Source organism: uncultured Stenotrophomonas sp., from assembly GCF_913778665.1.
Lineage (GTDB): Bacteria > Pseudomonadota > Gammaproteobacteria > Xanthomonadales > Xanthomonadaceae > Stenotrophomonas.
The window spans coordinates 110,182-162,282 of the sequence record NZ_CAJYVQ010000009.1; the positions used below are offsets into that span (position 1 = coordinate 110,182).

The following is a 52,101-nucleotide window of genomic DNA, read 5'->3' on the forward strand; positions in this document are numbered from 1 at the left end:
CCGTTCAACTTCATCCCGCGCAGCCAGTCGCACCAGATCTTGTTCGATCTGAAGGAATCGCGCGAGGTCATCGACTGGCTGATCGGCCTGAGCGACGGCGTAGCTGCGCCCACCCTGGGCACTGGCGATGCCTTGGTGCCCCCCGCATCACCCCTGCGCACCTCGATCGGCTTCCGTGGCTACGTCGCGGACCTGAACATCGACATCGCCACCAACGAGATCGTGCGCGGCACGCTGACGATCCAGCGCAGTGGCAGCGTCGTTCCCCACTGGAACGGGCCGTATTCGGCCTGACGGCTCACGCGTAGACCTTCGGGGTGTCCGGCTCTGCGCGCCCAGCCGTCGCGTATCCGGCCCCCACTTACTGAGAACGGCTGATGGACAAGAGCAAGATCCTGACGAGCAATGCGCCGGTCGCGCGCGAGGTGAAGTTCAGCGACGGCACGACCGAGACCGTGCACTTCCGCCAGGTCAGCGCCGGCCAGATGCGCCGCTGGCGCGCGGCGGAAGCCTCCGGCAACGAAGACGAGACCTGCTTTGCAATGCAGCGCCTGGTGGCGGCCAGCCTGTGTGACGCCGACGGGACGCTGGTGCTGAGCGAAGCTGAGTCGCAGAACCTGACGGCGAACGGCCTCACCGACCTGTTCCCCCACGTCATGGCTGTTGCCGGTATCGGTGAAGACGCAAAAAAGTCATCGCCGAGCGTGGACGCGAGTACTTCAGCTGCATCCTAGGCCTCGCGCTCGGCAAGACGCTCGGGGAGATCGACGATCTGCCCGAGCCCGAATTCCAGCGATGGCTGGCGTTCTATCAGCTGTACCCATTCGACGACCTGCATCGCTACCACCGACCAGCAGCGCTTATCGGCGCCAGCTTCGGCGGGTCGATCCAGAAGAACCTCGACTTCCTGCAGCCGACTCCGGTTGCCCATGAGTTCCCCGACGCCGACCTGCGAACCCTTGCAGCGTTCGGCCTGAGACCCCCGAGAGGCTGATCGCATGGCAACTGCCGGCTCCATCGTCATCGACCTGCTGATGAAAACTGGGTCGTTCGTGACGGACACCCAGCGGGCTGAGAAGTCCATGAAGTCGATGGAGCGGACCGCGGCCGGCGTAAGCAAGGGCATCGTGGCCGGATTCACTGCCATCGGCAGCGTGATCGGCGGAGCCATTGCTGCATTCGCGAGCGTGGACGCAGCGATCACCGGCCTGAGCAATGCGATCAATGCTGCCGATCGCATCGACGAACTGTCGGCCAGGTTCAGCATCTCGACGGAAACACTGTCGGGGTGGGGCTACGCCGCCAAGATGACTGGCTCGGACCTGGAAGGTTTGGTCGGCATCATTCCCAAGTTCAGCAAGAACATCGCCGATGCGTCGAAGGCCGGCAGCGACGCGGACAAGACGTTCAAGGCACTGGGGATCTCGGTCAAGGACCAGGCAGGGAACCTTCGGAGCTTCGAGGACCTGCTGCCCGAGGTGCAGAATCGGTTCGCTGGCATCAGCAACGAGACAACGAAGACCGCGCTGGCGATGCAGCTGTTCGGCAAGTCGGGCTCGGAGTTCCTGGAGTTCCTCAGTCTCGGCGCCGACGGCATGCGGACCATGGAGGAACGTGCGCGCTCGCTTGGCATCGTCATCGACTCGGACACTGCAGGGGCTGCGGCCGCGTTCAACGATCGCCTCGACGACCTGCGCGCCGCAACGCAGGGCTGGTTCACCCAGCTGGCCAGCGAGCTGTTGCCCACGCTGACTGACTTGACCACAAAGCTGGTGGATGTCGCGAAGGAGGGCGGCGGCGTCCGCGATGTCGCTCACGGGATCGCCACGGCGTTCCGTGAAATCGGCAAGGCGGCTGAGATCTTCGGGGCGGTCGAGGACTGGCTCGATCGGCTGCGAGGCGGCTTGGTGGCGGTGGAGAAGCAAGGGAACGCTGTAGTCAAGCTGGTGACCGGTCAGTACAGCGGCGTGTTCGGCTCGCAGGGCGGGGGTATTGACGCCTTTCTGAGCGACTACATGAAGGGGACCGCCTATGCCGATAAGGGCTGGGCCGCGATGCAGGGCGGGGGATCTGGAATTCCCGATGGTGCAAGGAGTGGTCCGCGCGGCCGGCGAACCCGGGCAACCGCCGATGAGATCCAAGCTACCAAGGATCAGACCGAGCAGCGTAAGCGTGCGGCCGAGTGGGAAGCCAAGCTGAAAGAGTTGCGAGAAAACTCCGACAAGAAGGCAAAATCCGCAGCTTCGGAACAGGAAAAGGCGTCCAAGAAGCTACAGGACTCCTATCGGTCCGCAAATGACCAGCTGGAGCGGCAGATCGCCCTGTTCGGCGACAGTTCGGAGCTGAGCCGGGTCAATTACGAGATCCAGTCCGGCGGCCTGAAGGGCATTGACGCGGCAGCGCAGTCCGCGCTCCGTTCCAGCGCCTCGCTGCTGGACATGCTCGGCAACATCGACGAGGCCGAGTCGATCATGGGCGAGAGTGCCCAGAAGTTCGCTGACGCCTTCGATGGCATGTTCGGTATCGACGACGACACTAGCTCGTCGGTGGAGCAGACCTTCGGGCAGTGGAGCACCTACGCCGACCAGGCCGCCCGAAACATGCAAGATGCCTTCGCAGATTTCCTGTTCGATCCGTTCTCGGAGGGCTTGGGCGGGATGGTCCAGAGCTTTGTCAAGACGCTGCAGAAGATGGCTGCGCAGGCCGCCGCTTCGCAGATCTTCAAGATGATTGGGAACTGGGCCAGCAGTTACAGCGGCGCGGGTGCCGGCTGGATCAATGCCATTGGCGGCGCGATCAGCGGCTCGTCTGGAGGCCGCGCCGGCGGCGGCCCGGTGGCCGGCGGCAGCATGTACCGGGTGGGCGAGGGCGGTCGGCCCGAACTGTTCGACCAGGGCGGGAAGACCTACCTGATCCCCGGCGACGCCGGTTCGGTTCGTCCGATCACCGCAGGTATGCCCGCATCAGCCATTGGAGGCGGTGGCGGGATCACCAACAACTTCAATACCACGATGAACATCTCGTCCGATGGCACCAGCACTGCCCAGCAGGGCGATGGCAGCGAGGACGCTCGCCGGCTCAATCAGTTCTTCGCTTCCAAGATGAACGAGTGGGCCACCCAACAGTCCCGGCCCGGTGGCCTGTTCCATCAGATGAGGGTGAGCAATGGCTGAGGTCTTCACCTGGTGCGTGCGCACCGAAATCACCGGCACCGGCGACTTCCTTACCCGCGGGGCGAGGTTCGGCGATGGCTACCGACAGACCGCTGCCGATGGCCTGAACAACGAGACCCAGCAGTGGCCGATCTCCATCGTGGGTAAGGAATCGAAGGTTGGTCCTGCGCTGGCCTTCCTGCGTGCGCGCAAGGGGGCAGTGTCGTTCCTGTGGACCCCGCCCCTTGGCGTGCAGGGCCTGTACCTGTGCAAGACCTACACCCTCATTCCCCATGGCAATGACGTGTTCACGCTCAATGCCACGTTCGAACAAACGTTCCAGCCGTAAGGAATAGCCATGGCACAGCAAGTAATCGACACCACCACCGACCATGGAACCTACAAAGGTGACCCGGCAAAGGTCGCCTTTGAGAAGGTGAACGCCAACGACGCAGAACTGTATGGCCTTGTAACTGGGCTGGCTGCAGTAGGCGGAGAAAACATGCTCATCAACTGCGGCGTCCCAATCAATCAGCGCGGATTCGCAGGTGGAGCGCTTGCAGCCGGAGCTTACGGGTACGACCGCTGGAAAGCTGGGAGCGGCGGTTGCAATGTCAGCATTAACGCTACCACTGGTGTTTTCACTCATACCAGCGGCCCACTGCAGCAGATCATTGAAGCACCTGTGGTCGCCTGGGGGCTCCCACTTACTATTAGCGTGGAGAACCCCAGCGGCAACATCGCGGTGAATGTGGGTGGCGCAACTGGCACGATCACTGCGGGAACGGGCAGGCGCGGCGTGACGCTGACGCCAACTGGCAGCGGCAACATGACTGTCCAACTGACTGCGGCTGGGGTGACATACAGCAGGCCGAAGCTCGAAATGGGAAGTTCTTCCACGCCTTTCCAAGTTCGATCGCGCCCACTCGAAATGATGCTGTGTCGTCGCTACTACGAGACCAGCTTCAACGATGGATTGGCCCCCGGGACAGGACGAACTGGCCACGCCTATCAAGGATCCGGCTATTCGTCTTCGTCAGTTCGAATCACTGAGATTCCATTCAAGGTTCGAAAGAGGTCCGCTCCATCAGTAACCCCCTACACCGACAACCTCGCTGGATCTCAGCAAACCGGGATGATGTCTGTTTTCATTTCAGGGTCCTATGCGTCCTTCGCCGTCGTAGGAGACGCTAATCAGATCAATGTCGACGGCTGGTCTGGCGACATGAACCTGGGATCGGGGATCACGGCAGGCTCCTCCTATCTGGTGCGTGGGAACTGGGCTGCAGACGCGGAGCTTTGACATGTATCGCCAGACGAATGACCCTTCCGTCCTGATCTGCCTGGAGACAGGAGCAATGATCCCGCGAGGCCACCGTGAGTGGCCGGAGGAGTGGCTGAGATCACACTCACCACTTCCGCCAGCCACACCGTACGAACTGCACTCACCACAGCACTATCAGGCTATTCGTTCCGCCGCCTGGGATTGGATGACCGCATGGATAAGGGATAGGCGCTACGACAGCATTGAGACTTGCGTCGGGTACTTCAACAGTGGCGTGCCTCGCTATCGTGACGAGGCAAGGGCGATGGTCGCCTGGCGTGATGCAGTGAATCAGGAGCTGGAGGCTCTGGTGCTGGCCGCACCTGCTGGCATCGAAACCTGGGATCAGGTCCGGGCCTTGCTGCCCCAGCCGGAGGCATTTAACTGGCCCGGGGAGGTCTCCCTGCCATTGGGCACCGGTGAATCGGCGGTTCTGGCATGATCACAGCCGATGCCCAGCAGCTGGAGCCCGGCGGCCGCATCACCCTGTTCGAGCTGGACGCCAGCAGCTTCGGCGCCGACCAGCTGTTCTTCCACGCGCACCTGCAGTCTGGCGTGATCTGGTGGCAGGGCCAGGAGTACGGGCCCTGGCCGATCGATGCGACCGGCTTTTCCCGGACCAGCGATCAGCCGCCGAATCCCCGACTGAAGGTCAGCAACATCGATGGCCGGATCGCTGCTCTGTGCCTGCTGTTCGACGACCTGGTCGGCGCGCGCGTCATCCGACGGCAGACGCTGGCCAAATACCTCGACGCGGCGAACTTCCCCGAAGGCAACCCCACGGCCGACCCAGGCGAGCACTTTCAGGATGAGATCTGGTTCATCGAGCGCAAGGTTTCCGAGACGAAGGAAACGGTCGAGTTCGAGCTGACCACGGCGATCGACCTCAACGGCGAGCAGCTGCCCGGCCGGCAGGTCATCGCCGGAGTCTGCGGCTGGCTGATCCGGGGTGGCTACCGCGGCCCCTACTGCGGCTACAACGGGCCGGCCGTGGCCGACGCCAACGACGTTCCCACCACCGACCCCGCGCGTGACCAGTGCGGCGGCCGGGTGGGGAGCTGCAAGCTACGCTTCGGCGCCGACAAGCCGCTGCCCTACGGTGGCTTCCCGGCCGCAGGCCTGCTTCGGACCTGATTCGCGCCACCATCTAGCAACCATCCAGCCCGCCACGTGCGGGCTTTTTCATGGGCGAGACCATGCAACAGACGACTCTGCAGGCCATCCAGGCGCACGCCGTGGCCGCGTACCCACGCGAGTGCTGCGGCCTGATCGTGGCCGGCGGCGATGGCGAGGCCTACATCCCCTGTCGGAACGTGGCCACCACGCCCAGCGAGCACTTCCGGCTGCCGGCTGAGGACTTCGCCGACGCCGAGGACGTGGGTGAGGTGCTGGCCGTCGTTCACAGCCACCCGAACGCCCCAGCCGTAGCTTCGGATGCTGACCGCGTCATGTGTGAGGCCAGCGGCCTGCCGTGGCACATCGTCAGCGTGGGGCAGGTCACCGGTGCCGATCCCGAATGTGGCGACCTGCAGACCATCCAGCCCACCGGCTACGTCGCGCCACTGGTTGGCCGGCAGTTCGCCCACGGCATCCTCGACTGCTACACGCTGGTGCGGGACTTCTACGACCGCGAGCTGGGCATCACGCTCAGCCAGTACGAGCGGGAGGACGACTGGTGGGAGAAGGGGCAGGACCTCTACAGCTTGGAACGGCTGCGCGCCGAGGGCTTCGACCTGATCGAAGGCGCCCCGCAGCGCGGCGACATGGTGCTGATGCAGATCCGTTCGCCTGTCCCGAACCACGCCGGCATCTACCTCGGTGATGGCCAGATGCTCCATCACATGTGCGGCCGCCTGTCGGAGGTCATCACCTACGGCGGCATGTGGGCCGAGCGTACCCGGTACATCGTCCGTCATAAGGAGGCAGCCCGTGTCTGAGCGCCTGCGCACTATCCGCCTGTACGGCCAGCTGGGCAGCCGCTTCGGGCGCTCCTTCCAGCTGGCCGTAAACAGCCCAGCCGAGGCCGTGCGCGCGCTGTGTGCGATTCTGCCGGGCTTCCAGCAGTACCTGACCCGTGCGAAGGAGAACGGCATTGCGTTCGCCGTCTTCGTGGGTAAGCAGAACCTGACGAAAGAGCAGCTGCAAGACCCGCCTGGCAAGGAAGACATCCGGATCGCACCGGTGCTGCTCGGCAGCAAACGGGGGGGCATTCTCAACATCATCATGGGGGTGGTGCTGATCGTTGTGGGCGTTTACACGCAGAACTACAACCTCGTGATCCAGGGCGGGGTGATGGTTGTGGGCGGCGTAGTGCAGATGCTCGGGCCTCAACCGAAAGGGCTCGGGTCACAGGACAGCGTCGAGAACCGGCCGAACTACAGCATGAACGGCACCGTCAACACCCAAGCGCAGGGCAACCCCGTTCCTGTGGCGTACGGCGGCCACGACTCTAAGGGCATGCTGGTCGGCTCTGCAGTGATCAGCGGCGGCATCATGGCGGAGGACCAGCTTTGAACCTGCCCGTCGCAACTCCAATCGCACGCGGTCTGCAGCTGGCCGGCGCCGGCGGCAAGAGCGGCAGCAACGGCCGCACACCGGTGGAGACTCCGGACAGTCTGCACTCGATGGCCGTGGCCAGGATCATCGACCTTGTCAGCGAGGGCGAGATTCGTGGCTTGGTAGCCGGCAACCAGTCGATCTACCTGAACCAGGTCCCCATCCAGAACCCAGACGGCGGGCTGAACTTCGCTGGTGTGGCGGTGGATACCCGGTCCGGAACGCAGGACCAGGAGTACATCCCCGGCTTCCCTTCCGTGGAAAACGAGATCGGGGTAAATGTCGAGCTGCGCAGCGATCAGCCGGTCGTGCGCACGGTCAGCGGCGCCGACCTTTCGGCAGTTCGTATCCGGTTGGCCGTGCCTGCGCTGCAGAAGGTGGACGAGTCGAACGGCGACCGCAACGGCTACTCCATCAGCTACGCGGTGGATGTTTCGGTCAACGGCGGCGCCTACACGACGGTGCTCAACGACGCGATCACTGGCAAGACGACCACGCAGTACGAGCGCAGCCGTCGCATCGACCTGCCGGCCGGCTCGCAGTGGCAGATCCGCATTCGCAGGCTGACCCCGAACCAGAACAACTCGCTGATCTCGGACACGGTGAACGTGCTTTCGATGACCGAGATCATCGATGTGAAGCTGCGCTACCCGAACAGTGCGCTGTGCGCGGTCCAGGTCGACGCGAGTCAGTTCCAGAACATCCCGTCGCGGTCCTACCGGGTGTGGGGGCGGATCATCCGCGTGCCCAGCAACTACGACCCCATCGGCCGCACCTACAGTGGCGTGTGGGATGGCACCTTCAACTCGGCTTGGACGAACAACCCGGCCTGGGTGTTCTTCGACATCGTCACCAATGATCGATTCGGCCTGGGCAACCGCATCCCGCTGGACTGGGTGGACAAGTGGCGGCTGTACCAGATCGCCCAGTACTGCGATCAGCTGGTGAGCGACGGCATGGGCGGCCAGGAGCCGCGGTTCACCTGCAGCCTGTACCTGCAGAGCAGGGCGGACGCCTATAAGGTGCTGCAGGACATGGCCGGCATGTTCCGCGGCATCAGCTTCTACGCCGCTGGTCAAGTCATGGCCTCGGCCGACATGCCGAAGGACCCGGGCCCGACCTACAGCCAGGCCAACGTCATCGAAGGCCGGTTCCACTATGAAGGAAGCGGCCGGAAAACGCGGCACACCGTCGCGCTGGTGTCGTGGACCGATCCGGACGACTTCGGCCGACAGAAGGTGGAGGTCGTTCAGCACCTCGACGCCATAGCGCGCTACGGCGTGAACCAGGCGGAGGTCACGGCCATCGGCTGCCATTCGCGTGCGCAGGCGCAACGGGTGGGCAACCATATCCTCTACACGGAAAGCCTGGAAACCGAGACCGTCAGCTTCGCGGTGGGCTTGGATGCCCTCAACTGCATGCCGGGCGACGTGATCCAAGTGGCCGACCCGAACCGGGCAGGGCGCCGCAACGCCGGCCGTATACGTGCTGCAGGCGCCAGCAGTCTCACCCTGGACCTGGTGCCAGAGACGATGGCCGTGGGCGACACCTTGCGCGCCACGCTGCCCAGTGGGCGCACGGAAGGTCGGACCATCAACGGGATCGACGCCGCCAGTGGAGTGGTCACAGTCTCGGCGCCGTGGTCGGCCGTCCCGGTGCCGCAGTCTGTGTGGGCCACTGAATCCAGCGACCTGGTGCTGCAGCTGTTCCGGGTGATCGCCGTCACTGAAGGCGAGGAACTGACCTACAACATCACCGCGCTGAAGCACGTCCCGGGCAAGTATGCGGCAATCGACGATGGCACCCGCCTCGAACCGCCGCCGATCAGCATCATTCCGCCCAGCGTCCAGCCGCCGCCGACCAACGTGGCCCTGTCCTCGCACGTGGTGATCGAGCAGGGCATCGCCACCCCGACGCTGACCATCCAGTGGGACCCAGCCGACAAGGCCATCGCGTACGACGTGGAGTGGCGTCGCGACGACCTGAACTGGGTGCGCGCTGGGCGGGTGGCCACCAGCAGCATCGAGGTGCCCGGGATCTACGCCGGGCAGTATCTTGCGCGCGTGAGGGCGGTGAACGCGCTCAATGCCGTTTCGCTCCCGGCGATGAGCCCGCTCACGACGATTGCCGGCAAGACCGAGCCGCCGCCGGCGGTGACCTCGCTGACTGCCACCTCCATCGTCTTCGGCATCCGACTGGCCTGGGCTTTCCCGCCAGGCGCCACGGACACTCAGCGCACCGAGATCTGGCGCAGCCCCAGCCCGAACCGAGAGACGGCCACGAAGCTCGGAGACTACGCCTACCCGCAGAACCGTCTGGAGCTGGACGGCCTGGCCGCAGGTGCCCGCTTCTTCTTCTGGGCGCGGCTGGTCGACCGGAGCGGCAACATCGGCCCTTGGTATCCGGAAGGTGTCGGTGTGATGGGCGAAGCCAGCACCAACCAGTCCGACTACGACGCGTACTTCGCTGGGAAGATCAGTGAGAGCGCGCTGGGCCAGGCACTGCGCAGCAAGATCGACAGCATCGACCAGATCGTGCCATTGATCTGGGACGCAGCCGACACCTATGAGCCGGGTCAGACGGTCGTGCACAACGGGAAGATCTGGAGCTGGCAGGGCACCGATCCGGGCAACGAAGAGCCGCCGGGCACGAACTGGCAGGACGTAGGCGACGCCATTGCGGAAGCAGGTGCGGTCGCTGGCCGGGTGAACACGCTGGAGTTGCAGGTCAACGATCCGGAGACCGGCCTTCAGGCCATCGGCCAGAAAACCGACGGGCTGTTCGTGCAGCTGAACGTGCAGGCTGCGGGTGACGAGGACTGGGGCGCCGGCGACGAGACGGTTTTCGCCGGGACGCTGACCATTCAGACGGTCATCGCAGAGGGCGATTACGCCCAGGCGAAACGAACCGATACCGTGCAGGCTCAGGTCGGGCAGACGCAGGCAGCGGTCGAGCAGACCTCGCTGGCCGTGGTTGACCTCAATGGGAAGATCAGCGCCACATACACACTTCGAGCGCAGGTTACGTCCGACGGCCGGATCTACGGCGCCGGCTTCGGCTTGGGTGTCGAGCAGCAGCCCGATGGAAGCTTCCAGAGCCAGGCGCTGTTCCAGGTTGATCGCTTCGCGCTGATCAACATCGCCAACAACGTGACGACAGCGCCGTTCGTGGTTCAGAACGGCCAGACGTTTATCAGCCAGGCCCTGATCGGAACCGGCTGGATCCAGAACGCGATGATCGGCGATGTGATTCAGTCCACTGCCACGGGCGCTGGAGGCCTGCCGCGGTGGAAACTGGACAAGAACGCTTCGCTGACCATGCGCGGTGCAAACACCGGAGATGGCTACATGGAGATGACCGACAGTGCGCTGCGCGCGTGGAACAGCGACGGAAGTGTGGCGCTGTGTGAATTCGGGAGGCTGCTACCGTGACCTACGGACTGCGTCAGCGTGACCCGCAAGGGAATCTTCTGATCGACATCACGACGCGCCTCCCGCGCATCATGGGCCGTGTAGAGATTTCTGCCGGCGTTAACGGGTCGGTAGTAGTGCCGGCCAGCGGCACCAACCCAATCTTCTATTACTTCTGCGCCACCAGCTCGTCGGACACTGGCTCGGCCACCCCTAACTTCAGTGACGACGGATCCGTTCTGACTTGGACCTACGGAAACTACATGCGGGTGGGTGGGACGCTGGTCTACGGGAGATACTGAAATGGCCTACGGCGCACGGATTCGCAATGAGGGCGGCAGCCTGGTCCAGATCGATCCTCTCTACGAGAACCTGGCGCTGCGCGACAAAGGAAGCGTCGTGACTGTGCAGTTGGGGGCGTCTGGTCGCGAGTCCTTCTGTGGGATCGCCACGATTCAGATGGCCGGCTGCAATGAGCCACTAATAGCGGTGAAGTGCGATGGGGTGTTCGTGGCACTGAGGAAGCGCACCAAGTCGGGGACCACTTACACCTGGGAGCTGATCACCAGCACGCCAGTGACGACTGTTCAGTACTGGGTGTTTGACACCACGGACGTAGCCCAGATGGCATTCGCGATCCCTCACGGCATGAGGGTGCGGAATCCCAACAACGGGCGCGTCGTGTTCGATTCGCGTTACAAGTACATGCGCATCTTGAGCATGATAAGCGGCACCGTCGCGAGCATCGCCAACGACTACGCGGTTCCGATCTCATCCGGGTTCGCAGTGGCTTTCTCGAATCCAAGCCTGTCCACGTTGGTGGCTGGTGGTCCGGTCTCGGACCCCAATCGATTCTTCTACCAGGTGCAGACACAGCTTGCCGGTTTCAGGACCGGCAGTGGTGTTGTTTCCACTATGGCCATCGTGACGCGGAGCTTCACACTGGAGGGCGCAAATCCCCCGCCATATCCGACGGGAGTATATGGATCACTACAGGCAAGAGGTCTTTGCCTGGACGTCAGAAACTACTGACTGTGCGCCGACCTGACGCGTCTTGATACTTCACTGCCCAAGGGGTGATCAGGTAGCCAGGTCGATTGCGGTTTACCAGCGAGAAATGGTTCTCGCTGGCACTCGTCGCGGTGCCGTTGATGAGTACATACGGTTGTCCAGATCGCGGTAGGCCGCAGTCACTCACGTAGCCATCGGTCTTTAGCTGCACACTGAAGATGTCTGCATCCTGTTCGATCTGGCCGCAAGCAGTTGCCCGGGCAGTCTTGGACGATTCCAAGGCGTGTGGGGCAATGCGCACCACGAAGTCGTCGAGGCTCTCGCCGGCGACGGACGACTCCCGATGTAGTTCGACCGTGCGCCCGTGAATGACGCCCGGTGCGGTGCTGCAGCCGGTGATCAGTGCTGCGGCGATTGTGGTGGTGAGTAGTACGCGCATGACGCTCTCCCTGTGTTGTGCTGCGAACAGGGTCGAGATTACGCCGAAAGCGGGGGCATGCGCCTTACAGAAAACCGTTCGCGTTTGGCCGTCGCGAACGTGATCTCACGCGACCGGCTGCAGCAGATCCTCGCGGTTGTTGCGAGGCGTGTTCACCGCGCGGCTGACTCGGTACGCCTCCATTGCCGGCGTCTCGCTGGCCAGCAGCATCGTCATGGCGTCGTCCGGGCTGGCGGCCATCCACTCATCGATCTGGCTGGCCTGAAGCCACACCGGCATGCGATCGTGGATGTCGGCCGACACGCCGCTGCTGTCGCCGGTGATGATGGTGAAGGTGCCCAGGTTGCCCTCGGGTAGCAGCGGGCTGGTGTCCTCCCACAGGCCAGCGGCCAGCAGTGGCCCGGTGGCGTGGATGAACCAGGGGTCTTTCTTTCCGTCCTCGGGACTGACCGACCACTCGTAGTAGCCGGCCATCGGGATGACGCAGCGGCGCTTCTTGAACGCCGACCGGAACGCCGGCTTGGTGGCCACCGTCTCGATCCGGGCGTTGATGGTCGATCCCTGCAGACCCTTGGCCTTGGCCCAGAACGGTAGCAGGCCCCACGCCAGGCGGGTGACCTGCCGGCCTTCGCCGCGGTCGAGGATGATCGAGGCCCGCTGGGTCGGGGCCAGGTTGTAGCTGGCCTGGATCTCGGCCAGGCCGGGAGCAAGGTCAGCCAGCCCCGGCTGGCCGAAGTCGATCACGGGGAGCTGGACGAATCGGCCGCACATTGCAGCAGCCTACCTCTGGCAGGAGTGGGTGCCGCGTATACGGCTACACTTACGACAGTTCTCAGGGGGCGACGCCATGGCCAGAGTCGACAAGGGCACTACCAAGATCGGCTTCATCAACCCGAATGGTCAGAAGAACGTCCGGGCCACAGGTCTACCCGGAACGGATCATGGCCAGGGCATCTATGTGCTGCACTGCCAGTTCTGCGGGGAGAGCTACGGGGCCAACGGTAGCGACATCCACCTGCGCAAGTGCCCAGCCTGCCAAGGTGGTCGGCCGGGCTTGCCCTTTGGCCACGCGTAGGCCATTGCCGAACCGTGATCGAGCCGTTGCCCGATGGTGTCAGCCAGCCAAGGCGGGCATCCTGACCTTGCCGGATCCGGGGCCGCAGGCAGCTCAACCCGGAGGCGCGTGAGCAGCGCCGCGCCGGCACCCTCCTCGAACGATTCAGGCAGGTCGCTGCCGCGTTCGCAGCATCTGCGACGGCCGGTCGTATCCTTCCGGCCATGCATTCCTCCCACGGCTTCCGCACCGCTCCGATTCCCTCTGGCTGGGTCCAGACGGGTGAGCGCTGGGCGCTCTGGTACAACGGGCGCGAGACGGCCAGCGTCACGCCCGACGGCGGTCCAGGGGTCCGGCTATGGATGGAAGGCCAGAAGATGTGGCAGGTGAAGGAAGTTCGCGCGGGCAGCGTGCGGCAGGCGAAGCGCTTCGCCGAGCGCTGGTGCGCAGCCCGGCTTTATCCCGAGCTGCCTCTGCGTGAGGCCGTTGCCCGGCTGACCGACAGCACGCCGATCCAGTTGCCCCCGCCGCTGCCCGGCCTGCCGCCAACCCGCGAGCAGCAGCAACAGGCCCGGCGCCTGGCCGAGGCCGGGGCGAAGGAAGTCGAGCGGATCAAGGCGGCGCTGGAACCGCGCCGACCGCCGAAGGAGACCAAGCCAAGGGCGAGGGATCCCATGAAGACCTGGGTCAGAGCAGGGCAGGCGCAACTCCCCCGCAGCTACTGACCAGTGGCCAGCTTTCTGCTGCTAAGCAGTAGGCCGACGCCGCCAATGAGACACACGGCACGGGCTTTGTCGGGCTGTGCAGCACACGTCTGAATGATGCCGAAAAAACGTGTCACCAACAGTTGACGCATTTGTCCGTACTTGTATAATCTTGCGTCTATGCACATGGTCAAGCCATTCCTCCCTTTTTTGGGAGTGCCTTAAATGAACAGTCAGAACATCTTTCAGATGTTGAGCAACGATCCTGTTGAATTCAACATCGATTCCCTCAAGGCTAAGCTTGCCGTAGCCCTGGTGTCGCTTTGCCGTGAGCAGAACCTCACACAAGCGGCCATTGCCGAAAAGTTGCAGGTCAGCCAGCCGCGCGTTAGCAATCTTTTCCGCGGACGGCTGGATAAGTTCTCCATCGATGCACTGCTGAGCATGCTCATTCGGAGCGGTTACAGGATTGATTCCAGCTTCGACCCCTCCAACACTGTTGTGCCGATCTCGATGGAAGTAAAAAAAGCGGTGCTCTAAGAGCACCGCTTTTTTTACAACGCTTTCAGCCTCGCCTCGACCGTCCGGATCATCTCCTGATCCGTGCCCTGAGCGGTCTTCTTGCCGGCGTAGAGAATGATCAGCTTCCCCGCCAACTTGCTGGTGAACACCACCCTGAGCCCCGGGCTTCCATTCAGCTTGATTTCCCACGCCTTCAGCCCTTTGGAAAGTGCCAGTTGGCGAATTTCCAAGTTTGGCTCCACGCCATCCGCCAGGTAAGCAATGCAGGTGGCAACCTGCTTCGCCCGCCACTTCGGAACTGAGCCGAACATCTGCTTGAGTTCCTTTTCCGCCTGCTTCACGTATACAACTTCACGCTTTACGCCGCCCGCTGCGGCAGCGCTGTCACCATCGCTCGTCGTAACCATTTGGGGTCTTTGCCTCGCAGTTCACTAATAGTCCTAGGTCCATATGCGCCTCTCTTGGTTGGTCTGAGCCACCGGTTTGGTGGCGGCCACAGTTTATGCTCGTTCGGATATATATGGCAAGTCGTTTTTGTGACTTTCTGACATGACGAGGGTTGACAGGCTGTTCGGCAGGGCTCGAGGGGAGATTGCAGGGCACCGCTCATGCCTGGTGCCACCTGGGGAACCCCGCACGCTGGGCGTGACGGCGATCTGGAGGAGGGTGCTAGACCGAGGAGGGCGCTAGACCCTGGCATTCGGGCGGCAGAGAGTCGGCAATCCGTTGTCGTGGGGGTGTCTTCTCGGTCGGCGCTTGGCCATACGGGCCGGTATGCAGCAGCGCGAAGGGCACAAACGCCGCACCGCATGCGGCTTGGGCCACTGGTGACGGCTAGTCGCAAGCCGCAGAGCTGACTTGCTTAGGCTGGAACCGGTGTGAAATTGGCTAAAATTGGCAAAGCCATGTAGATTCACACCGGTTCAACCAAGTGACAGGTGTGGCTGTGGACTACGTGTATGCCAGCGAACTCAGTGGTGCAGAGCGTGACCGCTTATTGACTCTCGAAGAGGACACCTTCACTGATTTAAAGGGGATCGAGGTTTCATCGAAGAAGCTATCCATAGCGATTTCGGCATTTGCTAACACCGCCGGAGGCGATCTATACATCGGCATTTCCGAGACTGAAATCATGGGGATGAAGTCTCGGTACTGGAGGGGCTTCGCTGACCAAGAGGCCGCAAACGGTCATATTCAATCGCTTGTAGCTCTATTCCCGCTGGGAGGCGAGTTCTCCTACGGCTTTTTGCGCGCCCCGGGGTCTACGGGCCTAGTTCTTCACATCCAGGTGGCCCGCACGGCCACAATTGCGAAGGCGCACGGAAATAAAGTCTATCGTCGCTTTGGTGCCCAGAATTTGGAGGTGAAGGGCGCGGCGCTTGAGGCTTTGCGGCTCGCCAAAGGAGTAGAGAGTTACGAGAAGCAAACGGTCGATGTGAGCCTTTCTTCGGTCACAAATTCGTCGGTCCTCAAAGAGTTCGTCAAGAACGTAGTGCCCCATCAGACTCCTAAGGCATTCCTTCAGAAGCAGAACCTCATCAGAGGAGGCAAGCCGACGGTTGCTGCCTTGCTGTTGTTCGCGGAAGAGCCACAAGCCGCGCTTCCGAAGCGCTCGGGTATCAAGCTCTATCGCTACGCTACTAGCGGTGTTCCGACGCGGGAGACGCTAGCCGGGGTGCCAAAATCTATCGAGGGGCCAATCATCACGATGATTAGATCGGCCGTCGCTGAGACGACGTCGATGATCGAATGCATACAGAAACTTGGTCCAAAGGGTTTCGAGCCAGTGGTCTACCCCGTTGAGACCCTGCATGAAATCCTAACCAATGCGTTGCTGCACCGAGACTACAGCATAGCTTCGGACGTGCATGTGCGAATATTCGACAATCGTGTCGAAGTTGAGAGTCCTGGAATTCTTCCTGGCCAGGTCACGGTCAAGAACATTCTTCACGAACAATTTGCAAGAAATGGGATGCTTGTTCGTTTGATCAATAAGTTCCCCGACCCTCCTAACAAGGATATCGGCGAAGGACTCAATACGGCATTCAGAGCAATGCAAAAGTTGAGGCTAAAAGCACCGGTAATCAAGGAGTCGGAAAATTCAGTGCTCGTGGATATACGCCACGAACCGATGGCCTCGCCGGCAGAGTCGGTGATGGACTACTTGGAGAACCATCCCGAAATCAAGAATGGGGTCGCACGTGAGCTCACTGGCATCACTTCCGAGAATACGATGAAGGAAGTGTTCCTCAAGCTAGCAAAGAGTGGCCTCATCGAACGGGTTCCAGGGAAGCAGGGAGCGTCAGCAGCTTGGCGCAAGACGACCGCGTCGCCGCACTCCCATGATTGATTACTTAGTGATGGCAGTAGCGCTTTTCTTGTCAAGGTGAGCATCGCGTCTCGCTCAGAGGTTCATTGATGACGTGATTGGGGAACAGCAGAATCCTGTGTCATCCTGATCAAAATTGCTTCAGGCTGACACTCAAGCCGCTGGCGCAGGACGAGTTGGACCGACCCATGCTGATCATCGTGAGGTCGGATCAGCGTTAATCGAGGGACGCCCGCAGGCCTCGGTCGGGGGCGGGGCTGCAGCAGCTGTGGGGGGTGTTTGAGCGAAAATGGCCCCACACCGGACCCGTCCGCTTCGTAAGTCGTTGATTGATCGGGCGACGAAATCCCCCTCCTAAGGGGAAGGTCGCCCGTTCGAATCGGGCCGGGGTCACCAAAATCAACGACTTAGATCGTCGTAAAGGGTGCGAGGTGCCACAAGAGGCCGTCTTTCGGACCAGTTTTGGCACAGTTGGCACAGTCGAGTAAAGCCGACAAGGAGGTTTCGTAGTGATCAGGGAATTGAACTACCAGCCTGAGCCAGGCGATCTTCTATATCACTACTGTTCGCCAGCGACCTTCCTAGCCATCCTTCAAGGAAAGAAGCTTCGCTTCAGTGACGTTCTCTGTATGAACGATTCAAGTGAGTATGCTTGGGGAACTCAAGCACTCATTGAAGGGCTCAAGCGTAATGGGTCACCTTTGGCCGCAGAGATTGCCTTGGGCCTCCAGGGGAGCTACGACCTGGCCCACCGCATCTCCATCACTACCGCGTGCTGCCTTTCCACTGATGGAGATGTGCTGAGTCAGTGGAGAGCTTATGCAGAGAATGGCTCAGGGTTCTCTATCGGATTTGATCCCCACCAACTCGACTCGATGCCGGTTCGTTCTACTCGGGTGCTGTATAAGGATCTTGAGCAGCAGTCTCTAATTGATAAGCTGCTAAAGGAAGTGCCGGAATTTTGTGAGGGAGCCGTTGCCAATCCGGCTGATTGCCCTGAGCGAGTCGTTGAGCTACTCCTCGAAATGATCGGTTTCAAGAACCCGGCTTTCGAAGAAGAAAAGGAGGTGAGGCTGGTGCATCGCATTGCTGTTGATAGCGATCCATTCCGAACGTTCTATGCTTCTGAAACGGGCAGCAGCGACGTTTCCGTCGGGTTCCAGATGCGCGGATCAAATCCTAGCGCCTACCTCGATTTGCCGCTGCCTGAACAGGACCCCGGTATTCGTAGAATAGTCGTTGGACCTCGCGCGCAAGTAGAGTTGCGATCGCTGCGCATCCTCTTGGGCGCTACGGGGTTTGGTGACGTATCGGTAGATCGGTCTCAGGCAACCTACCGGTGATCAGTATCGAAGGCGCGCTACAGCTTGCTCGTCACCGTCGGGAGTAAGGTGGGCGTAGTACTTTTCCGTGGTCGCGTAATCGGCGTGACCTGCTAAGACTTGCACCCGGCGCAATGGCACACCTGCCATCACCATATGTGCGCAGAAGGTGTGGCGTAGCCTGTGCAAATGCCCACCGATACCTGCCTCCTCCGAGTCTTTCTTGAACCAGTCCGACACGGTGTCCTTGTGAACCGTGACAAGCGGGTCTGGCAGATGCCGCAAAGACCACCGGGCATAGCGGTTGAGGGGAACCTCCCGCCACTTCCCCGACTTTGTGCGGCCCTCTCCGCTTTCGTCCGGATCGCTTTCCACGAGGAGGCGCCCGGCCACGATCGAACTCTTTTCCAGACCGATGATCTCGCCCCGGCGCAGCCCGGTGTGGGCCATAAAGAGCCACAGCGGCGCCCGCCCAGGGTTCGCCCGATACAGCCGGCGCATTGCCGCCCGGTCATAGAACTTGACTGCCACGCTCCGCACGCCGCGAGGCGCCTTCACTGAAGACAGCGGGTTCACGTCTAGCTCTTTCCATTCGACGCCGCGATTGAATGCCGCCTTCAGCCGTCGAATCTCCTTTCCTACAGTTTCCTTAGCCGCCTTGTCGTCCAGCAACCTAGAGCGCTTGTACTGCTCCACCTCGACCGCTCGGATGCTGTCGATCGGCCGGTGGCCGAACCGCTCAATGAAGCGCTTCACCTCGCTCCTGGCCTTCGAAATCGTGGTCGGGTGCTCGGCCTCGTACCAGTCCAGATACCACTCCAGGTAGTCGCGGACCTTGGGCAGGCGCGCCAAGATCCGGACCCCATGAGTCAGTTCTGCTTCTTTCGCGGCACGTATTCTCTCCGCCTCACGGGCGTCAGGTTGCCCAATGGACCGGCGAAAGCGCTCGCCGCCTTCCGACCAGTCGAGGTAGGCCTTGCTGCCGCGCCAGTAGAGTCGAACCTTTGCCATTCCTCTGCACCTTCGATCGCGGCATAGAGCGCCGCCTTTTCGTACAACTGCTTTCCCATGAAGCGTCTGGGCGTGAGCCCATAGCCCATGGCGTTCTTCCTGAACTGGCTGTTTGAGACGCCGCAGTAGTGGGCGGCTTCCTCGACGGTGAGCCAGTCTTTCCCTGACAGGTCGAGTCTTTCAGCGGCGCCCATTGGCGCCTCCCGCGACCTTCCTCCTAGCCGGCGCCTGCTCGGCGAGGCTGAGGTTGAACTGCACGACGTTGTCGGGGACGGCCGCCGGAGACAGTGGCCGCGCGCTGCGGGGCGGACGGTTGAGCCGGCGCCATGCCGCGATGGCTGCGTCGGGATCGGCATGCTTGCTGGTCGACCTGCAGGCGCACTCGACCAGGTGGCCCCCGCCGGCGGAAGCGCAGCGCTTGTCGTGGATGTGGCGCGCGCGGTGGCCGGCGGCGCAGTTCGGCAACCCTTCCGGGTGGCTGATATGTTCCTGGGTCATGGCTTCTTGCACTCCTCGATGTGGGCCTGGAGCTTTTCCAGGAGGAAGGTCGCTTGCTCTGCGCGGTGGCGTCGGTCGTAGGCGTTGAGGTTTGCCGGCGCATCCCTGAGCCACTGCAGTGGCTGGACCAGCCAGGCGGGCTCGAATGGGAGCAGGCTGCGCGGCTCGACTTTCTTGTCAGGCGGGAAGCAGTCTGGGCCGGCCCAGTCCTCGCTCATGCCACAGCGAGTGCACACGCGCCGCTGGAAGTGGTGGTCCTTCTCTGGCTGGGGTACGCGCGGTGTCTCGAACAAGGCGCGGACAACGAGCCCACGCTGATGGGCGGCATAGACGTGGCCGGCGTCCGCCTGCATCCAGCAGCCCGGCCGGTGATCGTCCTTGTGGCGGTACTCCCAGCGCACTGGCTGCGCGGTGTAGAGCGCTTTCAGCAGGGTGTCAGCCCAAGCGCGCACCTCGCGCCCTTCAACAGCGGTGGCAGGATCGACACGACGCATGGCAGAGACAACCGCGGCGACAGGCGACGATGCCTTGGTGGCCTCGACCGCAGTGGCCGGGGAAATGGGCAGTGGTGCGGTCATGCGAACAGGTCCAGTTGCTGGGGGACGATTGGGTGACGGATCGCGTAGGGGCTGGGATCTCGCACGTCGAGAAGGTCTTGGGCGATATGGAAGTGGTAGCCGCGGCCGTTCATGTCGGTGATGCAGATCATCGGGAAGTAGCAGACCGCGATGGCTCCGGAGCAGAACAGGTAGTAGCCGCGACCACACGGCGCGCGACCGGCCTCGGTGCTGCTCACCAGCATGTCGCGCGTCCATCCGGCGGCCATGCGGACGGCCACCGCGTTAGATGCGATCTCCCATGCTTCGTCTCGCTCCATGATCCGCGAGGAGGCCATGCCCATGGTGCGCAGCGCGGCCTCCATGTCGCCGGCAGCGAGCGCCTGAAGCGCTTGGCCGCGGGCCTCCCACAGACAAGCATCCTGGGGAGCGATCGAGTCGGGCTCGACCCCGGACATGCTGGCCAGCTGCCGGCCGAGCTTGCGGTGGACCATTGCAGCGATGAGCAGCTGGTCAGCCATGGGGCGCTCCCCTCTTCGGGTTCTGCCGTGGCAGAATCCGTCCTAACAGGGAGGATCTATGGCTATCGAGTTTTGTCCGCTTGAATCGGCGTGGGGAAACTGGGCCGACTGGGCGGCAGTAATTGTTGGCGTAGGCGCGGCTATCGGTACGATTTTGGTTGCGTTCTCTGCTAACAAGACCTCGCAACGAGCGGCAGCGATCGCTGAAGACGCCAAAGGAATCGCTCAGCAACAGCACCAAGAAGCGGTGCAGTTGCGGGAAGGCATTGCCGGAATCCTTGGGAACCTTTTGGCTGTTGAAGTTACTATTCTGCCGCTGAAGCTTGGCGCAGTACTGCGTCACCTTGACAAAGTTATTCCCAATGGCCCGACTCATCCGGACAACCGAGATGCCGTAGAGTGGGTCTTGGCAGAACTTCGCAGAACATTCATGCCGTCTGCAGAGGAGTCTCTGGATCGGCTTCATAACCTTCCTGGCACACTCGGCGGCGAAATCGCGCAGCTCGTTGGAATGTGCAGGGGGCTCGTCGATGCCAGCATTAGGATCGACTCGCGGTTCGCTCGCGTCTCCAGCGGCAATCGCGAGGTCATCATTGGCTACAACGGCACCCCAATTGACTTTTTGTCGCTGAAGGGGCAGCTGGTTGAGTCGCTCCGCGACAGCATTCGCACAGCGAGAAATTTTGGTGACTTCATCGGTGCGGAGCATGCCGACTACGCGCAGGAGGAAGCGCTGATTCCGGACCCTTAGTCTCTTCGTTGGAGGCCGCCTGTTGGAGCGGTTCACTCTTCTGACGTGCTTCACGGAGGGCAGGGCGGCGGGTGGCTCGGTCATGCGTGCTGCTCCTTGCGATCGGTGATGGCGGGCGCGCTGTGCGCGGTGAGGTGTTCCCAGCGTTCGGCTTCGCCCACGTAGTAGTCGTGGCGTTCCTGCCGGACAGTGGCGGTGAACTGCACGTCGTGCAGTGCACGCTCGGCGGCGGCGCGGTTCGCCGCTCCCATGCGGGCTGGGTCGTGATCGAAGATGTCGAGCTGGCTACGCACGCTGGACTCCTGGAATGGATTGCCGGCTGGTGGAACCCGGCCGGCGCGGGTTCCCTGCGCTACAAGGGGAGAGCGCAGGGCAGGGGATCAGTGGGTGTCGTCAGCGATCAGCGGCGTGCGCTGTCGTCCATCGCTGCGGCGCTGCATCTCGGCCTTGAACTCTGGCCAGGTGGTGTGGAGGTCTTCCCAGCAGCGCCATGCGAAGAACACGGCACCGATCGCGCAGGCCAGTGCGACCTGGTCGACGTGGTTGCGCAGCGCCCATGCGAGCAGGGCGAGGAGCAGGCCGACGACGGCGGCGCAGAAGAAGGGCAGGGCCAGATGGCGCATTACTCGGTCTCCTGTACGGCAGTGGGCTCGGCCGGCGCTGGCGCCGGGCCTCCGGGCGGGGTGATGGGCGGTATGCCGACGGCCATGGCGGCGAAGAAGTCGCGGTCGGTCATGCCGCACCGCCTTTGATGCGGGCTAGGGCAGCCGCCCGGCGCGCCCATGCTTCGCGCGCCTCCTCGAACGATCTGTGATCGCCTGGCACGCGGAGCCAACGATCACGCGCCTGGTCGTAGTCCTCATCGGCAGCAACCAGCGCATCGATGGCCTCAGCCGCTTCCTGCAACGCTTCGGCGTAGCGGCGGGTGCCGGCGCCGTCGTCTGCGGCGGCGTGCAGAGCGCTCACTGCGTGGCGGATCGCCGTGATCTTGGACGGAGCGCTCATGCAGCACCTGCCTGCGCGCGCGCTGCGCGGCGGGCCGCAGCGACCGCACCTGCAGCGCTCTTGCCCTGCCGCAGGACGGCATTGGCGGCGATGCTGGCGGCGACGACCACCTGGTAGGGGAGGAGGCCCCAGCGGCGCCCGGCGCGGGCGACGATGCCTGCGGCGGCTGCCGCGCGCTGTGCGCTGGAGTGGTTGGCGAGGGCGGCGCTCATGCAGCTGCGCCCTGCTGCGCGGCGCGCAGCTGCTTGGCAGCGTCCAGCAGCTGGCCGGCGTAGCGCTCGGCTTCGTCAGCGGACTGGAGGAGGCGGGCGGCGCCCAGGTCGGAAACGACCCTGGCGGTGTGGCTTTCGGCAATCACGGTTGGCGTCGACTGGCGAACGCCTAGGGAAAGGGTGGCCATGCTGATCTCCTGCGCCCTGCCCCGGGATGGGGCTACGGTGGGCTGCGGAGCGAACGTTAGCCGCTAACTAAGTATTAGTCAACAGCTAATGGCTAATGATTTTATGAATGTGGCTAATGAAAAAGCCCCGCTAAGCGGGGCTCGTTCTGTGTCCCAAATTGGGACGCTCCTAGAACTTTCGTAGTCCTGCGTGGATCAGCGCCTTACCTAGGATGCTCACATCACCAGGGTCTGGCCTATAGGCGGGAAAGTCCGTGTTGACGCTGACGACATAGAGCCCATCGCCACGCTTCTGCAGCATCTTAATCTGCGTCTCACCACCGATGTTGATCAGGTAGTAGTCGTCGCCGTCGAAGTAGTCGCAACTGGTGTCGATCCAAACAATGTCGCCGTCTTCGAGCTTGGGTTTCATCGACGGCCCGCGGCCGGTGATGATCTGGATCCTGCCTGGCTTGGGTAGGTAACCGAGCTTCCTGCGGACTTCCCATTCTGCAACTTCGATGGTCTTCACCACCTCTGGGTAGTCCTGGTTGACCATCCCTGCGCCCATCCCTGCACCCCCTTCAAACAAGTCGAAGCGAACATAGCCGGGCGGCGTCTCATTCTCCGGGATTGGTGAGACAGAATCATTTCCATCTTCACTCCACTGGGGCCGGTCCATCCAGCCGTGGTCCTTCCCCAAGGCGTTGCTGATCTTCTTGGCCACATCGTCGCCGATGTACTTCCCGCCTAGCAGCTGGGAGACGTAGGACGCCGACAAGAAGCCGCCCAACTGGGCGCCTTGATCCCGGCGTCCCTTAACTCCCTTCAGTTCAAGGGCCTCGATCAGGTGGCGAAAGTTGCGGCTGCGGATCTCTCGAATGTCCATCGCGGCAGGTTAGCTGGTAACTAATCTAATTCGTGCAGCTGTCAGCTTGCAATAAGCTGTTAGCTGTGGACTAATAGACCTCATGGACATGTCAGCCCTCGATAGAGCAGTTCAGTCGGCAGGGAGCCAGCAGGCCCTTGCTCAGCTTCTCGGCATCAAGCCGCCGTCGGTATCCGGCTGGTACGACCGTTGTCGCGTTCCCGCAGAACGTTGCATCGCAATTGAGCTGGCCACTGGCGTGTCCCGCCACCAGCTCCGTCCAGACGTCTTTGGGCCGGATCCGGCGGAATCGCAGTCCGAGGTAGTCGCAAAGCAGCGCGCAGAAATCGATAGCCGCATGAGCAAGCGCGCGCTGCGCGCCAAGCTCGGCATGGCCAGCGACAAGCACTTGGCCACCCTGCTCCAGCTGCCCGTGGAAGAGGTAGAGGCGTGGCCGGAAGAGGGCGTCCTGCCCCGTCTGCCGCAGATCCAGCGTCTGCTCGGTGTTGAGGCGCAGGCCGCTGCTGGGCCGGCGAACGAGGATCCCGACGCGAACCGCATCGCCCCGGTCGACACCGCCTGAAAGGCCGTCCCTGGCCGTCGTCCCTGACTTGTTGATCTCCATGGCGCCAATCGTGCGCCACCCGGGCCCGGCCCGAAACCTTGAAACACTGCCTTCCCCAAGGTGACCCATGACCTGCCGCACATCCGCACTTAACTGGCTCGACGTTCTCTACAACTCCGTGCGCAAGACGCCCGGCGGTGTCGTGGACGCAGCCGCTTTCCTGGCCGACCGCCGTGGCAAGTCCATGCACCCGGAAACGCTGCGCGCGAAGCTGCGCGGGCTGGAGGGCGAATCGGTGACGATGGAGATCGCCGAACTGCTGACCGAATGGATGCAGGAGAAGGCAGGCGGCAACGACTACGCCCTGGACTGGATGCAGGCGCTGGCCGGTCAGTTCGGCATGGCCGTCGCCACCGTTCCGCCGCCGCCGGAGGACGGCTGGTCGGACGAGATTGGCGCCATCCAGACGAAGCTGCTGGAGATCACTACACGGGTGGGCCGGCTGTCGGGAACTGCGGTGGAGGCAATGGCCGATCACCACATCGATAGCGACGAAGCCAAGTTGATGGTGGAAGAGGCCAACTCGCTCATCACGATGGCACACCGGCTGATCCGCAATGTGTCGCGCGCTGCGGCGAAGGGGAGGGCGCGTCAATGAACCACCCGGCCCGCTACACCGATCCACAGTCCAGTCACATCGCCGCCGCCGCGCTCGCCGAAAGCGGCGCGCTGCGTGTCCAGCACGCCAAGACCGAGGCTGCGGTGATCCGCCACCCTGGCCAGAGCAGCCTGCACCTGTCGACGCTGACTGGCCTTGACCGCCACATGTTGGGTCGCCGACTGCCCGAGCTGGCCCGCGAGGGACGCATTTGGCGCGGCCCGACCGCGCCGTGCGCCACCACCGGCAAGCCCGCATGCACCTGGTGGCCAGTTGCGCCGGGCGAGAACCTGACGCTGGGGCTCTGACATGTCGACCATCATCATGTCGCAGTGCTGGCCGCTGCAGGGCCTGAGCGTCACGCAGAAGGCGGTGCTGATCTCGCTGGCTGATCAGGCGAACGACGACGGCGTGTGCTGGCCGGCGGTTGGCACAATCGCCGCGCGCTGCTGCATGTCGGCGCGCGCTGTACGTAGTGCCATGGATCATCTGGAGGCTGTTGGCCTGCTGGCCCGTGATCGCCGGTTCAACAGCAGCACGGTCTATTCCGTCACACCGGCTAAGTTCAACGCTGCCGCTGCGCCGTCCAAGGGCACCCGCAAGACCGCAAAGAACGGTACTGCACCGGGCGCAGGTGCTGCGCCCCACGCAGGGGGTGCGCCCGGTGCAGAAGGGGATGCGCCCGGCGCAGGGGGTGAGGCAGCGGGCGCAGGTCTAGAGGTGCGCCCCGTGCCGCCTAACCGTCATATAACCCCCATTGAACCGTCAGATGAACCGACAGTTGCGCCGCCGGTGGCGACGCCGCCGACGAAGGCGGAGCTGGAGGAGCAGATGCAGCTGGCCTGCAAAGCGACGTGGGGCGCCTACCGAGCCGCCTACCGCAATCGCCACGGCGTGGACCCCGTCCGCAACGCCAAGGTCAACACCAACGTTCGGGATCTGGTGAAGCGGCTGGGACGTGACGAGGCGCCGCTGGTGGCTGGGTGGTTCGTGAGCGTCAACGAGCAGTACGCCGTGAAGCGCATGCACGACCTGGGTGTGCTGCTGGCCGGCGCTGAAGCGTACCGGACCCAGTGGGCCACCGGTCGACAGGTGACCGCCACCGTCGCCCTGCAGCAGGACCAGACCCAGGCCAACGCCTCGGCCGTCGACGACGCCAAGGCGCTGCTGCGACGCATGAAGGGGAGCGCCAATGCTCAGTGATGCCGATCAGGAGAGGCTGGTCGAAATGCTGGTGGCCACGGCTGAGGTGATGGGCGAGCAGATCCGCCCGGCCGCTGCGGCCTACATGGTGGCCGACCTGGCCATGTACCCGCTGCAGGTCCTGGCCAACGCGCTGACCGCCTGCCGCCGCGAGGTGAAAGGCAAGCTCAGCCTGGCCGCGATCATGGAGCGTATTGACGACGGACACCCGGCACCCAATGAAGCCTGGGCCGTGGCCATCCGCGCCGCTGACGAGGCGGTGACTCTGGTGTGGAGCGAGCAGACCCGTGATGCGTGGACTGCGGCACTGCCGCTGGTAGAGGCCGGCGACAAGATTGCGGGCCGGGCCGCATTCCTGGAGGTCTATACCCGGTTGGTGAAGGAGGCGCGCGCTGCAGGCGGCTGCGCCGTCTACCAGCCGTCGCTGGGCCACGACGCTAGCGCCCGCGACGCAGCGCTGCAGCAAGCAGTCAGCGCTGGCCGCCTGGCGCACGAGCAGGTGGCCCAGTACCTGTCGCTGCCACCGGCCACGCCGGCGTTCAACCCGCTGGCGCTGTTGGCCGGCCGAGTCGAGGCGAGCCCGGAAGCAAACGAACGCACGCGGAAGCGGCTGGCCGAAATCGCGGAGCTGTTCGGCTCCGCTCAGGACACCGCGGCATGAGTCAGGACCACGTCGAACTGGAAGTTCGCCCGGTGTGCGAGCCGGTGGCGGTGGCCGGCTGGTATTTGGCCTATGGGTACGGGATCAAGCCGCTGGTGCTGTACGCCACCCGTGGCACCCGGGTGTGGCGCGATGGCATGCGCCAGATCCCGATCACCCGCTATGCAGGCCCGATCCCGGAGCTGCGCTGATGTGGTCGAAGGCACCACCACCGACGAGGGAAGAGAGCGCCCGCATCGAGCTGGCCAAGACCGGCCCGTGCATGGCCTGCCTGGCGCTGCAGATGCAGGAGCTGCTGGAGCCGGAGCTGGTGGTCTACGGCTGCGACTACAACCACACCAAGAGCGGGAACCTGCGGCGCGGGCACATGTACGGCTTCGCCCTCTGCAAGTGGCACCACCAGCGCTACCCGATGGAGGAGAACACCTTCGCGACGATGCGCCAGATATACGGCCCGAGCCTGATGGATGGCTCGCGGACCTTCCACGAGACGTACGGCTCAGACGATGAGCTGATTGCAAACCAGACCTACATCAACGAACTGAGGGCAGCAGCATGAAGAACACGAAGGTCATGGCGCCGAGGGTCAATCCCCAGCGGGCGCCACGCGAGCGCCGGATGGACCACAACACCGTTTCCCGGCCCAAGCGAGCAAAGGCCGTGAAGCACGCCGGTTGCCCAGCCGAGACCGTGGAGCAGTTCAAGGCGCGCGGCGGCAAAGTGCAGCACCTCGCGGCGAATGGGGAGCAGCGAGCATGACCGCCGCACTCGCGGCCCGGCCGGATGTTCCTGCGTGATCGACCCTCACCTGATCCAGATAGAGGGCCTCAAAAGGGCCGTATTGAGTAACCACCTGGCGCGATCGCGCGCTGCACGAGCAAACCACCAAGGGGAAGGCGAATGCGACTGAACGATGCCCGCGAACTGCTGTCCAGCCGGACTGGCCCTAAGTCGATGAGCTTTGATGGGGTCGGCGGGGGCCCCTCCACCCACGAGATCGTTGCCGCGCTGGCAGACGTTCCTCAAGGCCTGGGGCATGAGCTGCTGCAGGCGTTGTGGTGGCCCGAGAGCGGTCTGCGCCGTCGGGAACAGCTGCGGCAGGCAGTCGTTGCGTTGGTCGCGCCCGAGTTCACTCGACAGATGCACGCACTTGCCGACGCGCGTACGGAGTTCGGGATCGCGAAGGCCAGTATGGGCTGGTGCGGGGGCGTGGTTACGGATACGCAACGGCGGGAGGTTCGACGGTCCGAACAGGCGCTGGAAGATGCGCGCTCGGCGGCATGGCCGAACAACACGATGGAGCAACTCGGGGTGTTGGCTGGGGCGGTTATCGCCGAGATGGCCGGTGCATGCGATTGCTCGCGCTGCGCTGGGAAGAAGGTTCTGCCGGATCCGGCCGGAGCGGGCATTGTGAGCTGCGGGGACTGTGGCGGAAGCGGCTTTGAGCACCTGAGCGGCCGTAAGCGTGCGGCTGCCATCGGAGCCGATTGGTCGGCCTACAGCCGGTTCTGGCGACCTGTCTATGAGTGGATGCTGGCCACTTTCCGCGCCGCCGAGGCGCGCGCTGCCAAGCAGTTCAGTAAGGCACTTACACAGGATGTATAGCGATGACTTCCAAGGTCACCGCTATAAGGGGCATTCTTGGCACAATCTGCTGGCGAGCCCCGGCAACGGCGGGGCTCAGATCCGCAAATTGGAAAAGTAGATTTCGATGGTCGAGAACAGCTATCTTCCACACCTCTTCAGAGGAGGTGTGGATGCTATGCAGAATCGTTTGTCTAACACTAAAGAAGATTTTAAAGTATCAAAGCTTGCAACTTGGATTGGAACGGTTGTAACTCTTATCTATCTTCTTTTTTTAGGTAGATACATTTATCAGAACTGGTCGGTAGTCTCGGATTTGGCTCCGAATGAAATAGGGGACTTCCTAGCCGGCGCCTTTGGCCCAATTGCGCTACTTTGGCTGGTCTGCGGTTACTTTCAGCAAGGAGCTGAGCTTCAACAGAACACTAGGGCTCTGCAAATGCAATCGGATTCTCTGGACCAGCAGGTTGAAGAGCTTAGGGCGTCAGTTGCGCATCAAGCCGACATGGTTGATGCAGCTAGGAAACAGTTGAGCTTTGATATGGAGCAGAGTCGCGAATCTACAGCGCGAAGCGAAGCTATGTCTTTGCCTCAACTCTCAGTTGTTGATTTCAACCCTTACAGATATGAAACAGGGGTGCTGTTTCGGTGTTGGATAAAGAACACAGGGGCAGCTATTGATGTTACTGAGGTAACTTGTACGGCAGTCCTTTCGAAGTCTTACAGTGGCAGGCTAAAAACTGGCGATCGCTTTGAAGTAGAGGTCAAGCGTAGCGACGGAGTGGTGCCTCAGTTGATGAAAGACGTTGGTCTTTTCGTGAATTTCCGCGACAACCTGGGCCGAGTGGGAGTAAGTGAATTTAAGTTCGAGAACGTTCCTGAGCTGCTCGCGTTTCGTGTCGTAGCCTAGCAGGCGCGAACTAGCCAGAGCTCTTCCGTGGGCTCCTGACGTCGTCAGGGGCCTTTTTTTTGTCCGCCTTGGGACTAACCCTCCCGCCTAACCGGCAGCAAGAGCGGGCACTCAAATGGTTCATCAATGGCGAAGATCAACACGAAAGAGGCTGGTGGCGTGAACGTCGTGGCCTTCCTCGATATGCTGGCCTGGTCCGAAGGTACGGACAACGGTAAGCAGCCCACCAGGGACCGCGGTTATGACGTGATCGTTGGCGGCCAACTGTTCAAGAGCTATGCCGACCATCCGCGCGTGCTGGTGGATCTGCCCAGGTTGAAGGTCCAGTCCACGGCAGCCGGTCGTTACCAGCTGCTGCGCCGCTACTACGACGTCTACAAGAAGACGCTCGGCCTGAAGGACTTCTCGCCTTTGAGCCAGGACCTGATTGCGCTGCAGCAGATCCGGGAGCGCCGCGCGCTGCCGCTGATCCAAGCGGGGAAGATCGAGGAAGCCATCAAGGGCGTCCGCAAGACTTGGGCGAGCCTGCCCGGCGCGGGCTACGGCCAGCACGAACACAAGCTGGCCGACCTGCTGGCGGTGTACCGCAAGGCAGGCGGGACGGTGGCGCCATGATTGGGGTCGACGTGGATTGGCAGGCAATCGGCACCGCCGTCGGCGGCCTGATGGTTGGGGCTGGCGGTGTGGCGCTGTGGTGGCGCAAGCAGTTTGTAGAGACAGCCAGAGAAGGGGCCGAGGTCAACGTGATCCAGCTGATGCGCGAGGAAGTGACCCGGCTGGGCGAACGGGTTGGCCGCATGGAGGCTAGGGAACTGCGCCTGATCCGCCACATCTACCGGCTGGAAGGGTTGATGCGAGCGGCCGGCTTGGAGCCGCCGCCGTTTGACCCGGACAGCGACACCATCAGGGCAGGAGGGTCCGAATGAACCGGATCACCATCGCGGTTGCTGCTTTCGTCCTGTGGTCAGGCGCAATGTTCGGTGCTGGGTGGGCCTGGCGTGGCGACCGGGCCGATGCCAGCGACGCCACCCTGCGCGCCGCCGGCGCATCGGCAGTCGCCGACCAAGTGAACCAGACCCGTGCCACCGAGCAGAACAAGGCTCTGCAGCTGGCCGACATTGGAGCTAAGCATGAAGAAGACCGCACTGCGGCCGCGACCGTCCCTGCTGCTGTGGTGGCTGACCTGCGCGCTGGGCGTCTCCAGCTGCGCGACGACATCGCCACCTGCAGCACCAGCCTCCTGTCCCAAGCCGTCGCCGGCGCCGTCGAACGTGATGCGCACGCCGAACTACGAGCAGAGGTTGCGGGAGCTGCTGTTCAAATCGGCCGCGACGCCGACGACCACGTCCGCGCCAGCCAAGCAGTGATCGCGGCTGACCGGCAACCGGTGACGCAATGAACCGCCGCGTGCTGGCGCTGGGTCGGCTGAAGACCGGCGAGATGAACAAGACCGAGGCCGCGTATGCCGAGCGGCTGCGCGCGCTGCAGGCGGCAGGCGAGGTGCAGTGGCACCGGTTCGAGGGCATGAAGCTGCGCCTGGCCGATAACACGTTCTACACCCCGGACTTTGCGGTCATGGCAGCCGACGGCGTCATGGAGTGCCACGAGGTGAAAGGGCACTGGCAGGACGATGCCAGGGCCAAGATCAAGATAGCCGCGGCCATGTATCCGTTCCGCTTCATTGCAGTGAAGATGAAGCCGAAGAGGGATGGCGGTGGCTGGCATGTGGAGGACTTCTGATGCACGCGACAGTGACTGCGTCGGTCCGCCTGCGCTGGTGGCTGCGGTGGTATCTGGCTGCCATGGTTTGGTTTGCCCGGGCCACGGGCATGGAACCGAATTGGGAGCGGGTCGAGCGGTGGATACGCCGCAGCCTGGTACTGCGAACGACGAGGGTTGGTGATGGACGCTGCAAGGATTGAGGAGGTGGCGCGCGCTGCTGCTGTCGCTGCGATGGCGGGGCTGATCGAGGGCAGCGCCGACAGTCGGATCGACCGACTGGTCGGAATCATCGAGCAGCAGGGTAAGCAGATCGCTGAGCTGGCCACGCACGTGGGGCTGCTGGTGCAGGCGGTGGCGCAGCTGTTGGGCGAGGAGGCCGGCGCACCAGTGCAGGACGAAGGTGCCGAGACCGCGCGCCTCGATCTGGACGGGAAGCCGTACTGATGATTGCACGAGGGCTGGCAGGCAACCGGCAAGCCAAGCGCGCATTGCCGACGAACAGCCGTGCCTGGCGCGCGCTGCGCGAAACCATATTGGTCCGGGACCTGTACCGATGCCAGGAGCAGGGTTGCGGGGTGCTCTGCAGTGGGCGGGGCCAAGCCCATGTCGACCATGTGGACGGTGACCCCAACAACAACGCCCCAGAGAACCTGCGGACGATGTGCATCAGCTGCCATAGCAGGAAGACGGCCCGCGAGGATGGCGGTTTCGGCAACGCTCAGCACGCGGTGGTGGGGTGCGACGCCGACGGCTGGCCGAGCAGGTAGGCCAGCCGTCGGGTGTGGAATTATCCACAGAAAGCTGAACGAGAAGGGGAGGGGGACTCAAAAGTTTGGGTCCAGCGCCCGGCGATACGTGCGCCCCCCTTTCTTCGCGCATCCACAGTTGGAAAGACGACCCCCTCAAGGTGGGGAAAAGATGGCAAATCCCCGTACGCCAGCGGCGAAGGCGGCGGTTTCTGGCGCTGCGGCAAAGAATCCGCAACGGCATCGAAATCGGAAGACTCCCAAGGGGCCGAAAGCGATCGGCGCTCCGTACAAGGGCATGACCAAGGAGCAGGTGGCCGTTTGGAAAGAGCAGGTGGAGAACATGCCCTGGCTGCACGCCGGGCACCGCCTCCTGCTTCGCCAGGTTTGCATCTTGGCCGCGCGAATGGCGACCGACCCCGAGATGGGTGTTTCCGCGATGCAGGCGCTGGGCTCACTGCTATCCAAGCTCGGCGCCACCCCGGTGGATGAGACGAAAGTGAATCATGGCTCAGGCGAAGACGAAGACCCGGACGACAAGCATTTCTAACTGCCGGACCAGCGAGTACCCGCTGGCCGTAGTTGAAGGCAGAATTGTGGCGGGGCCCCATGTGCGCAATGCCTGCCGGCGGCACCTGAAAGATTTGGAGGACGCTCACGAGCGGGGCCTGTACTTCGACCGGGAAGCCGCCGACAAGAAGATCGCCTTCTTTGAGGAGGTACTGCGGCTTAGCGAAGGCCAGTTCGAGGGCAAGCCGTTCAAGCTGCATCCCAGCCAAGCCTTCAAGATTGGCAGTCTGTTCGGCTGGAAGCTGGCGGACGGCACGCGGCGCTTTCGTCGCGCATACATCGAGGAGGGCAAGGGCAATGGCAAGTCGCCCATGGCGGGCGGAATCGCGCTGATCGGACTCTGCGCCGATCAGGAGGCCGGCGCCCAGGTTTACGCGGTGGCCTCGCACAAGGACCAGGCTGGCATTTTGTTCCGCGACGCGGTCAAGATGGTGAAGGCGTCGCCGGCGCTGAAGAAGCGACTTGAGTTCTCTGGTGGCGAGGGCAAGGAATACAACATCGCCCACCACAAGTCGCAGAGCTACTTCCGGCCGGCCTCCCGTGACGTTGGCAAGACTGGCTCGGGTTACCGACCGCACTTCGTCCTGGCCGACGAGGTGCATGAGATGGCGGACGGCAAGATCATCGAAATGATGGAGAACGGCTTCAAGTTCCGCCGTTCACCGTTGCTGTTCATGATCACCAATTCGGGCAGCGACCGGAACAGCGTTGCTTGGGCGGAGCATGAGCATGCGGTCAAGGTTGCAGCTGGTCACCACGAGGCCGTGAACGATCCGACCTTCGTCGGCGATGTCATTGACGACCGCACGTTCTCGTTCGTATGCGCCCTCGATGAGGGCGATGACCCGCTGGAGGATCCTCGATGCTGGGTGAAGGCCAACCCGATGCTGGGCATCACGATCACGGAAGAGTATCTGCGGGCCCGTGTCGATCTGGCCAAGCAGATTCCGAGCAAGCTCAACGAGATCCTGCGACTCAACTTCTGCATGTGGACCGATGCCGATCAGGCGTGGATGAGCCGCGAAGTCGTCGAACCTGCGATGCAGTCGTTCGACAAGGCGCAGCATCATGGCAAGCGCGTCCATCTCGGATTGGACCTGTCGCAGAACCGCGACATTACGGCACTAGGTGCGGTGGTGGAGACCGGATCGAAGGAGGTCCTGGTAGAGGTCGAGGGCAAGAAAACGCTGGTCAACAAACCCACGTTCGATGCGTGGGTGGAGGCTTGGACACCGGGAGATACGGTCAAGGCGCGCGAACTGCGCGATAAGCTGCCCTACAGCACTTGGATCACAAAGGGCCACCTGCACGCGCCAGCGGGCCAGACGATCAGCTACCGACATGTGGCGCAGACGGTCGCGGAGTACGACCGGGACTTCGAAGTTGTCCAAGTGGCTTACGACCGGTACGCGTTCCGACAGTTCGAAGGGGAAGTTAAAGAGCTGGGGCTCTCGGTGTCGTTCGTGGAGCATCCGCAGGGCGGCCTGAAGAAGGGTAAGCCAACGGAGGCGGCAGTGAAGGCAGCCGCCGCAGCCTGTAAGCCGCCGCCGGAAGGGCTCTGGATGCCTGGATCGCTCAGGTTGTTCGAAGAGGCCCTCCTTGAAGGCCGCGTCCGCTTGCTCGGAAACCCCGTGTTGGTGTCCGCAATCATGTCGGCCGTCATTGAGAGCGACAAATGGGAGAACCGCTGGCTGTCCAAGGCGCGTTCGGTCAACAAGATCGACGCCGCTGTGGCGGTGGTGATGGCCTTCGGCTCCGCACATTCATCTGTCGCGCCCGCCTCTGTCTATGAGCAGCGGGGCATCCGATTCTTATAGGAAACGCAATGTCCAGGTTCAACGAAGAAGACCTTAAGTCGCTGGACCGTCTCTGGAACCCGCCGCCGCCGGCGCCTCATGGCGCACGCGCTGAGGCCGGCCAGTTCACGGGGATGACTGATCCGGCGCTGCTGGAGTTCATCCGATCACAGGGCGGCCACGGCGGTGGTGGCTACCAGCTGCGCAATATGGCCGTACTCCGCTGCCTGTCCCTGATTTGCGGAACCATCGGCATGCTGCCCCTGAACTTGGTCGAGTCGGGCAGGAAGAAGCGGATAGCCGACGAGCATCCCGCGCACCGTCTGCTGAAGATCAAGCCGAATCCGTGGCAGACGCCATTGGAGTTCAAGCGGCAGATGGAGCTGGCCAGGCAGCGGCACGGGGATGCCTACGCGCGGATCGTGTGGTCAGCAGGCCGGCCAATCCACCTTATCCCGCTTGACTCCCCAGCGGTGCGGGCAGAGCTGGGCGACGACTGGCGCATGCTCTACCGGTTCAACAGCAAGAAGCGTGGCGAGGTCATCCTCAAGCAGGAAGAAGTGCTGCACATCCGTGACCTATCCGTGGACGGCGTGACCAGCCTGTCCAGAATGAAACTGGCAGATCGGGCTATCCGATTGGCGCTGGATGCGGAACAGGCAGCGAGTCGGATCTTTGAGACCGGCAACATGGCCGGTGGTGCCATCGAGGTGCCCAATGCGCTCAGCGACGTGGCCTACGAGCGCATGCGCACGTCCCTCGACACCGAATATGCCGGCGCCGCCGCGGCGCAGCGCTGGATGCTGCTGGAGGAGAACGCCAAGGCCAACAAGTTCGGCAGCACCGCCCAAGAGGCCCAGCATGTCGAGAACCGCAGCGCACAGGTGGAGGAGGTGGCCAGGCTCTACGGCGTGCCCCGACCGCTCCTGTTCCTGAGCGACACCAGCTGGGGCACCGGCATCGAGCAGCTGGGCATCTTCTTCCTGCAGTACACGATGCTGGAGCATTTCACCAACTGGGAGCAGGCGGTCGCGCGATCGCTGATCGACGAGCGGGACCTGGAGCGCTACCAGCCCAAGTTCAACGTGCGGGCGCTGATGCGCGGCACGCTCAAGGATCAGGCGGACTTCTTCAAGGCCGCGCTCGGTTCCGGCGGTACGGCGCCGTTCCACACGCAGAACGAGGTCCGCGACCTGCTGGATTATCCGGAATCGGACCAGCCCGGGGCCAATGACCTGATCAACCCCATGACACAGAAGGGAAAGAGCAATGAGCCTCCGGCAGCTGCCTGAAATCCGTGCCGAGCGACGGCTCGGCGCCGCCCAGTTCGACATGCGTCCTGACGCGCTCGAACGCTGGGAGCCCGAAGTTCGCGCCGCCGGCAACGACGCGAACAGCATCTCGATCTATGACTCGATCGGCGAGAACTGGGAGGGAACCGGCGTCACCGCCAAGCGCATCAGCGCCGCCCTTCGCGCGATCGGCGAGAAAGACGTGGTGGTGCACATCAACTCGCCCGGTGGCGACTTCTTCGAAGGTGTCGCTATCTACAACCTGCTGCGCGAGCACCAGGGCAGAGTGACCGTCCAGGTCATGGGCCTGGCCGCGTCGGCGGCGTCGGTGATCGCGATGGCCGGTGACGAGATCCTGATGGGCGACGGATCGTTCCTGATGATCCACAACGCTTGGGCGGTGGCCATCGGCAATCGGCACGATATGGCCGACGCGGCAAGGCTGCTGGAGCCCTTCGACACAGCCATGGCCAAGGTCTACGCGGCCCGCTCGGGAGTCACCGAGGCCGAAGCTGCGCGGATGATGGACGAAGAGACCTGGATTGGCGCCGCCCAAGCGGTGGAGGACGGGTTTGCCGATGGGCTGCTGGACGGCGCTGCCGCCACCAAGGATGCCAAGCAGGCATCGGGTGGGCGCAAGGCTCTGGCCCTGGTCGAAGCGGCGATGGCCAAGGCAGGCCACTCCCGATCCATGCGACGCGACACTCTGAAATCGCTGTTCAACGGCAAGCCGAGCGCTGCCGGGTCCGCTACGCCGAGCGCTGGCGGCAACGAAACCTCGGCCCTGCTGCAGGGCCTTCTCGACAACATCAAAGCCTAAGAGGCCAACACATGACCAAGATGACCCACGGCCGCGTCCCGCGCGGCCTCGTTTCCGTGCACGCCGATGGTGGCAGCCAGCCCGACGTGAAGGCGCTGGTGGAGTCTCTGAACAAGGCATTCTCCGAGTTCAAGGCCGAGCACACCAAGCAGCTCGAAGAGATCAAGAAGGGCAGCGCCGATGCACTGCAGGCCCTGAAGGTCGACAACATCAACGCCGACATCACCCGGTTGCAGGCCGCGGTCGACCAGGCCAACACCCAGATGGCCGCGTTCCAGATGGGCGGCGGCAGCACCGGCAGCGGCGTTGCCGACGCCGAATACACCGATTCGTTCCGTGCACACTTCCGCAAGGGTGAAGTGCAGGCGGCCCTCAACAAGGGCGCGGCCGATGAGGGCGGCTACCTGGCACCGGTCGAATGGGACCGCTCCATCACCGACCGCCTGGTCATCGTCTCGGACATGCGCCAGTTGGCCAACGTGCAGCCGTGCTCCGGGGCGGGCCTGACCAAGCTCTACAACACCGGCGGCACTTCGTCGGGCTGGGTGGGCGAAGAAGATCCCCGCCCGGAGACCGCAACGGCGAAGCTGCGTCCGCTCAGCTTCGGCTGGGGCGAGATCTACGCCAATCCGGCGGCGACCCAGCAGCTGCTGGACGATGCTGAGATTGACCTGGAGGCATGGCTGGCCGGCGAGGTCGAGCTGGAGTTCGCCAAGCAGGAGGGCGATGCGTTCTTCTCTGGCAACGGCGTCAACAAGCCGTTCGGCATCCTGACCTACGTGGAGGGCGGTGCCAACGCGGCGAAGCACCCGTTCGGCGCCATCAAGGCGGTCAACAGCGGCGTGCCTGCCGGCATCAACGGCGACAGCATCATCGACCTGGTGTACGACCTGCCCTCGGCCTTCACCGCCGGCGCGAAGTTCGCGATGAACCGCAAGACCCAGGGCGTCGTGCGCAAGCTCAAGGACGGGCAGGGCAACTACCTGTGGCAGCCGTCGCTGGTGGCCGGCCAGCCGTCCACCCTGGCTGGGTTCCCGGTGCAGGACGTAGCGGCGACGCCGGATGTGGCTGCCAATGCGATCGCCATGCTGTTCGGTGACTTCAAGCAGACCTACACCGTGTACGACCGCAAGGGCGTGCGCGTGTTGCGCGACCCGTACACGAACAAGCCCTACGTGATGTTCTACACCACCAAGCGCGTGGGCGGCGGCGTACACAACCCGGAGCCGATGCGCGCCCTCAAGATCGCGGCTTCGGCCTGATCACCCACCCGTCGGGCGGCCCCGCGCCGCCCGGTATCCACCCTGTGATCGAGGAGCCGTAATGGCAAAGTTCATCAAGCCCTTCCGTGGAGTGCCGGAAGGCGAGATCTATCCCGTCCAGTTCGTTGCCGGCGATGACTGCCCGCCCGAGCTGGAGGCCGGCGCACTCTCTGTCGGTGCGCTCAGCTTGGTGGTCGATACACCGTCCCCGTTCCTGGTGGGATCCAGTGTTCAGCCGGAGAGCTTCGAGCTTTCCGACGGCAGAGTCCTGTCGTTGGGCGAGGTGGTTGGCCGCGCACACGCAGCTTCGGGACTGTCGGTGGAGGACTGGAATGCGCTCGAGGAGAGCGCACGCGAGGCGCTGATCGCCGAAACCGTCGACAGGCTGTCCGGCGATGACGATCAGGGCCAGATCGCTGCTGGCGATAAGCCCGCCTTGATTGCGCAGCTGGAAGCCGCTGGCATCCCATTCGACAAGCGCTGGGGCGCGGAGAAGCTGGCCGCCGCACTGGCTGAAGGAAAGAAGGACTGATATGCCCATCGTCTCACTCGCACAAGCCCGCTCACATGTGCGGGTTGAGGCGGACTACCCCGAGGAACAGCTGAAGGAGGCTATTGCCGGCGCGCAGGATGCTGCACAGGCATACCTCAATCGGCGGATCTACCAAGACGCCGCCGCGCTGGCTTTGGCAAGGAGCAGCTATCCAGCCGCAATGAAGGCCGCTGCACTTGCAAAAAGCCAGGCGCTGGCAGACGCGATGTTCAGTGAGGATGGGGACGAGCGCACTGCCGCGCTGCGGCTGGCAGCTGTTGCCCATCGCGAGGCGACGGCAGAGGCGGAGGCCTGCATCCACGGCGTTGTTGCGAATCCCAGCATCTTCTCTGCCATCCTGCTGACGCTCGGCCACCTCTATGCGAACCGCACGGACGTGATTGTGGGCGCTCAGGCGGTAGAGCTTCCCAACGGCGCCAAGAGCCTTCTGCGTCCATACCGAAGGGTGATGATGCCATGACGCTTCTTGATGGCGACCTGCAGCACCGTATCCGCTTCGAGCGCAAAACAGATGGGCGCGACCCCCTAGGCGGCCCAGGCAAGCCGGTGTGGGTCGAGGTTGTGAGCGTGTGGGCCAAGACCACCAACAACCTTGCGGCAACGACGGAAGCGGTCGCCGCCGGCGCTGAGCGCTACCGGGAGCAGGTTCGGTTCGATATCCGGCCGCGTGACGTTGATCCACAGTGGCGGATCGTGTTTCGTGGCCGCGCCTTCGATATCAAGAGCATCGCACCCAGCAACGACCGTAGCGAGATCGCGATCATCGCCGTAGCGGGGTTGAGCAATGGCTGAGCAAGTGTCAATTCAGGGGCTGGATGGCCTGTTGCGCTCGTTGCGGGAGGCCTCGGAGGCCATCCAAGGGAGGGCGGTACAGGCCGGCATGCGCAAGGGCGGCAATGTCATCCGGGACGACGCCAGGCGCCGCGCGCCGAAAGCATCGGGCTTCATGACCTCGCAGATCGTGACGCGCAGGGCCAACGCCAAGGGCCGACAGCGAGCAGGTGTAGGCCAAGGCGGCGAGTACTTCACCGTAGGCGTTAAGACTGGGCGCCGCCGCAAGTACGCCAACACCAAGCGCAACCGGCGCCGTGGTCGCGTTGGGAAGGTCTACGAGGAGTCTGGGTGGGCCTATTACTGGCGGTTCGTGGAGTTCGGCACCAAGAACATGCGGGCCTCTCCCTTCCTCACACCCGCCGGTGAGACGAAAGGGCCGGAGGCGGCACAGGTGATCATCAATGAAACCTGGGCGGCGCTCGACAAGCAGCTGAAAAAGGATGGCTGGCGATGATGGTTCCTTTGATCCAATCCCTGCTGGAAAACGATGCGACCGTCCGGCAGGTGCTCGGCGACCCTGTCCGTCTGTTCCTGGGTAGTGCGCCTCAGAACACGCCGCTCCCCTACGCGACGTGGGAAGTGGTCAACGGCTCGCCAACTGCGATGCTGTCCGAACCGCCTCCGGCTGACGGCTGGCGGGTCCGCATGACTGTATGGGGCGAGGTCCTCAGCCAAGCCAACGGCGTTGGCGTCGCTATCCGGGACGTGGTGGAGCGCGTGGGCAGCATCGAGTCGTACAACCCGACGCCCGACAGCGACGGCACGGATTCGGTAGGCATTTCATTCGACGTGCGGCTCCTGCAGCTGCGCTGATCCACAAAACGGCAACCCACCGGCCCCGCAAGGGGCCTTTTTCATGCCCGGCGACGGGCACAACGCAAGGAACCCCTATGGGACAGGTAATCAAGTCGAAGCACTCCCAGCTGTTCGTCGCCACCGGTGCGACCGAGGTCACCAAGGTGACCCGTCTGCGCTCGGTCGGCTTCCCCGATGGCCAGGCGTCGGAGATCGATATCTCTGATTACGACGACGACTGGGATCAGTTCGTGGCCGGCCGCAAGCAGACCGGCAGCACCAGCATCGAGATCATCTACGACAGCGAAGATCACGAGAAGCTGGAAGATCTTCACAAGACCGGCGCAGTCGTGAACTGGCTGGTGACCGCGCCGAGGTCGGAAACCGAAGGAGCGGCGAAGCCGGCGGCAGTCGCCGGGAAGATCACCCCGCCCACTGACGTGCTGTCCAAGCAGTTCGATGGCTTCGTGCAGAACTTCGCGGTGACCAGCCAGGACAACGACGTCTGGAAGGCCACGATCACCATCCGCGGCTCCGGCGCAGTCACTACCCACCGGCCTTCGGTGGGCGGCTGACCATCGCAACGGCGCTCTTTCTCGGCCCGCTTCGGCGGGCCTTCTCTTTGGCAGGGCGCGCGGATCCTCCGCGTGTTAGCCGTGCGCGGCCCGCGCGCCCTGTCGCCATTCAAGGAAACGGCCAATGAGCAAGACCAACGACACCCCCGACACCCAGCCGCAGCAGCCTGTGAGCATCCTGCAGTCGTTCACCAGCCTGGGCATGTTCGCGTCCGAGGACGTGCATGCCGACACGATCACCCTGGCCAACGGTGACAAGGCACGGTTCCACGTGCGCGAGCTGCCGGATGCGGAGTTCCGCAAGCTGTGGGGTGAGGGCGACCGCGCCAAGCTGATCGCGGCAACCATCTGCGACGAAGACGGCAAGCCGGTGATGAACGTGACGCAGGCCGCCCAGCTCAAGCCGCTGGTGGCCGCTGAGCTGCAGCGCGTGGCCATGAAACACTCCGGTTTCGGTGACGACGCTGCCCAGGCGCAGGCCGACGCGGGAAACGGCTAAGGCAGCGTGGCGAGGACTGGTTCTGGAAGGTCCTCGCCGGTCACCTGCACCGGACGGTGTCGGACTTGCGGGCCACCATGTCGCGCCGGGAGTTCCTGGAATGGTGGGAGTTTCACAAGCGGAACCCCATCGACCCCGTGAGCCTGCACATCAAGCCCGCTGCCTTCGCCGCGTATATCACCGCCTCGCATAGCCAGGGCGGGACCAAACGCTCTTTTCAGCACTACCTCGACGCCCTTGTGCCGCGCTCCGATGAGGATGAGGCGCAGGACTGGTTCGATGGATTGGGATAACCATGACCGATACGTTCGGGCGCTTCGCCGCCACGCCTATTGGCCCGCTGCTCGCCGCGCGAGATGGTGGGCTCACCTTGGCCACCACCGGCGCCGCTGCCCTGGCCAGTCACGCGCGCTCTGACTTCAGCCTCAACGCCGGCACGGTGGGCGTGGAGTTTGCCGTGTGGGGTGATGACGCTGTTACCGCCCTGGTAGGCTTCGCCACAGCGGCGGCAGCACTGAACAAGACGCTGGGTGTCGACCTTGCCAGCATCGGATGGGACCTCGCCGCCGGGCGGCTACTGCAGGCTGGAGGTGCGATCGCCACGGACCTGCCTGCAGTGGTCCATGGTGACATTGTCGGGCTGCAAGTGGTCCTCGGGGCGCCACGCCAGATTCGCCTCTATCTCAACGGCATGCAGATCCTGGCGCGCGAGCTGCAGCTGTCCGGTCCGCTGTTCTTCGCTGCGTCACTGGCTGCCACCAAGGCCGGTGGGCTGTGCCTTGCGGTCAATGCCGGGCAGTGGGGGGCGCGAAGTGACGCAGCGGCAGCCGGTTGGCGCCTCCCCACTTCAGCTGTCAGTCCCACGCGCCTGGCCGATGTGGATTGGCTGTCGGCCCCGGGCGACAGCCCGGCAAACGCTCGCTATGAGGGGTTGGTAGCAGAGGGAGTCAGCCTGATCCAGGAGCTGGCATTCTGGCCGTGGGGAGGCGATCCAGTTTCCCAGGCGGCAGCCGCGGAATGCGTGGTGGCCGATGCAGACGGGGTGCTGGACGCCTTGGTGGGCGCCGGCGCGTCCGGTAGCCCGGTGCAGATTTTGCTCGCGGGCGAGAGCGGCATGCGCGCCGACGCCGTTCCGGCATTCCGGTGCTCCATCGAGCAGATCGAGGTAAACGACGACGGCACCAAGACGCTGCATCTGCGTGACGCGCACGACTACCTTGACGATACGCTCAACCGAGGCGTGTTCCTGCCGAACATCGCCTCCCTGGCATGGAAGCCGCAGCCCGTGGTGATCGGGGCAGTGGCCAGCGTCCCGGCAATGGGCGCCAACTCGGATGCAACCTCGATGTTCGTGTCTGACGGACGGGTCTACATCGACGCCGTGATGGACCGCGGCGACCTGATGGAGGTTGGCACCTACAGCGAGGCACCGGACGGGCAACAGGTGCTGCTGAAGTCACCACCGGTGACGCCTGTGGTCGTGGACGCTTCCAGTGTTGGCGCTGGCATGATGCCGGCCCGTCTGGAGCAGGCGGTAGGCGACGTGATGGCGCGACTGGGGCGCGAGGCGTGGTCGGCCAGCGACTGTATGGCGATCGATCAAGCCACCGGCTACATGGGGATTGGCTACTACGCGGGCGCGGCGATCACCGGTCGTGCGGCGTTGAGCGCGCTCCTACCCAGCTACGGCGCGGGGTGCTACCAAGACTCGGCCGGCGTGCTGCGCTTCGTTCGGGTGATCGCGCCCGAGACCCACGCAGGGCCGTTCGCCTTTGATCTGTCTGAGGCAGGGGACTTGGCGGTTGACCTGGTCATGGTGCCCGATGACGCCCCGAACTTGACCCGGCGCATGGCCTATCGCCCGAACGCGCAGGCGCTGGCCGCATCGGATCTTGTCACCGACGTGGTCGACGTGCCGCAGGCACGCCGTGATGAGTTGACCGGCCTCTACCGTGGGCAGGTGTATGGGGCCGGCCCCCTGCACGCCCACTACCAGCGGGCGGAAGTTGCTGACCCTGTCATCTCGTTGTTCTGGCACGCCAGCGACGCGCAGGCAGAGATCGATCGAATCTTGGGCATGTACCAGGTGCAACGCTACTTCTACCAGCTGGCGGTGCGCGGTGATCAGGATCTGGCGCCTCTGCCAGGTCAGATCGGCCGGCTCACCTACAGCCGGTATGGACTGGCAGACGGCAAGCCGGTGCTGGTGCGCCGAGTAGAGCGCAACCCTGCCACGGGGGACGTGGTGCTGACGGTGTGGGGCTAAACCCCCTCCCTGATCATCTCCTCCAGCTGGGTTGCCAGATAGGCAATGTCGACCGACGGGTTGTATAGCCCGCTGGACCACTGGCACGGTGGTGCGTTCGTCCGCAGTGAGAAGTTGGCTGATGCCTTTCGTATCGCTGGTTCGTAGAACGCGTCTTCTAGTCGGGTGAGCCGGCGCTTGGAGCCGTCGATCGTGCCTGTGGCTGCGCGTTGCTTGAGGTGGGCTTTCAACGAAATCAGACGCTGCCGGCACTGCTCCAGCTCGTCCGCACTCAATGTGCGGTGGCGATCACCTGCGTCAGCCAGTTCCTCAAACTCTGCATGCACTCGCTGCAGCTCGGCCAGCAAGCGCTGGGCCTCTTGGAGATTAAACGTGTCCATTCAATTTGATCCTGATAGCGGCATCGTCCGTGTTGAAATCTGTGTCCGTGGCGGCCAGGCAGGCGATCTCAACCGACACCTTGTCTCGGGCGCGCTGCACACGCTGGAGTCTATTGCCGGTTTGGATCAGGGTCCTGTGAGACGGCGCCTGATCGACTGCTTGGGGCGACAGGTTCGGTCGCTGAAGGGCAACGAGACCGAGGTTCGCGCGGCGAAGAAGGTAGAGGCCGCATGTTGATCGGATACGGAATGCCGGCTGTAACGACAGTGACCCTCACCGGTGGCACGTGGCTCAGTGCGGACCAAGGCTCGGCGCTCTTCGACGGGAAGCCGGCCAGGGCCTCGCGGATCCGGCGCACCGGCTCGCTGGCGATTACCATCACCCTGGCTGACGCTGTCGTCCCGGGGATCATCGCGATTCTCGGCCTGAACATTCCGCCCGGCGTCCAGTTGAGCGCCGCCGGCGCGAGTGCCACCACCGTGCGACTGCCAGACGGCAGTGTCTGCGCCTGGCTGTTCCCGCAGGCCAGCGCCTTGGTATCGACGGTGTCCGTCGAGATCGACACAACCGCCACGAACGTCGACGTGGGCGAGATCGCGATCTTCCGGGCAGTCGAGGTGGGTATCAGCGACGGTTGGGCGGTGGCCACAATCGACACCAGCGTGCACACCCGCACCAAGGGAGGCCAGGTCAACACGGTTCCCGGGCCTCTGTACCGCCGGCTCACCTGCACCTTGTCCGGCCGGGCGACAGCTGCCGTGCGCGGCGGTGGGCTGGGCGGGACCGATTGGGAGACGGTGGCGGCTGCGATCGCGGGACGCCGGCGCTCTTGCGTTGTGCCGCAGTACCGGGACATGGTCAGCAAGGCGTTCGATCCGTTGCTGGCGGCGCGGTCGGCGCTCTACGGCTACCCGACACAGCTACCATCGGCGGAGAACATCAGCCGGCAGTATTTCACGGGGTACATGGAATTTGAGGAGATCCCTGCCTGATTTTGTTGTGCAGGTTGCTCGCTGGCACAATCTCAAGCTCAACGATCAAGGAGCGACAATGATTGAGCACACGAGCAAAGTCGACGTTCCGGGCGGGGATCCCCGGCCAGAAAAGCTGCCGGCCAATGCTGGATCTGCGCTGGAGGCCGTGGGCAGAGGGATGGTGCTCCTATCACTGGTTGCGGGAGTGGTTGGCGTGTTCGCCTTTGGGCGTGTGCCGCGCATTGCCTCGTGGGGCGGGGTTTCCCACGAGTGGAATCTGCTCAACGTGTTCGCGGTGGTGCTGAGCACCGGCTGGGCTATTGCCATGTCATGGGCCGTTTACCGATTGGGCACCGCTCTCTGTTGGCTTGAGCGTATCGGGAAGAAAGTCGAAATTGAGTAGAGATCGGGCGCAACGCCCGAAAACCTGTAGCCCGAGGCCCGCCCAGTGCGGGCCTTTTTTATGGACGAAACCATGAGTCTGTACACCCTCACTGTCGATCTCCTGTTGAAGTCCGGTTCGTTCGAGCGGGACAGCGGTAAAGCGTCACGAGTCGTTCAGCGTGACATGTCGAGCATCCAGTCGGCCATGTCTGATGCTGCGCGCCGCGGTGCCGATGACGTGGCGGCAGGGTTCCGTCGCGTGACACTTGAGGCGGTAGGCATGGGCTCGGCCCTGGCCGCCGTCAAGGCTGCAATCGGCCGGGCTGACGAATGGACCGGGATGAGCAACCGTATCCGCTTGGTCACCGCCTCACAGGCCGAGTTTGTTGCGGCCCAGCAGGATGTGGTCAGGATCGCCAAAGCTACCTACCAGCCGTTGGACGCCACGGCGAGCCTCTATCAGAACCTGGCAATGGTCCAGGATCGGCTAGGCGTAACCGGCGCGCAGACAGCCCGGATCGTGGAGACGGTAAACAAGACGATCGCCATGTCCGGTAGCAGCGCCGCTGCGTCGGAGGGCGCTCTAACTCAGTTTGGCCAGGCTCTGGCGGCAGGTACGCTGCGCGCCGAAGAGTTCAACTCGATGGTCGACGGCGCATCCAAGTTGGTGCAGACCATCGAAGACGGCATGGGCATTGCCCGAGGCAGTCTCCGCAAGTTCGTGGTGGATGGCGGTGTCGCGGCCGATCAGATCGTCAACGCTCTGCTGAAAATGTCAGATGGAGTTGATGACTCGTTCGGAAAGATGCAAGTTCGTGTCTCGCAGTCGATTACCAACCTCAACACCAACCTGACCGAGATGATCGGCAGGGCAGATGAGGCAACGGGGGCATCCCAAGCGCTGTCTGCTGGTATCGGCGTGCTTGCCAACAACCTGGAAATGGTGGCGGTTGCCGGTGCTGCGGTGGCATCTGGCCCGCTACTCAAGGCTCTGTTGGCGCGGGTTGCTGCGGCAAACGCAGGGATGGCAGCAGATCGTGCTGCTGCCGCACAGAACGTCGCCGCCGCTCAGCAGCTTGAGCTACGGACCCGTGCGGCCATGCTTGATGCTCAGGCAGAGGTTCGTCGTGCTGCTGCGATCGGCGGGAGCGTGTCTGTCAGTTCCAAAGCCGCTGCCGCGACCCTTGAGCATCGACAAGCCACGCTGCTGCTGGCTCAGGCGCAAACGCAGGCTGCGGCGGCCAACGCCGGTTGGCTTGCGCGTGCTGGATCAGCGACGCTTGCCATGCTGGGAGGTCCGGCGGGCATTGTGACCATGCTGGCCACTGCCGCTGCGGGCTGGTTGATCTTCCGCGACAACACGAAGGTTGCGTCGGCTGCGCTGATCGACTTCGGTGGCGCAGCAGAAACCGCCATCGAGAAATTCAAGACCCTCAACGCTCAGATGCAGGCTGGTGAGATCCTTCGTCTGCAAAAGGAGATTGACGAGAACTACCGGATCATCACCAGCTCGATTACTGAGATGGTCGCTGCGGCGACGAACTTTGCCACCGCGAGCCAGGCTTCAGAGTTCGTCCAGGAGACGCAGCGGTTGGATGCAGCCTTTAAGGCCGGCAAGATTGGCGCCGATGGGTTCTCCAATGGTCTGGAGGCGGCATGGCGAGCAATGATCGCTGGCTCGCCAGCTGCTGCCACCGTGGCCAAGAGCCTCACGGAAGAGACCGCCGCGGCTGCGACTGCCGGTAGGGAGGTCGATCGCAAGCGGGCCATCTTGGATGCCTTCACTGGCAGCAGCGCCCAGGCGAAGGGTGCCAACGACGCACTATCGGGCTCCTTCAACGTCCTTGGCGACTCGGCGGGCGCGGCTGGCAAGCGCATCGCGTCGGCAATGCAGTCGCTGCCCGGTCAGCTCGCCCGCGTCGGCAAGAGTGCAGCCGAAGTCGCAAAGCTGGACGTGAATGACTGGTTCAAGGAGGCCCAAGCCAGCGGCGTCGACTTTTCCAAGCGCGATGACCCCAAGGTCAAGCAGTACATCGAGCAGGGCGCACAGTACATCCGGCTCCAGACGGAGCTGGCCGCTGCGCAAAAGACCTTCACGGAGTCGCGCAAGGCGTCGGCAGCCGCTGAGCGCGTAGGCGCCAAGGATCGCAAGGCAGACGCGGAAGCGATCAAGCGCTACAACGAGCAGGCTGCAATGGCGGCGGCGACGATGGCCGGGCCACTGGCCGAAGCCACCGAGCGACAGAGGCAGTTCGAGGACAAGCTGAAGGAGGCACTGAAGGAAGGGCGCATCGAGCGTGCCGCGTACAACACGCTCATCCTGGAGTCGCAGAAGGCGTTGGAGCAGTCCAGCGCGGACATCAAGAAGGCCCTGGCCAGCCCCGAGGCGCTCCTGGCGACGATGGATGCCGAGGTCGCCATGCTGGGCAAGGTCGGCCGCGCGCGTGAGCTGTCGCGGCGCGAGATGATGAACGAGCGGGACATGCGGCAGGAGCTGCAGAAGGCGGTGGAGGCCGCTGGCAGCAAGGAGGCGCTGGCGTTATCCAAGGGGGCGGCGAGCTATGAGCAGTACGAGCAGTCCATGCTGGGCGCCGCCCGGGCATCGGCCGATCTGTCGCTGCGTGTGGAGGAGGCTGCTGCCAACGTTGAGGCGTGGGCCGGCGTGGTCATCAACGGCGTGGGGGATGCCGCTGACGCCATGGCCGACTTCGTTGCCGGCGGCATGCGGGACTTCGACAACCTTTGGGACGACCTGAAGTATGCCGCCAAGCGAGGGCTGCGTGACTTGGCGCGCGAGTTCCTGCAGCAGAAGATCGTGATCCCGATCCAGACGCAGATCCTCAACGGGATGAACGGCCAGGGCGGTGGCCTGAGCCTGCAGAGCATCATGGGGCTGTTCGGTGGCAATGGCGCCGCCGGCGGCGGTCAGAACCTGGGGACCATTGCCGGGCTGCTGTCCAAGGGCCAGGGGCTGTTCAGCGCGGGCGCAGGCGCGGCGAGCGGCGGCGCCAGCGCCGGCAGTCTGCTGGGGTTCGGCAACAACGTTGCCGCCCTCACCGGTGGCAGCGCCGCCGCAGCAGGCGGTTCTTCCGCTGCCGCCGGCGCCGGCGCAGCTGGCGCGGCAAGCTCTGCGGCGGCAGCGGTGCCGATCATCGGCTGGATCGTGGCCGGCATGATGAAGAACGCCCAGTTGTTCGATCAGGGCTGGAACATCGCCAACGGGGAGAGCTGGGCCGGCAAGATCGCCACTGCCGGCGCCGTGGGCCTGGCCGACAAGACGTTCCGCGGTCTCGGCTTCAACGACAAGGTGGCCTCGATTCTGTCCGGATCGAGCATCCACGCCAAGCTGTTTGGCCGCCAAGCGCCCAAGGTCACCGGGCAGGGCATCGTCGGCAGCTATGGCTTCGGAGGGTTGGACGCGCAGAGCTACGCGGATATCAAGGCCAAAGGCGGCTTGTTCCGCAGCGACAAAAAGTGGACGCAGTACGGCGCGCTGGATCCCGGCATCGATCGCACGTTCGACATGGCCGCGCGGCAGGTGCGCGGTGCGGCGACAGACCTGGCCAAGCAGCTGGGGGTGGACCTGACCACGCAGCTCGGCGCCGTTCGGGTAGACCTGGGCAAGCTCCAGTTGTCGGCCGACTCCACCGAGGCCAAGGCCCAGCTGGAAGCGTATCTGTCCGATATGACCGACCGGCTGTACAGCGAGGCGGTCAGGGCCGCAGGGTTCGGCGGCCAGTTGGATGGCTACTTCGAGGCGTCGGACGTGTTCACCGCGTTGAGCGCGTCGATCGCTCTTGCGGTCGGGAACGCCGACGAGCTGGGCCGGGCGCTGAACGGGCTGGAAGTCGACAAGGTCAACAAGGCGGTCGATTACTTCCAGGACTTGGCCAGTGTTGCGGGTACGGATCTCGCCACGCAGGTGGAGAAGGTGACCGGGCTGCTCGGCAACTACGCCAGCCTCATGGCCGACGTGAGCACGCAGTTGATGACGGCCAACCTGACGCAGTACCAATCGCAGGCGCTGTCGATCGAGCGCACGTATCGCCAGCAGGTGAAGTCGGCCAACGACTACGCAAAGGCGCTCGGCCTGTCCGGTGCCCGCGCTGAAGACCTGGCCAAGATCGAGGCGCTGCGTGCCACGAACATGGGCAAGCTGCAGGCGCAGATCGACAAGGACAAGAAGGCCATGCAGTACGGCCTGTCGATCAGCGATCTATCGCCGCTGACGGACCAGGAGAAGCTGGGCGAGGCGATGAAGGAGCTGGAGCGGGCGGTGTCCGGCGGGGACACCAGCGCCGCGCAGGCGGCCGCTCAGGCCGCGCTGGGCTTTGGTCGGAACCTGTACGCCAGCGGGCAGGACTACAACAGCCTGTACGGCCGTGTGAGCGGCCTGATTGACGGCATGAAGGTCGGCGACCTCAACCAGCAGGACGGCACCAGCATGGGGGCGCTGGCGGACGCGATCGAGGCGCTGCCGGACAACTTCAGCCGGGCCGTGTTCGACCTGGTCGTGAACAACGACGCCCAGACCCAAACCGCCGCCGCCGTGCAGCAGAGCAACGCTCTGCTGGCCGAGCAGAACCAGCTGCTCCGCCAACTCGTGTCCACCACTACCCAGGGCGTACGCAACGCCAGCAGTTCAGTGCTGCGCGAAGCACTCAACGCGAGGTAATCAGCAATGCAAGCAAGGAAACTCACGCTGGTGGAGATCGGCGTGGGCGCGCTGCCGTCCGCGTCTGCGGTGGCACCGCGCTATTCCACGTGGTTCCCAGTGCCATACAAGGCGCCGGACGTGCCTCCTGCGAACGGGGTCACCCCCACCCCGGTTGCCGACGGTGTCGTGCTCGAATGGGACGCCGTTGACTTGGAGGGCGTGGTCTACGTTATCTCGCGCAGCGAGAGCCAAGACGGGCCCTGGACCGAGATCCACCGCACCACGGAGACGCGCTACGTCTACAGCGACGGCAGCGGCAAGACATGGTGGTTCCAGATCACCCCGACCGTGCGCGGCAAGGTCGGCACCGGCGCCGTGGTGGGCGTGGTGCCGCCCGCCACCTCCAAGGACCTGGCTGAGCAGCAGGCCAAGCTGGCGGCGGAGATCAGTGCTCGCATCCAAGCGATCGCAGATGAAGCGGCCGCGCGGGCGGCTGGGTTGGCGCAGGCTGCGCAGGACCTGGTTGCGGAAGCCTTGCTGCGGCAGCAGGGCGTGACCGAGGCCATGCAGGCCATCAGTGCGGAGGCGCAGGCGCGAGTCGACGCCATCCTGAATGAAAAGCTGGCTCGTGAGGCAGCGATCACCCAGGAGCAGCAACTGCGGCAGAGCGCCGACGAGTCATTGGCGCGCGCTGTGTCGGAGGTCGCGGCCGGCAGTGGTACGCAATTCGACAGCATCAAGCTCTGGCCCTTCAACCAGACCACGGAGGGGTGGACCGGCAACGGTGCCCCAACACTGGTGGATGGCTGGCTGCGGCCTACCAACCACGCCAACGCGCCTTGGGTGCAGTCGCCGGTGGCCTTGGCCGTCGACGGCAGCGCCTATCGCTTCGTCAAGCTGCGTGTGAAGCGTGTGGGCACGCCGGCGTGGGGCGGCTTCCTGCAATGGATCACCACCACGGATCAGGCATGGAGCACGCAGAAGCGCGCCGCCATCCCGGAACCGGCGTGGGACGCCAGCGGCGTGGCCACGGTGGACGTGCAGGACGTTGCCTGGTGGCCGGCAACGGTCGATGCGATCCGCCTGCAACTGGGCACCGAGCAATCGGTGTCCAACTACTTCCTAATCGACTACATCGCGGTCGGCCGCCCGCAGCCTGGAGCGTCCGTGGCGGTCGTGCAGGCCGAGACGGAGGCCCGGATCTCGGCCGATGCTGCCGAGGCCGCCCAGCGCAACACGCTGGCGGTGCAGATACGCGGCAACTACACCGGTTCCGACCCGCTGCAGCTGACCTCCGGCCTGGCCTACGAGGAGCTGAAGGCCCGCGTGGCTGCGGACTCCGCGCAAGTGCAGCGCATCAGCACGATGGAAGCGCGGATGCCTGTGGGCACCGGTTCGTTAGCAACGGCAGCATCGGTGAGCGCACTGCAGGAGGCGACCGCGACGACCACCAGCGCCCTCGCACAGTCGATCACGAAGATCAATGCAGCGTTGCCAGCGATGATTGCTCAGGGCAGCAACATGGTCCTGAACGGCTCGTGGCAGTCAGACAAGGACGTTGGCTGGACGTATGACCCCGGTGCCACTGGAACCAGCTGGCCGGCGACTCAGGGGCGCGCAGGCGGTCTATGCGTGCGCTTCGATCAGGGAGCCATTCGGCAGAAGGCCGCGTACGCCAACGGACGCACGACGATGCCGACCAGCCCTGGCAAGAAGTATCGCTACAGTTGCTGGTATCGCAGCAGCCCGGACTTCAATGGCACCGCGGGCAACAGCAAGATGCGATTGGCGAACCAGAACGGGGAGCTGCTCGGGGGTGTAACGGCCTTCGCCGCAGACAAGGCTTCTTGGACGTACCTGAGCGCGATATACGCAATCCCGGAGAACACGTCGATCACCGGGTTGCAGCTGAGCATCCTGGCCGACAACACCGCCGGCACGTTGTGGGTCGATGATGTTTCGCTCGAAGAGGTGACGGAGCTGCTGGCGAACGCGCAGGCGATCTCGGACCTCAGCAACAAGGTTACCCAGCATGGCGAAACAATTACGTCGCAGGCAGGACTGATCACCGCGTTACGCAGCGATGTGACCGACGTGGCTGGGAGAACTGCGGCCAATACCACCGCCTTGCAGCAGCTGACGACGCGCGTCACCACCGCCGAGGACAAGATCGAGACGACCTCGCAGAAGATCACCCAGCTGCAGGCCGGCGTTGATGGGGTGAATGCCAAGGCAGACGCCAATTCCACTGCGATCCAAGGGCTCACCGCGACAGTCACTCAACAGGGCCAGAAACTGGAGGCGACGGCTCAGGACTTGACCAGCCTGAAGACGCAGGTTGGCGACGTGAACGCTACCGCGTTCAACCAGCTGCAGACCACGGTGCTCCAGCAGGGCACCACGCTGGATGCTACCGCTCAGGATCTAACTCAGCTGAAAACCCAGGTTGGCGACGTGAACGCGACCGCGGTGAACCAGCTGAAGACTCAGGTGCAGCAGGACGGGGTCAAGATCGACGCGAACGCCCAGGCGATCCACGGCCTCCAGGTGAAGGTGGAGGGCTACCCAGACGCGGCTGTGATGCAGAGCATGGAAGCCAGCATTGATCAACTGGGTGGCGGTAACCTCCTGCCGAACGCCACGTTCACCTCTGGCCTTGACGGTTGGCCCAACTACTGGGCGCCGGAGGACACTCGCGGCCTGACTTGGTGGACCTCGACTAGCTCGCAGGACGCCGGTGTTCCGATTGGCAGCACGGCCCTCATCACGGCCGGCACGCCGGACCGCGCGGGATCGTTGCTTCAGTGGTGCAACGCCATCACGGCGGAGGTGGGTAAGTGGTACATGGCTTCGGCGTATGCCTCAGGCAACCGATACGTCCAGGTGGCGTTGGAGTTCATGGATGCCAACGGCAACAGCTTGGGGTCCTCGCGTTCACCCGAAGCCGGCACGCCCGGCGGTGGGCAGCATCTGTCCAGCTA

The 52,101-nt window shown here is 63.6% G+C and carries 67 protein-coding genes and 1 tRNA gene (2 of these 68 cut by a window edge); 53 read left to right on the forward strand and 15 right to left on the reverse strand.

Features of this window, described 5'->3' with window-relative positions:
* Both QZ853_RS12765 and QZ853_RS12770 read left to right on the forward strand, forming a co-directional pair.
* Positions 1 to 294 carry the 3' portion of a phage tail tube protein gene (locus tag QZ853_RS12765; protein ID WP_295573767.1) on the forward strand. 210 nt of this gene lie to the left of the window's left edge, so the window shows 294 of its 504 coding nt (coding positions 211-504); its start codon lies beyond the left edge, outside the window; the stop codon is at positions 292 to 294.
* An 83-nt stretch (positions 295 to 377) separates the two neighbouring features.
* Complete coding sequence (locus tag QZ853_RS12770) at positions 378 to 734, forward strand: phage tail assembly chaperone family protein, TAC (RefSeq protein ID WP_180859114.1); 357 nt, start codon at positions 378 to 380, stop codon at positions 732 to 734.
* On the opposite strand, the gene QZ853_RS12775 is transcribed toward QZ853_RS12770, so the two are convergent.
* Complete coding sequence (locus QZ853_RS12775) at positions 731 to 1,000, reverse strand: hypothetical protein (RefSeq protein WP_295573771.1); 270 nt, start codon at positions 998 to 1,000, stop codon at positions 731 to 733. The two genes, QZ853_RS12770 and QZ853_RS12775, sit on opposite strands and share 4 nt — an antisense overlap.
* On the opposite strand from QZ853_RS12775, the gene QZ853_RS12780 reads away from it, so the two are divergent.
* From QZ853_RS12780 to QZ853_RS12825, 10 genes are all read left to right on the forward strand, one after another.
* Entirely contained in the window at positions 999 to 3,173 is a 2,175-nt protein-coding gene (locus tag QZ853_RS12780; RefSeq protein ID WP_295573774.1) for a hypothetical protein, read from the forward strand. The two genes, QZ853_RS12775 and QZ853_RS12780, sit on opposite strands and share 2 nt — an antisense overlap.
* On the forward strand, positions 3,166 to 3,501 hold the full coding sequence (locus QZ853_RS12785; RefSeq protein WP_295573776.1) for a phage tail protein: 336 nt from the start codon (positions 3,166 to 3,168) through the stop codon (positions 3,499 to 3,501). Before QZ853_RS12780 ends, QZ853_RS12785 begins: the two co-directional genes overlap by 8 nt.
* A gap of 9 nt (positions 3,502 to 3,510) precedes the next feature.
* A complete protein-coding gene (locus QZ853_RS12790) occupies positions 3,511 to 4,455 on the forward strand; it encodes a hypothetical protein (protein ID WP_295573779.1) in 945 nt (314 codons plus the stop codon).
* Between the two features lies 1 nt (position 4,456).
* The gene (locus QZ853_RS12795) at positions 4,457 to 4,918 is read left to right on the forward strand and encodes a hypothetical protein (protein WP_295573781.1); all 462 of its coding nucleotides are present in this window, start codon (positions 4,457 to 4,459) and stop codon (positions 4,916 to 4,918) included.
* The gene (locus QZ853_RS12800) at positions 4,915 to 5,610 is read left to right on the forward strand and encodes a phage minor tail protein L (RefSeq protein ID WP_295573783.1); all 696 of its coding nucleotides are present in this window, start codon (positions 4,915 to 4,917) and stop codon (positions 5,608 to 5,610) included. The genes QZ853_RS12795 and QZ853_RS12800 overlap by 4 nt, the downstream gene beginning before the upstream one ends.
* 62 nt (positions 5,611 to 5,672) lie before the next feature.
* The gene (locus QZ853_RS12805; RefSeq protein WP_295573785.1) at positions 5,673 to 6,413 is read left to right on the forward strand and encodes a C40 family peptidase; all 741 of its coding nucleotides are present in this window, start codon (positions 5,673 to 5,675) and stop codon (positions 6,411 to 6,413) included.
* Positions 6,406 to 6,990, forward strand: coding sequence for a tail assembly protein (locus tag QZ853_RS12810; protein WP_295573787.1), 585 nt, complete (start codon positions 6,406 to 6,408; stop codon positions 6,988 to 6,990). The genes QZ853_RS12805 and QZ853_RS12810 overlap by 8 nt, the downstream gene beginning before the upstream one ends.
* Before the next feature lie 110 nt (positions 6,991 to 7,100).
* Positions 7,101 to 10,463, forward strand: a complete 3,363-nt coding sequence (locus QZ853_RS12815; RefSeq protein ID WP_295573790.1) for a host specificity protein J — start codon at positions 7,101 to 7,103, stop codon at positions 10,461 to 10,463.
* Complete coding sequence (locus QZ853_RS12820) at positions 10,460 to 10,744, forward strand: hypothetical protein (protein ID WP_295573793.1); 285 nt, start codon at positions 10,460 to 10,462, stop codon at positions 10,742 to 10,744. The genes QZ853_RS12815 and QZ853_RS12820 overlap by 4 nt, the downstream gene beginning before the upstream one ends.
* A gap of 1 nt (position 10,745) precedes the next feature.
* A complete protein-coding gene (locus QZ853_RS12825) occupies positions 10,746 to 11,474 on the forward strand; it encodes a hypothetical protein (RefSeq protein WP_295573795.1) in 729 nt (242 codons plus the stop codon).
* Here the strand turns inward: QZ853_RS12825 and QZ853_RS12830 are convergent.
* Positions 11,461 to 11,892 (reverse strand): hypothetical protein, encoded by a 432-nt coding sequence (locus QZ853_RS12830; RefSeq protein WP_295573797.1) that lies wholly within the window; start codon positions 11,890 to 11,892, stop codon positions 11,461 to 11,463. The two genes, QZ853_RS12825 and QZ853_RS12830, sit on opposite strands and share 14 nt — an antisense overlap.
* Positions 11,893 to 11,997: 105 nt before the next feature.
* The gene (locus tag QZ853_RS12835; protein WP_295573799.1) at positions 11,998 to 12,663 is read right to left on the reverse strand and encodes an SOS response-associated peptidase; all 666 of its coding nucleotides are present in this window, start codon (positions 12,661 to 12,663) and stop codon (positions 11,998 to 12,000) included.
* 76 nt (positions 12,664 to 12,739) lie between these two features.
* Here QZ853_RS12835 and QZ853_RS12840 point away from each other — a divergent pair, with 76 nt between their 5' ends.
* From QZ853_RS12840 to QZ853_RS12850, 3 genes are all read left to right on the forward strand, one after another.
* Entirely contained in the window at positions 12,740 to 12,967 is a 228-nt protein-coding gene (locus tag QZ853_RS12840; protein WP_295573801.1) for a hypothetical protein, read from the forward strand.
* A 203-nt stretch (positions 12,968 to 13,170) separates the two neighbouring features.
* Positions 13,171 to 13,671: a hypothetical protein gene (locus QZ853_RS12845; RefSeq protein ID WP_295573803.1), complete on the forward strand. Its 501-nt coding sequence runs from the start codon at positions 13,171 to 13,173 to the stop codon at positions 13,669 to 13,671.
* 204 nt (positions 13,672 to 13,875) lie between these two features.
* Positions 13,876 to 14,190, forward strand: a complete 315-nt coding sequence (locus QZ853_RS12850; protein ID WP_295573805.1) for an XRE family transcriptional regulator — start codon at positions 13,876 to 13,878, stop codon at positions 14,188 to 14,190.
* A gap of 14 nt (positions 14,191 to 14,204) precedes the next feature.
* Here QZ853_RS12850 and QZ853_RS12855 read toward each other — a convergent pair whose 3' ends face one another.
* Positions 14,205 to 14,579 carry a type II toxin-antitoxin system RelE/ParE family toxin gene (locus QZ853_RS12855; RefSeq protein WP_295573808.1) on the reverse strand — a complete coding sequence of 125 codons (375 nt, stop codon included), beginning with the start codon at positions 14,577 to 14,579 and terminating at the stop codon, positions 14,205 to 14,207.
* A gap of 539 nt (positions 14,580 to 15,118) precedes the next feature.
* Between QZ853_RS12855 and QZ853_RS12860 the strand changes: the two genes are divergently transcribed.
* The 3 genes from QZ853_RS12860 (at position 15,119) to QZ853_RS12870 (ending at position 17,844) form a co-directional block, all read left to right on the forward strand.
* A complete protein-coding gene (locus QZ853_RS12860; RefSeq protein ID WP_295573810.1) occupies positions 15,119 to 16,522 on the forward strand; it encodes an ATP-binding protein in 1,404 nt (467 codons plus the stop codon).
* 281 nt (positions 16,523 to 16,803) lie between these two features.
* Positions 16,804 to 16,897, forward strand: a tRNA-Ser gene (locus QZ853_RS12865).
* Positions 16,898 to 17,010: 113 nt separating this feature from the next.
* Positions 17,011 to 17,844, forward strand: a complete 834-nt coding sequence (locus QZ853_RS12870; protein WP_295573812.1) for a DUF2971 domain-containing protein — start codon at positions 17,011 to 17,013, stop codon at positions 17,842 to 17,844.
* Here the strand turns inward: QZ853_RS12870 and QZ853_RS12875 are convergent, their stop codons facing one another.
* The 4 genes from QZ853_RS12875 to QZ853_RS12890 all read right to left on the reverse strand — a co-directional run bounded on the left by QZ853_RS12875 (position 17,845) and on the right by QZ853_RS12890 (position 20,410).
* A complete protein-coding gene (locus QZ853_RS12875; protein ID WP_295573815.1) occupies positions 17,845 to 18,834 on the reverse strand; it encodes a tyrosine-type recombinase/integrase in 990 nt (329 codons plus the stop codon).
* Positions 18,835 to 19,014: 180 nt separating this feature from the next.
* Positions 19,015 to 19,332, reverse strand: coding sequence for a hypothetical protein (locus tag QZ853_RS12880; RefSeq protein ID WP_295573818.1), 318 nt, complete (start codon positions 19,330 to 19,332; stop codon positions 19,015 to 19,017).
* Positions 19,329 to 19,910 carry a hypothetical protein gene (locus QZ853_RS12885; RefSeq protein ID WP_295573820.1) on the reverse strand — a complete coding sequence of 194 codons (582 nt, stop codon included), beginning with the start codon at positions 19,908 to 19,910 and terminating at the stop codon, positions 19,329 to 19,331. Before QZ853_RS12885 ends, QZ853_RS12880 begins: the two co-directional genes overlap by 4 nt.
* The gene (locus QZ853_RS12890) at positions 19,907 to 20,410 is read right to left on the reverse strand and encodes a hypothetical protein (RefSeq protein ID WP_295573822.1); all 504 of its coding nucleotides are present in this window, start codon (positions 20,408 to 20,410) and stop codon (positions 19,907 to 19,909) included. The genes QZ853_RS12885 and QZ853_RS12890 overlap by 4 nt, the downstream gene beginning before the upstream one ends.
* Positions 20,411 to 20,468: 58 nt before the next feature.
* Between QZ853_RS12890 and QZ853_RS12895 the strand changes: the two genes are divergently transcribed.
* On the forward strand, positions 20,469 to 21,161 hold the full coding sequence (locus QZ853_RS12895; protein ID WP_295573825.1) for a hypothetical protein: 693 nt from the start codon (positions 20,469 to 20,471) through the stop codon (positions 21,159 to 21,161).
* Between the two features lie 80 nt (positions 21,162 to 21,241).
* Here QZ853_RS12895 and QZ853_RS12900 read toward each other — a convergent pair whose 3' ends face one another.
* The 6 genes from QZ853_RS12900 to QZ853_RS12925 all read right to left on the reverse strand — a co-directional run bounded on the left by QZ853_RS12900 (position 21,242) and on the right by QZ853_RS12925 (position 23,434).
* The gene (locus QZ853_RS12900) at positions 21,242 to 21,454 is read right to left on the reverse strand and encodes a hypothetical protein (protein WP_295573827.1); all 213 of its coding nucleotides are present in this window, start codon (positions 21,452 to 21,454) and stop codon (positions 21,242 to 21,244) included.
* A gap of 87 nt (positions 21,455 to 21,541) precedes the next feature.
* Entirely contained in the window at positions 21,542 to 21,784 is a 243-nt protein-coding gene (locus QZ853_RS12905) for a hypothetical protein (protein WP_295573829.1), read from the reverse strand.
* Between the two features lie 109 nt (positions 21,785 to 21,893).
* Positions 21,894 to 22,166 carry a hypothetical protein gene (locus tag QZ853_RS12910; protein WP_295573831.1) on the reverse strand — a complete coding sequence of 91 codons (273 nt, stop codon included), beginning with the start codon at positions 22,164 to 22,166 and terminating at the stop codon, positions 21,894 to 21,896.
* Positions 22,163 to 22,378, reverse strand: coding sequence for a hypothetical protein (locus tag QZ853_RS12915; RefSeq protein WP_295573833.1), 216 nt, complete (start codon positions 22,376 to 22,378; stop codon positions 22,163 to 22,165). Before QZ853_RS12915 ends, QZ853_RS12910 begins: the two co-directional genes overlap by 4 nt.
* Positions 22,375 to 22,566: a hypothetical protein gene (locus QZ853_RS12920; protein ID WP_295573835.1), complete on the reverse strand. Its 192-nt coding sequence runs from the start codon at positions 22,564 to 22,566 to the stop codon at positions 22,375 to 22,377. Before QZ853_RS12920 ends, QZ853_RS12915 begins: the two co-directional genes overlap by 4 nt.
* A gap of 169 nt (positions 22,567 to 22,735) precedes the next feature.
* Positions 22,736 to 23,434, reverse strand: coding sequence for a LexA family transcriptional regulator (locus QZ853_RS12925; RefSeq protein ID WP_295573837.1), 699 nt, complete (start codon positions 23,432 to 23,434; stop codon positions 22,736 to 22,738).
* An 88-nt stretch (positions 23,435 to 23,522) separates the two neighbouring features.
* Here QZ853_RS12925 and QZ853_RS12930 point away from each other — a divergent pair, with 88 nt between their 5' ends.
* From QZ853_RS12930 to QZ853_RS13070, 29 genes are all read left to right on the forward strand, one after another.
* On the forward strand, positions 23,523 to 23,996 hold the full coding sequence (locus tag QZ853_RS12930; protein ID WP_295573839.1) for a YdaS family helix-turn-helix protein: 474 nt from the start codon (positions 23,523 to 23,525) through the stop codon (positions 23,994 to 23,996).
* Positions 23,997 to 24,105: 109 nt separating this feature from the next.
* The gene (locus QZ853_RS12935) at positions 24,106 to 24,636 is read left to right on the forward strand and encodes a phage regulatory CII family protein (protein ID WP_295573841.1); all 531 of its coding nucleotides are present in this window, start codon (positions 24,106 to 24,108) and stop codon (positions 24,634 to 24,636) included.
* The gene (locus tag QZ853_RS12940; RefSeq protein ID WP_295573844.1) at positions 24,633 to 24,944 is read left to right on the forward strand and encodes a winged helix-turn-helix domain-containing protein; all 312 of its coding nucleotides are present in this window, start codon (positions 24,633 to 24,635) and stop codon (positions 24,942 to 24,944) included. Before QZ853_RS12935 ends, QZ853_RS12940 begins: the two co-directional genes overlap by 4 nt.
* Position 24,945: 1 nt before the next feature.
* Complete coding sequence (locus QZ853_RS12945) at positions 24,946 to 25,839, forward strand: helix-turn-helix domain-containing protein (RefSeq protein WP_295573846.1); 894 nt, start codon at positions 24,946 to 24,948, stop codon at positions 25,837 to 25,839.
* Positions 25,829 to 26,500 (forward strand): hypothetical protein, encoded by a 672-nt coding sequence (locus tag QZ853_RS12950; protein WP_295573850.1) that lies wholly within the window; start codon positions 25,829 to 25,831, stop codon positions 26,498 to 26,500. The genes QZ853_RS12945 and QZ853_RS12950 overlap by 11 nt, the downstream gene beginning before the upstream one ends.
* A complete protein-coding gene (locus QZ853_RS12955) occupies positions 26,497 to 26,691 on the forward strand; it encodes a hypothetical protein (RefSeq protein ID WP_197567669.1) in 195 nt (64 codons plus the stop codon). Before QZ853_RS12950 ends, QZ853_RS12955 begins: the two co-directional genes overlap by 4 nt.
* Complete coding sequence (locus QZ853_RS12960; RefSeq protein WP_295573857.1) at positions 26,691 to 27,059, forward strand: Ref family recombination enhancement nuclease; 369 nt, start codon at positions 26,691 to 26,693, stop codon at positions 27,057 to 27,059. Before QZ853_RS12955 ends, QZ853_RS12960 begins: the two co-directional genes overlap by 1 nt.
* Entirely contained in the window at positions 27,056 to 27,259 is a 204-nt protein-coding gene (locus QZ853_RS12965) for a hypothetical protein (protein WP_295573860.1), read from the forward strand. The genes QZ853_RS12960 and QZ853_RS12965 overlap by 4 nt, the downstream gene beginning before the upstream one ends.
* 141 nt (positions 27,260 to 27,400) lie before the next feature.
* A complete protein-coding gene (locus QZ853_RS12970) occupies positions 27,401 to 28,105 on the forward strand; it encodes a hypothetical protein (protein ID WP_295573862.1) in 705 nt (234 codons plus the stop codon).
* A gap of 106 nt (positions 28,106 to 28,211) precedes the next feature.
* Positions 28,212 to 28,994, forward strand: coding sequence for a hypothetical protein (locus QZ853_RS12975; RefSeq protein ID WP_295573864.1), 783 nt, complete (start codon positions 28,212 to 28,214; stop codon positions 28,992 to 28,994).
* Between the two features lie 126 nt (positions 28,995 to 29,120).
* Positions 29,121 to 29,609: a glycoside hydrolase family 104 protein gene (locus tag QZ853_RS12980; protein ID WP_295573867.1), complete on the forward strand. Its 489-nt coding sequence runs from the start codon at positions 29,121 to 29,123 to the stop codon at positions 29,607 to 29,609.
* Complete coding sequence (locus tag QZ853_RS12985; RefSeq protein ID WP_032129818.1) at positions 29,606 to 29,920, forward strand: hypothetical protein; 315 nt, start codon at positions 29,606 to 29,608, stop codon at positions 29,918 to 29,920. The genes QZ853_RS12980 and QZ853_RS12985 overlap by 4 nt, the downstream gene beginning before the upstream one ends.
* Complete coding sequence (locus tag QZ853_RS12990; protein WP_295573871.1) at positions 29,917 to 30,393, forward strand: lysis system i-spanin subunit Rz; 477 nt, start codon at positions 29,917 to 29,919, stop codon at positions 30,391 to 30,393. The genes QZ853_RS12985 and QZ853_RS12990 overlap by 4 nt, the downstream gene beginning before the upstream one ends.
* Entirely contained in the window at positions 30,390 to 30,734 is a 345-nt protein-coding gene (locus tag QZ853_RS12995) for a DUF1064 domain-containing protein (RefSeq protein ID WP_295573873.1), read from the forward strand. The genes QZ853_RS12990 and QZ853_RS12995 overlap by 4 nt, the downstream gene beginning before the upstream one ends.
* Positions 30,735 to 30,920: 186 nt before the next feature.
* Positions 30,921 to 31,160 carry a hypothetical protein gene (locus QZ853_RS13000; protein WP_295573875.1) on the forward strand — a complete coding sequence of 80 codons (240 nt, stop codon included), beginning with the start codon at positions 30,921 to 30,923 and terminating at the stop codon, positions 31,158 to 31,160.
* Between the two features lie 474 nt (positions 31,161 to 31,634).
* Positions 31,635 to 32,012 carry a hypothetical protein gene (locus QZ853_RS13005; protein ID WP_227844817.1) on the forward strand — a complete coding sequence of 126 codons (378 nt, stop codon included), beginning with the start codon at positions 31,635 to 31,637 and terminating at the stop codon, positions 32,010 to 32,012.
* Complete coding sequence (locus QZ853_RS13010) at positions 31,969 to 33,849, forward strand: terminase TerL endonuclease subunit (protein WP_295573880.1); 1,881 nt, start codon at positions 31,969 to 31,971, stop codon at positions 33,847 to 33,849. The genes QZ853_RS13005 and QZ853_RS13010 overlap by 44 nt, the downstream gene beginning before the upstream one ends.
* A gap of 8 nt (positions 33,850 to 33,857) precedes the next feature.
* Positions 33,858 to 35,120 (forward strand): phage portal protein, encoded by a 1,263-nt coding sequence (locus QZ853_RS13015; protein ID WP_295573883.1) that lies wholly within the window; start codon positions 33,858 to 33,860, stop codon positions 35,118 to 35,120.
* Positions 35,098 to 35,940 carry a head maturation protease, ClpP-related gene (locus tag QZ853_RS13020; protein ID WP_295573886.1) on the forward strand — a complete coding sequence of 281 codons (843 nt, stop codon included), beginning with the start codon at positions 35,098 to 35,100 and terminating at the stop codon, positions 35,938 to 35,940. The genes QZ853_RS13015 and QZ853_RS13020 overlap by 23 nt, the downstream gene beginning before the upstream one ends.
* Before the next feature lie 11 nt (positions 35,941 to 35,951).
* The gene (locus tag QZ853_RS13025) at positions 35,952 to 37,202 is read left to right on the forward strand and encodes a phage major capsid protein (RefSeq protein WP_295573889.1); all 1,251 of its coding nucleotides are present in this window, start codon (positions 35,952 to 35,954) and stop codon (positions 37,200 to 37,202) included.
* A 61-nt stretch (positions 37,203 to 37,263) separates the two neighbouring features.
* Positions 37,264 to 37,734 carry a hypothetical protein gene (locus QZ853_RS13030; RefSeq protein ID WP_295573892.1) on the forward strand — a complete coding sequence of 157 codons (471 nt, stop codon included), beginning with the start codon at positions 37,264 to 37,266 and terminating at the stop codon, positions 37,732 to 37,734.
* Between the two features lies 1 nt (position 37,735).
* Positions 37,736 to 38,215, forward strand: coding sequence for a head-tail connector protein (locus QZ853_RS13035; protein WP_295573895.1), 480 nt, complete (start codon positions 37,736 to 37,738; stop codon positions 38,213 to 38,215).
* Positions 38,212 to 38,547 (forward strand): phage head closure protein, encoded by a 336-nt coding sequence (locus QZ853_RS13040; RefSeq protein ID WP_262088607.1) that lies wholly within the window; start codon positions 38,212 to 38,214, stop codon positions 38,545 to 38,547. Before QZ853_RS13035 ends, QZ853_RS13040 begins: the two co-directional genes overlap by 4 nt.
* On the forward strand, positions 38,540 to 39,043 hold the full coding sequence (locus QZ853_RS13045; protein WP_295573901.1) for an HK97-gp10 family putative phage morphogenesis protein: 504 nt from the start codon (positions 38,540 to 38,542) through the stop codon (positions 39,041 to 39,043). Before QZ853_RS13040 ends, QZ853_RS13045 begins: the two co-directional genes overlap by 8 nt.
* Complete coding sequence (locus QZ853_RS13050) at positions 39,040 to 39,402, forward strand: DUF3168 domain-containing protein (protein ID WP_262088606.1); 363 nt, start codon at positions 39,040 to 39,042, stop codon at positions 39,400 to 39,402. The genes QZ853_RS13045 and QZ853_RS13050 overlap by 4 nt, the downstream gene beginning before the upstream one ends.
* A 77-nt stretch (positions 39,403 to 39,479) precedes the next feature.
* Complete coding sequence (locus tag QZ853_RS13055) at positions 39,480 to 39,959, forward strand: hypothetical protein (protein WP_295573905.1); 480 nt, start codon at positions 39,480 to 39,482, stop codon at positions 39,957 to 39,959.
* Between the two features lie 124 nt (positions 39,960 to 40,083).
* Positions 40,084 to 40,458, forward strand: coding sequence for a hypothetical protein (locus QZ853_RS13060; RefSeq protein WP_295573906.1), 375 nt, complete (start codon positions 40,084 to 40,086; stop codon positions 40,456 to 40,458).
* Between the two features lie 137 nt (positions 40,459 to 40,595).
* Complete coding sequence (locus tag QZ853_RS13065) at positions 40,596 to 40,751, forward strand: hypothetical protein (RefSeq protein ID WP_295573909.1); 156 nt, start codon at positions 40,596 to 40,598, stop codon at positions 40,749 to 40,751.
* A gap of 2 nt (positions 40,752 to 40,753) precedes the next feature.
* On the forward strand, positions 40,754 to 42,724 hold the full coding sequence (locus tag QZ853_RS13070) for a hypothetical protein (protein ID WP_295573911.1): 1,971 nt from the start codon (positions 40,754 to 40,756) through the stop codon (positions 42,722 to 42,724).
* Here the strand turns inward: QZ853_RS13070 and QZ853_RS13075 are convergent.
* Complete coding sequence (locus tag QZ853_RS13075; protein ID WP_295573913.1) at positions 42,721 to 43,104, reverse strand: hypothetical protein; 384 nt, start codon at positions 43,102 to 43,104, stop codon at positions 42,721 to 42,723. The genes QZ853_RS13070 and QZ853_RS13075 overlap by 4 nt on opposite strands.
* On the opposite strand from QZ853_RS13075, the gene QZ853_RS13080 reads away from it, so the two are divergent.
* The 5 genes from QZ853_RS13080 to QZ853_RS13100 form a co-directional block, all read left to right on the forward strand.
* Positions 43,097 to 43,342 (forward strand): hypothetical protein, encoded by a 246-nt coding sequence (locus QZ853_RS13080; RefSeq protein WP_295573915.1) that lies wholly within the window; start codon positions 43,097 to 43,099, stop codon positions 43,340 to 43,342. The genes QZ853_RS13075 and QZ853_RS13080 overlap by 8 nt on opposite strands.
* On the forward strand, positions 43,336 to 44,097 hold the full coding sequence (locus tag QZ853_RS13085; RefSeq protein WP_295573917.1) for a hypothetical protein: 762 nt from the start codon (positions 43,336 to 43,338) through the stop codon (positions 44,095 to 44,097). The genes QZ853_RS13080 and QZ853_RS13085 overlap by 7 nt, the downstream gene beginning before the upstream one ends.
* A 58-nt stretch (positions 44,098 to 44,155) precedes the next feature.
* Complete coding sequence (locus QZ853_RS13090) at positions 44,156 to 44,482, forward strand: hypothetical protein (protein ID WP_295573919.1); 327 nt, start codon at positions 44,156 to 44,158, stop codon at positions 44,480 to 44,482.
* 72 nt (positions 44,483 to 44,554) lie between these two features.
* Positions 44,555 to 49,138, forward strand: a complete 4,584-nt coding sequence (locus QZ853_RS13095) for a tape measure protein (RefSeq protein WP_295573921.1) — start codon at positions 44,555 to 44,557, stop codon at positions 49,136 to 49,138.
* Positions 49,139 to 49,168: 30 nt separating this feature from the next.
* A protein-coding gene (locus tag QZ853_RS13100) for a hypothetical protein (protein ID WP_295573924.1) crosses the window boundary here: on the forward strand, positions 49,169 to 52,101 show its 5' portion. The gene runs 391 nt beyond the window's last position; the window shows 2,933 of its 3,324 coding nt (coding positions 1-2,933); its start codon is at positions 49,169 to 49,171; its stop codon lies beyond the right edge, outside the window.

Excerpts from the sequence above, each read along its gene's own strand:
- QZ853_RS12845 (WP_295573803.1), top strand. The coding sequence starts at position 13,171 with ATGCATTCCTCCCACGGCTTCCGCACCGCTCCGATTCCCTCTGGCTGG.
- QZ853_RS12905 (WP_295573829.1), bottom strand. The coding sequence starts at position 21,784 with ATGCGCCATCTGGCCCTGCCCTTCTTCTGCGCCGCCGTCGTCGGCCTG.
- QZ853_RS12940 (WP_295573844.1), top strand. The coding sequence starts at position 24,633 with ATGAACCACCCGGCCCGCTACACCGATCCACAGTCCAGTCACATCGCC.
- QZ853_RS12805 (WP_295573785.1), top strand. The coding sequence starts at position 5,673 with ATGCAACAGACGACTCTGCAGGCCATCCAGGCGCACGCCGTGGCCGCG.
- QZ853_RS13020 (WP_295573886.1), top strand. The coding sequence starts at position 35,098 with ATGAGCCTCCGGCAGCTGCCTGAAATCCGTGCCGAGCGACGGCTCGGC.
- QZ853_RS12770 (WP_180859114.1), top strand. The coding sequence starts at position 378 with ATGGACAAGAGCAAGATCCTGACGAGCAATGCGCCGGTCGCGCGCGAG.
- QZ853_RS13050 (WP_262088606.1), top strand. The coding sequence starts at position 39,040 with ATGATGGTTCCTTTGATCCAATCCCTGCTGGAAAACGATGCGACCGTC.
- QZ853_RS12895 (WP_295573825.1), top strand. The coding sequence starts at position 20,469 with ATGGCTATCGAGTTTTGTCCGCTTGAATCGGCGTGGGGAAACTGGGCC.
- QZ853_RS12775 (WP_295573771.1), bottom strand. The coding sequence starts at position 1,000 with ATGCGATCAGCCTCTCGGGGGTCTCAGGCCGAACGCTGCAAGGGTTCG.
- QZ853_RS12785 (WP_295573776.1), top strand. The coding sequence starts at position 3,166 with ATGGCTGAGGTCTTCACCTGGTGCGTGCGCACCGAAATCACCGGCACC.
- QZ853_RS13070 (WP_295573911.1), top strand. The coding sequence starts at position 40,754 with ATGACCGATACGTTCGGGCGCTTCGCCGCCACGCCTATTGGCCCGCTG.
- QZ853_RS12930 (WP_295573839.1), top strand. The coding sequence starts at position 23,523 with ATGTCAGCCCTCGATAGAGCAGTTCAGTCGGCAGGGAGCCAGCAGGCC.
- QZ853_RS13060 (WP_295573906.1), top strand. The coding sequence starts at position 40,084 with ATGAGCAAGACCAACGACACCCCCGACACCCAGCCGCAGCAGCCTGTG.
- QZ853_RS13030 (WP_295573892.1), top strand. The coding sequence starts at position 37,264 with ATGGCAAAGTTCATCAAGCCCTTCCGTGGAGTGCCGGAAGGCGAGATC.
- QZ853_RS12835 (WP_295573799.1), bottom strand. The coding sequence starts at position 12,663 with ATGTGCGGCCGATTCGTCCAGCTCCCCGTGATCGACTTCGGCCAGCCG.
- QZ853_RS13055 (WP_295573905.1), top strand. The coding sequence starts at position 39,480 with ATGGGACAGGTAATCAAGTCGAAGCACTCCCAGCTGTTCGTCGCCACC.
- QZ853_RS12920 (WP_295573835.1), bottom strand. The coding sequence starts at position 22,566 with ATGGCCACCCTTTCCCTAGGCGTTCGCCAGTCGACGCCAACCGTGATT.
- QZ853_RS12950 (WP_295573850.1), top strand. The coding sequence starts at position 25,829 with ATGCTCAGTGATGCCGATCAGGAGAGGCTGGTCGAAATGCTGGTGGCC.
- QZ853_RS12925 (WP_295573837.1), bottom strand. The coding sequence starts at position 23,434 with ATGGACATTCGAGAGATCCGCAGCCGCAACTTTCGCCACCTGATCGAG.
- QZ853_RS12910 (WP_295573831.1), bottom strand. The coding sequence starts at position 22,166 with ATGAGCGCTCCGTCCAAGATCACGGCGATCCGCCACGCAGTGAGCGCT.
- QZ853_RS12795 (WP_295573781.1), top strand. The coding sequence starts at position 4,457 with ATGTATCGCCAGACGAATGACCCTTCCGTCCTGATCTGCCTGGAGACA.
- QZ853_RS12780 (WP_295573774.1), top strand. The coding sequence starts at position 999 with ATGGCAACTGCCGGCTCCATCGTCATCGACCTGCTGATGAAAACTGGG.
- QZ853_RS12975 (WP_295573864.1), top strand. The coding sequence starts at position 28,212 with ATGGTCGAGAACAGCTATCTTCCACACCTCTTCAGAGGAGGTGTGGAT.
- QZ853_RS12980 (WP_295573867.1), top strand. The coding sequence starts at position 29,121 with ATGGCGAAGATCAACACGAAAGAGGCTGGTGGCGTGAACGTCGTGGCC.
- QZ853_RS13025 (WP_295573889.1), top strand. The coding sequence starts at position 35,952 with ATGACCAAGATGACCCACGGCCGCGTCCCGCGCGGCCTCGTTTCCGTG.
- QZ853_RS13005 (WP_227844817.1), top strand. The coding sequence starts at position 31,635 with ATGGCAAATCCCCGTACGCCAGCGGCGAAGGCGGCGGTTTCTGGCGCT.
- QZ853_RS12850 (WP_295573805.1), top strand. The coding sequence starts at position 13,876 with ATGAACAGTCAGAACATCTTTCAGATGTTGAGCAACGATCCTGTTGAA.
- QZ853_RS12965 (WP_295573860.1), top strand. The coding sequence starts at position 27,056 with ATGAAGAACACGAAGGTCATGGCGCCGAGGGTCAATCCCCAGCGGGCG.
- QZ853_RS12890 (WP_295573822.1), bottom strand. The coding sequence starts at position 20,410 with ATGGCTGACCAGCTGCTCATCGCTGCAATGGTCCACCGCAAGCTCGGC.
- QZ853_RS13045 (WP_295573901.1), top strand. The coding sequence starts at position 38,540 with ATGGCTGAGCAAGTGTCAATTCAGGGGCTGGATGGCCTGTTGCGCTCG.
- QZ853_RS12945 (WP_295573846.1), top strand. The coding sequence starts at position 24,946 with ATGTCGACCATCATCATGTCGCAGTGCTGGCCGCTGCAGGGCCTGAGC.
- QZ853_RS12990 (WP_295573871.1), top strand. The coding sequence starts at position 29,917 with ATGAACCGGATCACCATCGCGGTTGCTGCTTTCGTCCTGTGGTCAGGC.
- QZ853_RS12960 (WP_295573857.1), top strand. The coding sequence starts at position 26,691 with ATGTGGTCGAAGGCACCACCACCGACGAGGGAAGAGAGCGCCCGCATC.
- QZ853_RS12955 (WP_197567669.1), top strand. The coding sequence starts at position 26,497 with ATGAGTCAGGACCACGTCGAACTGGAAGTTCGCCCGGTGTGCGAGCCG.
- QZ853_RS12830 (WP_295573797.1), bottom strand. The coding sequence starts at position 11,892 with ATGCGCGTACTACTCACCACCACAATCGCCGCAGCACTGATCACCGGC.
- QZ853_RS12840 (WP_295573801.1), top strand. The coding sequence starts at position 12,740 with ATGGCCAGAGTCGACAAGGGCACTACCAAGATCGGCTTCATCAACCCG.
- QZ853_RS12995 (WP_295573873.1), top strand. The coding sequence starts at position 30,390 with ATGAACCGCCGCGTGCTGGCGCTGGGTCGGCTGAAGACCGGCGAGATG.
- QZ853_RS13015 (WP_295573883.1), top strand. The coding sequence starts at position 33,858 with ATGTCCAGGTTCAACGAAGAAGACCTTAAGTCGCTGGACCGTCTCTGG.
- QZ853_RS12800 (WP_295573783.1), top strand. The coding sequence starts at position 4,915 with ATGATCACAGCCGATGCCCAGCAGCTGGAGCCCGGCGGCCGCATCACC.
- QZ853_RS13040 (WP_262088607.1), top strand. The coding sequence starts at position 38,212 with ATGACGCTTCTTGATGGCGACCTGCAGCACCGTATCCGCTTCGAGCGC.
- QZ853_RS13035 (WP_295573895.1), top strand. The coding sequence starts at position 37,736 with ATGCCCATCGTCTCACTCGCACAAGCCCGCTCACATGTGCGGGTTGAG.
- QZ853_RS12885 (WP_295573820.1), bottom strand. The coding sequence starts at position 19,910 with ATGACCGCACCACTGCCCATTTCCCCGGCCACTGCGGTCGAGGCCACC.
- QZ853_RS12985 (WP_032129818.1), top strand. The coding sequence starts at position 29,606 with ATGATTGGGGTCGACGTGGATTGGCAGGCAATCGGCACCGCCGTCGGC.
- QZ853_RS12970 (WP_295573862.1), top strand. The coding sequence starts at position 27,401 with ATGCGACTGAACGATGCCCGCGAACTGCTGTCCAGCCGGACTGGCCCT.
- QZ853_RS13095 (WP_295573921.1), top strand. The coding sequence starts at position 44,555 with ATGAGTCTGTACACCCTCACTGTCGATCTCCTGTTGAAGTCCGGTTCG.
- QZ853_RS13010 (WP_295573880.1), top strand. The coding sequence starts at position 31,969 with ATGGCTCAGGCGAAGACGAAGACCCGGACGACAAGCATTTCTAACTGC.
- QZ853_RS12790 (WP_295573779.1), top strand. The coding sequence starts at position 3,511 with ATGGCACAGCAAGTAATCGACACCACCACCGACCATGGAACCTACAAA.
- QZ853_RS12915 (WP_295573833.1), bottom strand. The coding sequence starts at position 22,378 with ATGAGCGCCGCCCTCGCCAACCACTCCAGCGCACAGCGCGCGGCAGCC.
- QZ853_RS12880 (WP_295573818.1), bottom strand. The coding sequence starts at position 19,332 with ATGACCCAGGAACATATCAGCCACCCGGAAGGGTTGCCGAACTGCGCC.
- QZ853_RS12815 (WP_295573790.1), top strand. The coding sequence starts at position 7,101 with ATGGCCGTGGCCAGGATCATCGACCTTGTCAGCGAGGGCGAGATTCGT.
- QZ853_RS13090 (WP_295573919.1), top strand. The coding sequence starts at position 44,156 with ATGATTGAGCACACGAGCAAAGTCGACGTTCCGGGCGGGGATCCCCGG.
- QZ853_RS13075 (WP_295573913.1), bottom strand. The coding sequence starts at position 43,104 with ATGGACACGTTTAATCTCCAAGAGGCCCAGCGCTTGCTGGCCGAGCTG.
- QZ853_RS12875 (WP_295573815.1), bottom strand. The coding sequence starts at position 18,834 with ATGGCAAAGGTTCGACTCTACTGGCGCGGCAGCAAGGCCTACCTCGAC.
- QZ853_RS12855 (WP_295573808.1), bottom strand. The coding sequence starts at position 14,579 with ATGGTTACGACGAGCGATGGTGACAGCGCTGCCGCAGCGGGCGGCGTA.
- QZ853_RS12935 (WP_295573841.1), top strand. The coding sequence starts at position 24,106 with ATGACCTGCCGCACATCCGCACTTAACTGGCTCGACGTTCTCTACAAC.
- QZ853_RS12825 (WP_295573795.1), top strand. The coding sequence starts at position 10,746 with ATGGCCTACGGCGCACGGATTCGCAATGAGGGCGGCAGCCTGGTCCAG.
- QZ853_RS13085 (WP_295573917.1), top strand. The coding sequence starts at position 43,336 with ATGTTGATCGGATACGGAATGCCGGCTGTAACGACAGTGACCCTCACC.